Here is a 56,820-nt window from a genome sequence, read left to right on the forward strand (position 1 = left end):
ACCCTATAGAATAATGTGAAGGACGTGGCGAAATGTTCCGCAGCTTTGCAGGACTACGCCGCGTTCCTCCGCATTACCGCTTCCTCGCGATAAAGCATCTTATGGCGAGCTGCGCATAAGATCGCGAAGGCACCGGCATAGCTGTCATAGATGCGGCGCTCCTCGTCGGTCAGCGCATGCTCGAGCAGCTCATATTCGACCCCGTCGAACGACAGTGAGCGCGCCGCGTAGAGACCGAGCGCCTTGAGATCGCGCGCGAGCACTTCCATCGCGGCGACGCCGCCCTCCTCGATCGCCGCCACGAACTCGCCGCGTGTCGCAAAGGGAAAGTCGCCGCCCCCCCATAGGCCGAGGCGCTGCGCATAGGCGAGGTTCTGAGCCGTCGTTGCGCCGGTTGCGGAGACATAGACGATGCGGGCGTCGGGGAGAGCGTGCTGCAGTCGAAGCCCAGCCCGCCCCTGCTGCGACGGTTTCGCTTCGCCGCGCGTGCCCTTCCCTCCTGCAGCATTCGCCATTGCATGTGCTTCGTCGAAGATGATCACGCCGTCGAAATCGCGTCCGAGCCATCCGACGATCTGCTCGATCCGGCTCGCCTTTGTATCGCGCGCCTGGCTGCGCAGCGTCGCATAGGTCGTGAAGAGAATGCCCTCGGCGAGCTTGATCGGCGTTCCCTGCCGGTAGCGCGAAAGCGGCGTGACGAGCAGGCGCTCTCGGCCCAAGGCCGTCCAGTCGCGCTGCGCGTCTTCGAGCAGCCGGTCCGACACCGACAGCCAGACGGCGCGGCGCCGACCCTTAAGCCAATTGTCGAGGATGATCCCCGCGACCTGGCGCCCCTTGCCGGCGCCCGTTCCGTCACCGAGGAACCAGCCGCGCCGGAACTGAACGGCTTCCTCATTGTCGTCGCTCGCCGCGGTGACAACGTCCCAGGTCTCGTCGACGGTCCAGCTTCCGGTGATGTGGCCGCTGTGCGCTTCGCCGGCATAGATGATCGACTCGATCTGCGCGTCCGAGAGGATGCCATCGGCAATGAGGCTCGTGGGCAGATGCGGACGATAGCCGGGCTTCGGCGGCGCGACCGAGGCCATCGCCGCCGATTGCACGAGCGCGGTCGGATGCGGCCTCGCATGCGGAATGCTCAGCGATTGCAGGACATAGGGCTCGTAGATGCCGTCTCCGAGCACCCCGTCGGCCGCCGACCAGTCGCGGCAATGATAGTCGAGTTCGGGGGCGACTTCGGCCACCCCCGCGCGGGCCTGCCGCTCGGTGGCGACGGCTCGCGTCCGTTCCGGCGCGGCGACCGGATGCGCTGCGGTCGCGCCCGGCGGAGGCGTCGGCGTGGATCGCGGCGGGACGTCGGCGATGACCCAGCCGAGCAAGGTTGCAAGATCGGCGGCCTCGCCCCGGCTTGCCGGAAAGGAAGAAGGGTCAACGGCCGCGAGCTTGTCGAACACGAGCAGCCGCGTCGGTGTGGTCGTCCCATGCTTCGCATAGAGTTTGCCGGCGATGGCGGCGGAGAATATGAGGCGCGCCTCGGCCTGCAGGCCGGTGAAGGCCTCCCGCCACGCCGGCACCTCGGGCGCGCAATTGGCGCCCACGATTGCCACGAGCCGGCCGCCCGGCCTCAGCCGCGCGAGCGCCGAGCGGATGTGCCGGATGGCGGCGTCCTTCATCGCGCGGTCGACATTCGCGACCGCCGAGAAAGGCGGGTTCATCAAGATGACGTCGGGAACGACGGCCCCGTCGAGACGATCGTCGATCGCTGCCCCGTCGTGGCGCGAAACCTGCGACGAGGGGAAGAGATGTCCGAGGATGGCTGCACGCCTTGGCTCGAGCTCGTTGAGTGCCAGGCGCGCGCCGGCGAGTTCGGCATGGCTCGCGAGCATGCCGGTGCCGGCGGACGGCTCGAGCACGAGGTCGGCTGGACCGATCGAAGCCGCCACAGCGGCGACATAGGCGAGCGGCAGCGGGGTAGAGAATTGCTGATAGGCTTGTCCGGCTTCGGAGCGGCGAGTCTGCGTCGGGATGCGGCGCGCGATCTGCTCCCACAGCATGAGGCGCCTCGGGGCCGAGCCTGCCCGGGTCATCAAGGCCCGGCCATATGAGCGAAGCAGCAGGACCTGCGCCGCCTCGCAGGCATCATAGGCGGTTTTCCAGTCCCAGCCGCCTTCGGCATCGCTCGCACCGAAGGCCGCAGTCATCGCGGCGCGAACTTGCCCCGTGTCGAAGGGGTTGCCCGCTTCGAGAAGCGGGAGAATGGCCTCGGCGGCCACCAACAGGCGGGTAGCTTCGGACGGGACGGAAAAAGGCGCGGCGCCGGGCGCCGCGCAGACGGAAGGATTTGGCATGAGCGGATTCCTCGGGAGAGCGGGACGGATGATGGCCCGCCGGACGCTCTCTCTCGGACCCGGCGGCTCCCTTTCCGGCCCCGGGACACTTCCTCTCATCCCATGGAGCGATGGCGCTCCGGATCGATCACGAAGCCATGCCGGCCGATGACATATTCCTCGTCGGGCACGAGGAAATCGCGGGACGCCACCGCGCCGCGCAAGCCGCCAAGCGAGGCGGTCGCGATTATCTTGCCGGGGTGCGCTTCGGCCTGGCTCGCAGCGATCACGACCCAGTCGCCTGCGTGATCGCGCTGGAAGGCCTCGCGATCGCGCGTCCGGGACTCCGAACGCTCGAGCCTGCGGCCGTAGAGCGCCTCCCAGATATCCGGTTCATAGTCGCGAAGCGTTCGCTCGGCCGCCTCGCGCTCCCGATCGGTGAAGAGATCGGGATAGCCCGCGGCGACGCGCGCCCAGTCGCAATCCTCCTCATACCAGCCGTCGTCCCACCGCAGCGCCGGGTGCAGCAGCGCGTTGCGGATCTCATCGAGGTGGAAGCCGCCGTGGCTCGCCGTGTCGTAGCAAATGATCCCCTCGGCGTAGCGTGTGGCTACCTGCGATGGCCCCCAGGGCGTATGCACGCTCCCGGAAATCCGCTCGCGGCCGAAAGCGGCGCGTTGCCGGAAGTGGAGCAGCCAGGCCTCGACATGCGATCGAAAGCCCGCTTCGTCCGCGACGATGCCATCGCGCCCGAAGGCATCCTTCGCGGACCATGACGTGATCGGCCGCGCCGACGAAGCGGCGGTCGAGATGCGATACTCGTCTCCCTCAGGCAGCGCGATCAACCCGAGATAATCGATGCGCGCCGCCATCAGGCCATCGGAAGTGGTGCCATATTCGGCCTGGATTGCGGTCATGCCGCTTCCTCCCGGATGAGCGGCCGATCGACCGGGTCGGGATCGCTCACCAGCTCGATCCGCGCGTCGTGATAATGATGCTCGGCCAGCCAAGCCCGCGCCGCTTCGTCATCGGCCGCGAGGTGACGCAGTTCGCAATTGTCCGCCAGTCCGGTTAGCACGCGTGCCGAACCGGCGACAGGCCGTTCGAGAATCTCGAAGTCGAGGTTGCCGACCACCGAGTAGATACGGCGCACGACGAGGATCGGGACCCCGCCGCTCGAATAGGTTGCAAGGTGGAGGCCGAAGGTTGCCGGCGATGAATAGGTAGGCCGATCGCAGCCGGGCTGGCATTCGATGAGCGTCCCGGTGCCATTGTCATTCTCCCATGCCTTGACCTTGCGGGTGAAGCGTTCGGGCGGGCGCGGCTGGCCATTGGAAAAGCGGATCTTGCTGCCGAGCGGCGCCGACAGATAAAGTTCAAGCGGTGTCATCATAGGTCTCCTGAAAATGAAGAAGCCCGGCGCGATGGCCGGGCTTCGAAGAGGGAAATTCGGTTCGCGGTTTCAGCCGGGCGGTGCTCCAATCGGGAGCTTGGCGATCGCCTGTTCGAGGAAATCGGATGTCGACATATGTTCGATGTCGCCAGCCGTGATCAGGGTCGCCGAGCCGCCGAAGCCATCGGACAGCATCTTCGAACAGGACCAGGCAGATTCCACCTCGATGTAATCGAGAGCCGAACGTTTCACGACGTCCTGGAAGATGCCTTCGAAACCGATGACCGACAGGTCGAAGTCGAGCTCGTTCGTGTCGGGATCGAGCCCTGCAAGCTCGTCGCGGAGACACTCCGCGAGCGAGCTTGCTATGCCATCGTCGGCGGCGAGCATCGTGATCACCTCGGGGACATCCATCGCGACGCTGTCGTTCGGCCCGAACGGCGCATAGAAATAGACATCCTCGCCGATGATCTCATGTCGAAACACCGAAGACAGCACCCTGAATTCCAGCTCGCTCATCGCCGTCTTCGGAATGTCGGGGCGCACGACCATCTGGGAATAATAGTCAGGCATGATCAGCGTCCTCCTCACCTTTGTGCGGGAGCGCCGGCTCCGGATCACCGTCGACGACCAGCGGCGGGATTTCGAAGTCCGCTTCCTCGAAGTAGGTAAGGATGGCCTCGATCGAACCGCGTTCCTTCACGACATGCTGGTCGATCATGATGCGATCATTCTCGTCGCACATGTAGGAGTCGGCTTCCCCCGAGCCGCGGAAGATGACGCGTTCCGCGCTCCACTCGCCGGGATAGCCGCCCGACCAGCGAACGAACGGCAGGCCTTGCTCGACACATAAGGCTTCAAGCGACTCCGCCCTGCCCCACGGCACATTGTGGGCGTAGAGCGACAGCGGTTCGCCGACGATACGATGACCGGCGTGGAAGGTGGGACCTTCCCATTCGATCGAGAGGCGTTCGCTGTTGATGATCTCGACGAGCGCGCCAAAAGCCTCGGCGCCAACGCGCCCGCCGATCGTGATCGAGATGGAGACGCAGTCAGCCATGATGACCTCCTGCGATAGCGGTAGCGCCACCGGCCTCGGCGGCATGGATTGAATTGGTCATTTCATTTCTCCGAAAAGGCGAAAGCCCGGCGCGATGTCCGGGCTTTCGTAGTCAGGATGGATTGCGGCTCAGCGCCGCAGCCGGATCATTCGGCCGCGACCGCATCCGCATCGTCGTCGTCCGTGGCATCGCCCTCGATGTTCTCGTCAAAGCTTTCGGCGAGGCCGGGCGGCAGTTCGCCGGCACCATCGTCGTTCGCGACTGCGGGTGAGGCCACCGGTTCGAGCTCGGGCGTGCGCAGCGGTTCGGGGAGCCAGTCGGTATCCTCGAGCAGTCGTTCGGCCTCGCGGGCCATGTCGGCCTTCTTCAGATGGTCGATCATCTGCGCGAAATTCTCGCCCCGCGCCTCGGTGACGTCGGCGAGGATGCGCGGCTTGGGCACGGCCGCGAGATAGGCGTCCGCTTTCGCCTTCCAGCCGGCGGCAATGACATCGAGGCCGACCGCGCGCGCGATGACATGGCTGTGCGCGACACGCCGCTCGACGCCGTGGGGAGAGATGCGGCCGTTGTCATATTTGACCGCCTCGCGCTGGGCGTTGACGCCGACCGACACGCAATGCGCGAACAAGGCCCATTGGTCATCGCTGCCGAGCGCGAGCACCCAGTCCCAGATGTCCTTGTCGCTCTTCGGCATCCGGGTGCGCCATTCCTCCCGCCGCTCGGCGATCGCCTGCCCGGGCGCGCTGTCGCGAAGGCCCGGAGGCTCGTTCGAGAAGCTGACCGGGTTCACGCGGACCTGCACGCAGCCCTCGCTGCTGTACCCGAAGAAGCAGGACAGGACGAAGGCGTGGAGCACCGAGACGAAGGCCGTCGCCGGATCCTTGGCGAAAGCATCCTGCAGCGCGAGCGTTCGCCACGCCGTCAGGTCGGAGACGAGCCGCTCGGACAGAGGCTTGAGCGTCTCGATCTCCTCCTCGCCGGCCGCCTCGCCGGTCACTGCGGGCGCCGCAGCATCGGTGGAAGCCGAGTCGGCATGCTGGCCGCCGGCACTGGCGCCCGCTTCGCCCTCACCGCCTTCGACTTCGGGATCGACCGGTTCGTCCTCTGCTTTCACGAAGCCACGCTCGATCCGGAGCGATCCATTGGCCTCGATCGACAGGAATGCGCCGGCAATCGCGATCTCGGCGGGATCGAAGATCTGCGGCCGCTCGGTGATCGCGCTTATCGCAGCGTCGATCTCCTCGAGGCGCGCATGGACCTCTTCGGGGACATAATCGGCGTCGCACCATTCGTTGCTGAGCGCCTCGCCTTCGGTCTCGAGATCGGAGAGCGTCTTCTGCTCCTCGTCGGTCATCGGCACTTCTTCGCCGTAGATCGCGCGCATTCCGCGGCTCGCGTTCCATGGCGCATCAAGGCCGGCATCGACCCATTTCCAGCCCTCGCCGCCGATGCGTTCGGCTTCGGATTCGAGTTTCGCGCCGACAAGCTTGTCGAGCAGCGGGGGATCGGTCAGCCAGCCGCCGGCGTCGGCCTCGAAGAGGTCGCGCACGACGCTGCCGCCCGCATCGACATAGGCCTCGAGCCCGACGAAGCGGACGCGTTTGTCGACGACACGCACGCTATTTTCGGTCAGCTTCTCGCGAATGAAGGCAGGCGCCGAACTTAAGCTGGTCTTCAGCAGCTCGAACACGGCTTCCTGGCGCTCGAAATCGTCCGAGATCGTGAAGGCCATGATCTGTTCGAGCGAGAGGCCGTCCTCGGCATAGACCTTGAGCAGCGCAGGCGACACGCCCGCGAGCTTCAGGCGTTGGCGGACGACCGCCGGCGTAACGAAGTGATGCGCGGCGATTTTTTCGACATCGTCGCCCTTCTCGGCCATCGCCTGCATGGCGCGGAACTGGTCGAGCGGATGAAGGGATTCGCGCCGGGCATTTTCGGCGAGGCTGTCGTCTTCGGCAAGGATGCCGCAATCGGCCGGCTTGACGATGCACGGAACGGGAGCATCCCTGGCGAGCCGCTTCTGCTTCACCAGCAGCTCAAGAGCGCGATATCGCCGGCCTCCGGCCGGAACCTCATAATCCCCGGTTTCCTGGCCGTCGTCATTCAAGACCGGCCGGACATTGAGGCTGGTCAGCAGGCCTCGCCTCTCGATATCGGCTGCGAGTTCAGCAATAGTTTCCCCGGCGAGGATTTTCCGCACGTTGGATTGGGACAGAAACAACCTGTCGAAGGGAATGTCGCGAGACTGGTTGAGGGTGATTTTCGGTTGCGTCTTGGCCATGAGCCATCTCCGGGGCGGGACGCCGGAAGCCACTCTCCCGACTCTCGATTCCGCCGCAAGGACCGGAATTCCCTCTGGCTCTCGAAGAGACACCGGCAGGTCCGGCGTTCGGGCCGGATCAGGCAAGGGACCGGCAGGATGGCTTTCGACCGATTCCCGGAAGCACCGCGCGGCAGCGCGGTGAACAGCGTCCAAGCTCGCGCTGCCGAAAATTTCACCTCCAGCTAGGAAACCGATCTCGGCCCCAGGATCCCGGCGTCGGAATCGCTGACGGTTCGCCGAAGACGCACCGCGCCCCTGCCGCGGCCATCATGCCAATCCCGGCGCGGACGGCGTCATCGCTATCCGGTCATGGTGGCCGTCGCCCTCTCCATGACCAGGGCCAGGGCTGCCGGGAGCGCATGTGCGCCGAGCGCGCGTTCGCGGGCAACGACAAAGGCAGCGCGTTGCCAGGCGCTCACCCCAAGTTCGGGCAGGCTTGCACCTTTAAATCGGTCAGCAGGACGCTGGCCTGAAACCCGTCCGGCACAAAGCGGAAGCTGAGCTGCCCTGCAAGCGCTGCGACCGCGCGCTTTGTAATGGCCAGGCCCAATCCGGTGCCTTCGCCGCCGCGCGCCACGTCGCCTCGTGCAAAGGGCCGAACCATCGCGTCGCATTGGCCGGAAGACATCCCGCTGCCCCGGTCGGTGACCGCTATCGCGACGCCATTCCCATTTCGCCGGGCCTCGACACGAACCGGCGCGGCACCATGGCGGACGGCATTGGCAACAAGATTGGCGACTGCACGCGAGAGGGCGTGCGGCCTGGTTCGAACTTCGAGGCCTGCCTCCACCTCGAGGTCGATAGCACCAGCCGAACCGCTGTCGGCAACGACTTGCGCCAGGAGCGGAGAGATCTCGACTATCTGGATCTCCTCTGTGTCGAAGCTGCCCGCAAAGTCGAGAAATTGGCCAAGCATGGCCTCGATCCTGTCGACCTGCCGAACCGCGCTCAGCTGCAATTCGGGGTCGCCTCGCATCATTTCGAGCGAGAGGCGCAATCGTGTGAGCGGCGTTCGCAAATCGTGACTGACACCGCCGAGCATGAGTGCGCGATCGGCCTCGTGATCGGCAAGTCGCTGTGTCAGTCGGTTGAAGGCAGCAGCAACGGTGGAAATTTCAGGCGGGCCTCCGGCATCTATCGGCTCGGGCGGATGATCGGGGCTATAGGCGTCGACCGCTGCAGTCAGGCGCCGCAATGGTCGGTCGAGACGGCGCTGAATCAACAGTCCCGCGAGCGAAGCGACGACGAAGGCGACACCGAGCGCGGTCAGGAGGCTGAACATGGCGCTCCGCTTGCGCGGCGGCGTCATACTGACCCAATATTCCTCTCGCCCCAGCGTCAGGCGCACCCATAATCGGTCGCCGGGATCGGTGATCCAGTCGAGACTCTCCTGTCTGTCCAGGCGTCCCGCGAGGGCACGCATGAAATGGACTTCAATGATCGACGGGAAGCGTCGCCCGTCCGCAGGCGGATTCGCGAGTGGCCGAACGAGCAGATTGTCGCCGCGATTCAGGTCGGCGAGCACCGCGGCGCGGCGCGACCGCGGCATGTCGGCCATGGCGTTAGACAGCGCTTCGATCATGTCGGCCGTCACGTCCGCGACACGGGCAGTCTGCGGTCCGATGACTAGCAATTGCACAAGCAGCCCGGCAAGCAGCTGTCCCGCCAGCACGATGCCGACCAGCATCGCGACCTTTCGCTTCGCGAAGCGCTCAACCATCCGGGCTGCAGGTCAGCATATATCCTACTCCCCATATGGTGCGCACGAAGCGCGGCGTATCTGTGTCATCGCCGATGGCCTTGCGCAGACGGCCGATCTGGACATCGATCGCGCGGTCGGTGATTTCTGCATCGCGACCAAGCGCGCGATCGATGAGCTGGGCACGGGTGAGCGGACGCCCGGCGCTTCGCGCGAGAGCCCCCATCAGAGCGAATTCCCGCGATGAGAGCGCGACGGGGTTACCGTCGCGCAGCACCGTCATCGCCGAGTAGTTTATCGTGAAGGGGCCGACGATCACCGTCTCGTCGCGCGACTGGGTGCGCGCTGGGGACAGTCGGCGAAGCAGGGCGTTGATACGGGCGACCAGCTCACGTGGCAGGAAGGGCTTACCGAGATAATCATCCGCCCCCATCTCGAGGCCGATGACCCGATCGACGGGATCGCCCCGCGCGGTCAGCATGATGACCGGGATGCCGTCGCCGCCTTCACGAAGACGGCGCAATATTGCGAGGCCATCCTCTCCCGGCATCATCAGGTCGAGCACGAGGAGGTCCGCGGGCTCACGCTGCAACCCCGCCTCCATGGCGCGCCCGCTATCCGCCACGCGAACCTCGAAGCCATGTTCGCGGAGAAAGCGCTGTAGCAGGGCTCTCAGTTCCGGGTCATCGTCGACCACCAAAATGCGGGGCGCCTTGCCGTCCATCCGCGCACAGTGCCAGCAAGCCCGCGCCCGGGCCAGTGCAGAAGATGTGACAAGTCATGACAGGCGCGCGGACCCGTCGCACCCTGTTGCAACTTCGCTCATCGGCGACATCATCACGATATAGTTTTGCGCGATGAAGGGGCGTTCCCATTGATACAACAGACAGGAGTATCGGCATGACCAACACCCCGAAAATGTTCGCCGCCCTCGCAGCGACACTGGCCCTCGCCGCGGCGGGCACCGCCGACGCCCGCCAGGGCTCGATCAAGGCGCGCGGCGCAAACGGCTCGGTTTCTGCCAAGAGCGGTCCCAATGGCACGATGGTCCGCGGTCGCGGAACGGTCCAGAACGATGACGGCTCGGTGACGACCCGCTCCGGCGGCGCCTACCAGGGAGCCAATGGAAGCCAGGCCAAGCGCGCTTCGACCACGACGGTCTCGCCCGACGGATCGGCCAGCCGGAGCGGCGAGGCCTATGCCAGCGGTCCGAACGGCAGCGCAAGCAGCGCCGGCGGCTTCCAGCGAGACGCGAACGGAAACTGGTCGGGCGGGCGTACGACGTCGGCCACCAACGCGAACACGGGTAACAGCTATTCCGGGTCGACGGCGATCGATCCTGCAACAGGCAAGCCGGTGCACAGCTCAAGCTGCACCGATGCGGCCGGCACCGTCATACCCTGCCGCTAACCGGGGCCGCCACACCCCCTCCCCCCGGTATGCGAGGGGCGGCCACCGCGAGCCGCCCCTCGCTTTTCCGGCCGCCTGTTCCTCCCTTGCAGGAGATTCGGTCATGAAGATGAATGCCAGGTCCATCCACGCCCTGCGCAGCGCCGCGCTCGGCCTTGCGCTGACGCTCTCGCTCTTCGCGAGCGCCGGGAGTGCGCAGTCCTTCCCCGGCGCCCCGGGGAATTTCGATCGCGTCGAAGAGCAACTGCGCGCCGCCGACAAGAATGGCGACGGCTCGGTCAGCCGAAGCGAATATAGGCAACAGCGAGCGGCGCAATGGTCCAGCCTCGACCGTGACGGCGACGGCTTCTTCAGCAAGGACGATTTGCCGTCGTTCCTCCAGTCGCGCTGGGATGGCGAGCGGATCGCCGATTTGCGACGGCAGTTCGATCGAAACGGCGACGGCCGCATTTCCCGGACCGAGTTCGTGGACGGACCGATGCCGGGATTCGATCTCGCCGACGCCAACCACGACCAGCTGGTCACAGAAGCCGAGATGAAGGTCGCCGCCCAGAAATTCAAGGCGAAATAGCGATGCGGCTTGCGATGCAATATCCGGTCGTGATGGTCGCCATGCTGCTTCTCATCGTCGCCGAATTTGCCTGGCGGCGCGCTGGCAGAGGTTATGATTTCCGCGCGGCGCTCGCGAGCTTCGGCGTAGCGATCGGGCAGGCAGCCATCCGCCCGGTTACCGGTATTGCGACTCTTGCAATCCTGCAGGCCGCGCACGGCTGGGCCCCGTTCCGCCTCCCCGTCGATGACTGGCGGACATGGGCGGCAGGATTTTTCGCAGTCGAGTTCACCTACTATTGGTTTCACCGCGCGAGCCACCAGATACGCTGGATGTGGGCGACCCATGCCGTGCACCACAGCACGCGCGAACTGATCCTGCCTTCGGCGATCCGCCTCGGGTGGACAGAGTTTTTTTCGCTCGGCTGGCTGTTCTTCGCGGCGCTCGCGCTTGCCGGATTCCCAGCTGTCGTGATCGGCGTGCTCCTGGGGTTGAACCTGATCTATCAGTTCCCGCTCCATACCGAGGCGATAGGCAGGCTTGGACCGCTCGAATGGGTGTTGAACACGCCCTCGCACCATCGAGCCCATCACAGCAGCGACGCCGCCTATCTCGACTGCAATTTCGGCGGCGTTACGATCATCTTCGATCGCCTGTTCGGCACGTTTCGCGCGGAACCCGTCGGCGGAGGGCTCACCTACGGTCTCGTCAAGCCGGTGAACTCGAACAACCCCTTGCTGATCGCGCTTCATGAATGGGGTCGCATGTTCTCCGACATGGTGGCTGCCCGGGGCTTCGCCGCCAGGCTGCGGATCGCAATCGGGCGGCCCTGACGCCGAAGCGTGGGACGTCGCGGGTCGCGCCAACGAGGCTATATTGTCAATAATCGACATAGCTGATATTGCGCGCGGATCGATCCGGTCCGAGGCGGTGCCGAAAGAGCGGAGTAATATCTCGGAGCCGACGCTATGCCCGCCAGCCGCGCCCATCTACGGACCTTCGCCCCTGCCAGCGATCCCTATCGCGAGATCGCGGTCAAGAGACTGACGCCAGCCATTGGTGCGGAGATTGGCGGTGTCGACCTCGCTGCGCCGATGCCGGACGCCGTCTTCGCCGAGATCGAACGCGCGTTCGCGGAGAATCTCGTGATCTTCTTTCGCGACCAGATGCTGACGCCCGAGGCTCATCTCGCGTTCGGCCGCAAATTCGGGGAGCTCCACGTCCACCCTGCCGCGCCCAGTGAAGCCGGACATCCCGAGTTGATGGTGATCGCGACCGACGAGAATAGCCCCCGCGCAAATGGTGAAGGCTGGCACTCGGACGTGTCGTGCGATGCGGAGCCTCCGCTCGGATCGATGTTATACATCCACACCTGTCCCGAAGTCGGAGGCGACACGCTGTTCGCGAACATGTACGCGGCTTACGAATTGCTGTCGGAAGGCATGAAGCGCCGCCTCGAAGGCCTGCAGGCCGTTCACGACGGGGAGCATGTCTATCGCGGCCTCTACGCGAACTTGGGTGTCTCCGATCGGCCGGTCTATCCGCGATCGGTCCATCCGGTTGTCCGCACCCATCCGGTGACGCGGCGCAAGGCGCTCTTCGTCAATTCGGGGTTTACGACCGCCATCGTCGGCCTGTCTCCGGACGAGAGCGACGCGCTGCTGCGATATCTCTTCGGTCACCTAGCCCATCCGCTATTCCAGTGCCGGTTCCGCTGGACGCCCGGCACTCTCGCCTTTTGGGACAATCGCTGTGCCCAGCACCAGGCGATTTGGGACTATTGGCCTGAAAGGCGTTATGGAAATCGCGTGACGATCAAGGGCGCCGCCCCTTTCTGAGGCGATTATGCGCGGCCGCCCGGTCATCTGTCGTCGCAGCGATTCGACGCCTTGCTGCCCCGCCGGCGTGGCCCGGAACCGACGCTTCAGTCCAGCAAGAGCCTGAGGAAGTCGGCATCGGACCATTTGGTCGCGGGGTCCGCGCCGGGGCCGAGCGCGGCGAGGTCGAGCCGCGCCTGGCGCACGATGACAAGTCCGCGCGAAGGGATGACGTATAGCCGCTGGTCTCCGGCCCCCGCCGCGAGCACCAGGTCGCGAGGCAGTTCGGCGGCGCGGCGGCCGATGTCGGTCGACGCCGTGACGGGATCGGCACCTGGCGCAATATGGGGGAGCCACCAGGTGAGGCCATAACCGGGATTGGCCTTGCTGCCTTTGAACAGCTCCGCGAATGCCACGGGATCGACGAGCGATTTCCCGTCCTTCGTGCCGCCGGCGCGGATGAACTCTCCAAATTTTGCCCACTCGCGCGCCGTCAGGACCATCCCTTGCGGCAGCAGCGGATTCCCGTCGGCACCTCGTCGCCACTGCGCCACCGACATTCCCAGCGGCTTCAATATCCGGTCGCCGACATAGGTTTCGATGTCGCCCGGCCGGCCGGCGGCGACAAGCTTGCGCCGGAGGATCTCTCCGAACAACTGCATCGGGGCCGGCCCATAATGAAATTCGGTTCCGGGCGCGGCGACCAGATCCTGCGCGGCTGCTTCCGCATATGTTGGCGGCTTGCCGATCGCGCTGACCTGTCCACCCGTCATCGAAAGGAGATGCCTCAGGGTGACGTCCTTCTTCAGGGGGGTCCCGGACCATTCCCTGATCGTTGCGGCGACCGGCTCGTCGAGGGTCAGAAGACCGTCCTGCACCGCCGCTGCGGCGATAATCCCGACAAAGCTCTTCGTCCCGGACCAGAGTTCATAGGCTTCCTCCGCGGCGCCCTTATGGGTGTCACAGACGATTGCTCCATTCTGCAGGACCAGGACGGACAGGCCCCGGCGGCTGTCCGAATAGGCGGTCGCCGCCGCGCAGCCGGCCCCGGTCGCGGCGATCGCGTGGCCGGGGGCTGCCAACGCCAATGCCGCGAGTATAATCCTGTATCTTGCCATGAACCTGCTCCCACCTGCTCGGCTTTGCCTACATTCTGACCGCGCCTGCCGTTTGTGAGAAAGACCGCGGCCATTGTCAATAATTGGCAAAGAACCGGCCGGGATCGGCATTCGGAGACATGGCACCGATGTCGCGAGACATGCCTGCCCTCAGATTCTGAACTCGCACTGCGCAGCGCAAATCGGCTTGTCCGGCCCGAGCTGCCATGCCTCGCCGTGAACGACGGCAACGCGGCGGCCGATGCGCCTCACCTGGGGTTTTGAAAAGGTCGGGACCGGGCCAGCGCTGGCGATATATTGCAGGTTGATGCTGATCGGGCGCGGCGGGGTGTGAAGCCCCGCAACCCGCGCCAGTTCGGCGGCGCAGCAGAGTTCGAGGAAGGCCGCTATCGCCCCGCCATGCAGCGCCGGGAGCTGCACGTTGCCCACCAGCCTCTCGCGTTCGACAAGCCGATAAAGATGCGCGCCATCGCTTTCGTCCATCTCGACCCCGAGGAAGGCGGCGAACGGAGAATGGGCGAGGATGTCACCTGTTGGGAACGGCTTGTTCACGACGAGGGGTGCCTCCTGAATGCGAAACTTCCCTGAGCGGCGGCGACGAGCGCGCCGGGGTCCGTATCCCACACGTCCGCACGCACGAAGGCGATGTTGCGGGTCATGTGGTAGCAGCGCGCCTCGACCGTCACGGACGATGCCGTAGCGGCTGGCCGCACATGGTCGATTTTGAGGTTGAGCGTCGAGATTACCACCTGTCGATCGAAGCGAGCCATCACGGCCATCCCGCATGCCTGGTCGATCAGTGTCGCGATCGCGCCGCTGGCAAGCAGCATGGCGTCCTCAAAAGCAGCGAGGTCGTCGCGCCAGGGCAGCCTCATGACCGCGCAATCGGACGATATCGTCAGAAATTCGAGGCCGAGGGCGCCGCTCCATGGCGTAACCCGGTTGAGCATCTCGGGCCGCGACGTCATGCGTCACCCTTCTGCGGATATTCCCCAGGCCCGGTAGCCACGGGGCGATGCACGCTCGTGCTGACGATCCGGTGAACCGATTGCATACCGCAGGATCCCAAAGTGTCAGACCGCAGCTCGCCCGGAGAAGGCAGCGGTACGTGCCCGAATTCCGGGACGAATTGCAGCTCGTTCATCTCCTCGGGAGCGCCAGGAAAAACTCCACTATCGTACGGCTTGCGTCCATGTCCCGGTTCGTCTTGCCGATGAGGAAGACCGGGGCATATTGCGGCCCCCCGGGCCAGCTGTGGCCCCCGCCCACGACCGAAACCAGCCTTACGGGGGCGCTGAGCGGACAGGCACGATAGTCCGTTGCGACGGTCGACGTGGATTCGGCGCGCTTCGTGGCCGCAGCATTGTTTCGCACCGTCATCGTGCCACATCGATTTTTCTCCGCCCAGAATTTCGCGCTGTCGTTAGCGGACAGAACGATACCGCCCTGCCCCCTCCCGCCGAAGTCTTCAACCTTCCCGCCGCCATAGGGCACGATCGGATCGGCGTCGCCGCTGATCTGCAGCAAGGCCACGGCGTGCCGGGGGTCGCACACCGCCGCATAGTCGGCGGCGAGCATCCCGGCGACAGCAGCCACAGCCGCAATCCTGTCGGACATGTCGCAGCCCAGCCTGTGTGCCATCATGGCTCCGTTCGACATACCCGTCACGAAAATGCGGCCGCGGTCAACGGGGTGGCGGCGGCCCACATCATCGAGGACCGCCCCGATAAAGCCGACGTCGTCGACCTTGCTTTTGACCGTTGCGCGGCCGTCGTTCCAATGTTTGCCGATGCCGTTCGGATAGACCGCTATAAAGCCCCGTGCATCCGCCAGCGGATCAAGCCGTGCGAGCTTGACCATGCTATCGGCCTGTCCCCCGCCCCCATGAAGAATGACCACCACCGGATAGCCGCCTTGGGGCGGAGCCTTGACCGGGACATGCATCAGGTAGCTGCGTTTCAGTCCGCCATGATCGATCGTGACCGCCGCGTCGGCTTCGCCTGCGGGAGCCCGCGAAACGCCGCCCGAAACCGGCAGGGCCGCCAGGGCCGCCGCGACCATGAAGATTCTGCGCATCGCTCCAATTCTCCCCGTCAGACCGCCAGCGGACTGCACCCGCTCGCTGCTCAGCTCTGCTTTCTGGTACAGGGTCCGGTCGTCTCGGGCAGGCCAAGCCGGACAATATCCCAGCGCGGATCGGAAGCAGACAGGCTCGCCGCCAGCTTGTCAATAATCGACCTGACTTGCCGATTGGCAATGTCGAAGAGAATGGGCAGCAGGTCGCATGTTGCATCGGCAGCACGTAGCAAGGCAGGGTGGCGGCGGTCGTGCGGCCAGCGCATCGAGGGGACGCTGCGCCGAGCTGCCGGAGGCGCCGCGACACCGGCAGGGCCGCACAATATATATGCAACTGCCCCGCCGCGGCCCAGCATCCCTCGCCCCGTCCCGGCCGGCGCCTGGAGACCGCTACGCAGGCGTTGGGCGCTGCGATCGAGGATTGATGACAATCGCTGTTATATTTCCTTCTCGTTACTGACGCGGCTCCTTCTCCGACGTGTCGCAACCCGGCCCTACTGGCCGAGGCGACATTGCTGGCGGGGACCACAACCATGAATCATTCTCTCCCGAACCTGCGGGCCGCACTCCTATTCACCGCGGCCCTGGTTCCTTTACCGCTTCTCGCCCAGACCGAACCCGTCGACGGGGCGGCCGACCCAGATGGCGATTCCATCGTCGTCACCGGCCAGCGCCGCGCGCAATATGAGGCGACGGCCGAAAAGCGAGATGCCTTCATCGTGATGGACGCGATCTCGTCGGACGACATCGGCAAGCTCCCCGACCATAATACCGCCGCCGCGCTGCGCCGCATCCCGGGCTTGTCGGTGCAGGAAGACCAAGGCGAACCGCGCTTCCCCGTGCTTCGCGGGCTCCAGTCGACCTACAACCGCACGACCGTCGACGGCGCGCTGGTGTCGGGCGTGGACTCGACTGGCCGCACGGTGCCGCTCGACATCATCCCCTCGGTGATGGCGGCGCGGATCGAGGTCATCAAGACGGTGACGCCAGAGAATGACGCCAATGCGATCGGCGGCATCATCAACATCGCGACGCGCAGCGCATTCGACGCAAAGCGGGCCTTTTTCAACGGCGTCGCATCCTATGGCGTCTACGAGCAGAATGGGGACGTGCGGAACAGCAAGCCGTCCTATCGCCTGGCCTTCGCCGCGGGCACGACCTTCGGTGCGAACGACGAATGGGGCATCGTCATCGGCGCCAGCCAGGAACAGCTCGACTACGACATCCCGCAGATCGAGGTCGCGAGCCCGTCGGTCCGCGAATATACGGCGGCCGGCGCGCCGGTGAACTCGGGCGCGGCAAACGGCAACGGCATTCAGGTGCCGACCCAGCACCGACTCTTCTGGTACAACAACACCAAACAGCGCACCGGCGGCAATGTGAAGATCGAATGGCGCCCGTCGGATCGCTTTCGCTGGGAATTGTCGGGTGTCGTTGCGCGCACCGAGGACGACGAAGAGCGCATCGAATATCGTATCGAACCGATCGGCAACGTCGCGAACCAGACGCCGACCAGCGGCGATTTCGCGCGCGGCCGCATCATCATCCAGCTCAACCAGCCGATCACGAAGCGCCTCGTCGCGCTCGGCCGCACCGCCTTCGACTGGGATGCCGGTGAGAAGCTGAAGGTCGACGGCGACGCCGTCTTCTCGCTCGGCCGCCTGCGCGTTCCCAATGAAAGCATCGAATTCCGTACCCGCGACGCCGATGGTACGCGCTATGCCTTTCACTATGACACGTCGGACTTTTATCCGGTGTTCACCCCGACGAACGCTGCTGCCGCGGTCGACCCGACCAACTTCTACCTTCAGCAGCAACGCAGCGACCTTCAGAAATCGCTGGAGAAGAGCGGCCAGTTCCGTCTCAACCTGACATATGGCGACGACAGCTATGACGGCGGGTTCAAGATCAAGACGGGCGGCGTCGTTCGTCTGACCGACCGCGAGAACAGCAACCCGCGCACCGATTATCGCGCTGCGACCGGCTTTACCTACACGCTCGACAAGGTCGTCACCGACGGTCCGACCAAGGCGATCCGCGATCAATTCTACATCCCGATCCGCATCGACGCCGACGCTTTCCCCGCTTTCTACGAAGCGAACAAGGCCAACTTCACGACGACGGTCGCGTCGGTCGCGGGCAATTACGACGTCAGCGAAGATGTCTATGCCGCCTATCTTCAGGGCAGCACGCGCATTGGCAATATCACCTTGCTCGGCGGTTTGCGCTACGAACGCACCGAGATTTCCTCGAACGCCTTCCGCGCAGTCGGATCGACGCTGACCGAGGTCACGACTGACGGCAGCTATGACAATTGGTTGCCGAGCTTCCATATCCGCTGGGACGTCGCGGACCGCTTCGTCATCCGCGGGGCCTATACCAACACGATCGGCCGTCCCGATTACGGCTCGATCGCCGCGACCGAAGCACTCAGCTTCGATGGCAGCCAGCCGACGCTGTCGCGCGGCAACCCCGGGCTGAAGCCCCGCGAAAGCCGCGGCTTCGACCTGTCGTTCGAATTTTATCCGAAGGACGGCGTTATCTCGGCCGCGCTGTTCCACAAGAAGATCAACAACGAGATCTTCACCCTGTCCAACGTCGAGCGGATCGACGTGGGCCGTGGGGTCGAGGATGTGCTGGTCTCGGAACCGCGCAACGCCGAGAGTGCAACGATCAAGGGGCTCGAGCTGAACCTTCAGCAGGCGCTGACCTTCCTGCCCGATCCGTTCGACGGCCTTGGCATCAGCGCGAACGCGACCTTCCTCGATACGAAGTTCACCTTCCTGACCAGCGTCGGTCCGCGCGTGACGGGCCTGTTCCTGCAGCCCGATACGGTTTGGAACGCGTCGGTCTATTACCAGAAGGGCAAGTTCGAGGGCCGGCTGTCCTACAATTACATCGGTGGCTTCCTCGAAACGATCAACGACACGATCCCGAATGCCGATCAATATTGGAAGAGCCGCGGCACGCTCGACGCGAACCTCAACTTCCGCCTGACGCCGAACGTCACGCTTTACGCCGAGGGGCAGAACCTCACGAACAAGGGGCGCCGCGAACTCGTCGGCCCGGGGCAAGCCTATCTCCAGGAATCGGCCGAATATGGCCGCACCTTCTGGTTCGGCGTGGCGGCGAACTTCTGATGCTCGGTGCGCTTCTGCTCCTCGCCTCGACCGCAGCGACGCCTGCCGCCGCGGTTCCGCAGGGCGAGGCGGCCGAGACCGTCCGCCGCATCCCCGCCGCCGAAGCGCGGCAGGGTGTGGCGGCCGGCCCCGCGGGCATCTACGCCGTCGCGAACTGGACGATCGCCCGCTACGACCGCAAGACCGGCGAGCGCGTGACACTGTGGGAGGGCGACCCCGCGCGCTATCCGCACATCAACAGCTGCGCCCTGCTCAAAGGCGAGCTGGTGTGCGCGGCGTCGAACTTCCCGGCGGTACCGCAGGCCAGCTCGGTCGAAATCTTCGATCCCCTCACGCTCGCTCACAAGCGCACGGTGTCGCTGGGACAGGGCACCGGTTCGCTCACCTGGATCGACTGGCACGACGGCCACTGGTGGGGCATGTTCGCCAATTATGACGCCAAGGGCGGCGAGCCGCCGCGCGACCACCGTTATACCACGCTGGTCAAATTCGATCCCGAGTGGCGCCGCACCGAAAGCTGGGCGCTGCCCGCGACGATCCTCGAACGGATCGCGCCGATGAGCATTTCGGGTGGCGGCTTCGGGCCCGATGGAAATCTGTGGCTGTCGGGACACGATCTGCCCGAACTCTATGTCACGCGGCTGCCCAAAGGGGGCGCAACGCTCGACCATATTGCGACCGTGCCGATGGAGGCCGAGGGACAGGCGATCGACTGGGACGAAAGCCAGCCGGGCGTGCTGTGGGGGATTTCACGCAAGAGCCGGGCGTTGATCGCAATGCGCGTGGCGGCGATCGACAGCCGCGGCCGCTGAGGCGACCTGCTGCCACCACCCCGGGGTGGCGGGACGCCCGCGCACCGGTGGCTCACGGTTCAGGGGCGTTTCGGGGCGCAACCCGACGGCCAACGTCGCGACCCCTAGATGAAATGGTCAGGCAACGCGCTCGATCGCCGGGAGCCGCCATGCGAGCGAACGAAGAGCGGGCAGCGCGAGATAGCCCCGAAAAAGCGGCCGGAAGGCACCGCCGGGTGTTGGCAGCCAGTTACCGGCCATGGCCGCCTCAGGCGCTTCGCGCTGAAACAATATGTCGATCGAGCCATCGCGATTGGGACGGATCGACCGGGTTCGGTCACCTATCGAATAGCGGGAAATGGGATTGGGAACGAGATACAGCCGACCGTCAGCCTCTTCACTGTACATTGTGAGCGACCAGAAGGCCTTCACCGGAACGCCCCCGGGTGGCAGGCGGAGACGGTAGTTCCGGTCGCCTCGCAGAGCTTCGCCATGATCGTCAGCGAGCCCGTGAGCGTAGAGCGCCTCCTCCGGCGGCAAGGCGGCGAGGCCCACGAGTGCGACACGCGCTCGCTCCTCTTCGTTTTCCCCAAAGTCGCCCGTCGCGTCGGCGGAGTAGCTCCAGCCATCAATTCTCCGCTCATTGGACGACGCGGCGGCTAGCCGGGTCAGCCCGTCGGCAATCGCGGTGCGCCACGACCGAAGCAGGGGCGCGGGCCAATCTTGTGCAGGCGGCATGGCGCCCGAGAACTCGGGAAACCGCCTTGCTCTTAGTGCACGCGGGTCTCCGGGGTCGCATCGATCGAGCATCGCCTTCACCACCGCGAGGAAATTTCCGGCATCGGCTATGTCACCTGGCTCGACCGGCAGGATCGGTCCGTCCTTGCGGGTTGCCGCATCCTCGATCCGGATGGCGTCCTGAAGCGCATTGACCGCAGCGACATCTTCGGGTCCGTCGATCAGAATGCGGATCAACATCCAGACGTCCGAAGTCGCGGCACGAACGGGATAGGCACCCTCGGGAACCGCGTCATCCGGCCAGCCTGGCGGCAGAATGGCAAACCGTCCGCCCCTGCCTCCCGACGCCCGTGTACCTGCAAAGAAGAAGTTATCGGTGAAGGCATCCATGAACGCCGTGCTGAAATAACGGTCCGGAATGTCCGGTATCTCGACAACGACCGGGCCGCCCGAGAGATCAATTCGGGCATTGGTGACGAGGCAATCATTGTTGACGGCGGTTATTTGCCGCATGGCGGGATCAGACAGGCTGCGCCGACTCATCGGCCTGTTGAGAATCCAGGCCCCTCCCGCAGTCCGCGGCCTAGCCGAAACATAGGCGGTGCGGGCGAACTCGAAAAGCGGAAAGCCGGCGCAGAAGGCTGCGAAGCGATCCTCGTCCGCGGTCACCGCGGCGACCGGCTCACCAACGGGAATGACCGCAGCGGCGGCGGCAAAGCGGATCATGTCGCGCCTGGTAAACGTCATGATGCGCGCCTGGCCCACGATTGATGCTAAAGGACGACGCGGCGGCTGCCGCCGCCGCGCCGAGGTATTGCTCCCTCGGAGGTGAGGTCAGGGAGCCGGAGTACGGTTCGCGATCGCAACTTCGATCAAATCCTGCATCACCTGCTCGAGCTCGACGCCCTTGCGGTCGCCGCCGGTCGAGATTTCCGTGGCGATCAGGCCATAATAGCCGGTCTGGCGATCGATCCATCCGGTCCATCCATAGGCCCCTGGCGAGGAATTGATCTTCGAGGTCGCGCAGGCCGCTGGGGTATCGCATTCGACGAAGGAGCCGAGCGCATATTCCCAGTTGGTCGCGCCGGACGGAACGAACAGCCGCGGCAGGCCAGCCGTTCGCTGCTGCGTGAAGGCAGTCATGTCGGTGACGAATGTGCCGCTCAGAAGGGCGCGCAGGAGCTTCGCATAATCGCGCGGCGTCGAGTAGGCGCCGCCGGCAATCCACGGATTGGTCGGGGCGCTTCCGCCTGGATCGTACCAGACCGTGGAGGTCATGCCGAGCGGCGTTGTCACGTGCTGGCTGAACAGCTCGTGGAAATTGCGCTGACGCGCGGGGCTCGTCCCGGGCTGGATACTGGTGTCCTTCGCCTCGAGATAGGCGGCCGCGATCTGGATACCGTGCGGCCCGTAGCTGTACTGGGCGCCAGGCGCATTGCCTGGCCTCAGGCTGTCGTAGCGCAGGTCATGGATGCTTTTCGCGCAATTGTAGAGCGTCCAGGTCGGAAGAAGCTGGCATCCGCCGACCAGCGGGCTCGCATTGAAGCCCGAGGTCATGGACAATGTGTGCTTCAGCTTGACGTTCTTCTTCGTACCGCTCGTCGTCCAGAAGGCAAGCGCCGGGGCCATGGGATCCTCGAGCGTGACGATACCCGACTGGACCATTCGCATGGCGAGCGCTCCGGCCATCCATTTCGAAGCCGAGGCGAGCGGGGTTACGCGATCGATCCCGAAACTCCCCTTCTCATGGGTGAACAGATATTCCGGATCGTTCGCGTTGCCGACGATGAAGAAGCCGTTCGCGACCTCCGTGTCGGCTTCGATCGCGGCTTCCAGCGCCGTCCAGTCATAGGTATAGCCTCCGACCGTGGTCGACAGGCTGGCGCTCGCAGCGGGTGCCGCGGCGGTTGCGCTGCCGGATGCCCGGGCCATGGGGGCCTGGGGAGGCAGCTGCACCATCGGGCGGGCGCCGTCCTCCTCCCTCTGACTAAAGACGGATTGCGCGGCAATCGCGCCCGCGCCGATCAAGGCGGCACCGGCGGCGCCCCAGACCAATATTCTCCTCTGCACCATATTCTCTCTCCCAGCTTCGTTGCACGTCGTCGAAACGGAGCCCGCGGACCCGTGGGCGCTATGGAGCAGTGCCCGATGCTTCGGCATGCACCTTCAGAAGATGATCGATCTGCGCCTTGCGAAAGCCGGAAGCCACGACCGGGTTCGCAGCGAGCAGGGCCAGACGGTCGTCAGCCGCGTCATAACGCGGCCAATCCGGGACGAGCGCGCAGCGCGGATTTCCGAATTTTGCGAAAGCCACCCAGCATTCGGACATAGCGGCGCCGAACCGGCGGTCCTCTTCGCCGATCGGTCCCGCGAGCGATGCAAAATAGTCCAGCGATCCGAACAGATAGGGAATTTCGGAGCCATGCGCGGCACCTTTCGCCTGCGAGCGACGACCGGCCGCGACATAGTCGAAATGATAGAGAAAGGAGGGCTTGCCCCGGGCCGTGCGTGCGGCCAGCCACCGCGCCGGCCCGACGAACCAGGCGTCGCCGAGGATCTGGCGTGCAAGTTCGTCTTCGGCGAGACCAGCGCCATAGGCTGACCGCCCCCCCGCCTGGTCGGCGCCGAGATAGACCATCGCCATCGCGGGCGGCACACCCATTGCGACGATCACGCTGGCCTCGTTACTGTTCGCGCCGACGAGGAGCGGTACATCGACCGGTTCGCCCTTGGCGAGCGTCCGCCAGGGGGCTTCGCGAATGAGCGTCCCGTCGAGTATGGGGCCTGTCATCTCCCCCGGTGACCGGACTTCGCTTGCGGAGACCAGCGCGGCGACGGGAAGCGCGCGCAAATCGGCTGCCGATGCTCCGGGTTTGGCTCCGGCCCGGACCGCCAACGCGGCGCCGAGGGCTTCCTGCTGTGCGAGCGGGCGCGGGTCGAGGAGGCCGACACCCGACTGGACGATCGCGCGCGCGAAGAGCCCCTTGGCCTGCTCCTGCGCGAGGATCGTCGTTACGCCGATCGCGCCGGCCGACTCTCCGAACAGCGTTACCTGCTTCGGATCTCCGCCGAAGGCCGAAATATTCGCCTGGACCCAGCGCAGCGCCGCCAGCTGGTCCATGAGACCATAGTTGGCGAGCGCTTCACCCTTTGGCCTGGCGGCGCTGAGCGCGGGGTGAGCATAATATCCCAGCGCACCGAGACGGTAGTTGATGGTGACGAGAACCACGCCCTGGCGCGCGAAGGCGGAGCCGTCGAAGGCCGGAAAGACACCCGATCCGAGAACATGGGCGCCGCCGTGGATCCAGACCATGACCGGGAGTTTGCGCGCGTCCTTCGGCCGCCAGACATTGAGCTGGAGGCAGTCCTCGGACTGAAAGTCCGCGACACCGCCGGCGACGAGGGCGGGCACGACCCGCTGCGGGCAGGCCGGTCCCGGCCGTGAAGCATCGCGGGTGCCCTTCCACGCGCCCGCGCGCTGGGGCGGACGCCAGCGCAGGCTCCCGGTCGGGGCGGCGGCAAACGGGATGTTGTAGAAGCGGTCGATCCCCGATGCGCTGCTGCCGACGAGCCTGCCCTGTGCGAGGCTGACCGCCGGCCCCGCGTCGCCTGCGAAGGCGGACGCGGGACAGAGCAAGCCGGCTGCCAGGCAAAGTCCCAATGATAAGCTCAGCCGCAATTCGGCCTCCTCATTTCTGCTGCCAGGTGCGAAGGCCTCCTCCGCCGTGCCGTGTCAGAAGGTTATGCGACCCTCGACACCGATTACGCGCGGCTGGCTGTAGCGATTGATCGTGGGGGCCTGGGCGACATAGTAGAGCTTGTCGAACAGGTTGTTGGCGAAGGCGCTGATGTTGACCTTCCCGAACTGTACGCCGACGCGCAAGTTCACCAGAACATAATCGTCAAGATCGACCGATGTGGCCGTCAGCTCCTGCTTGCCGCCCCATTGACCGCTCACGAGGACATTGCTCGTCAGCGCGACATCCTTGGCGACGGGATAGCGAAGGTTGAGATTGGCCGAGGCGAGCCAGTCCGGCACCTGGGCAAGGTCGAGCCCGTCATAGCGTCCGCTCTTGACCTTCCCGCCCTGACGCGACCCGCTGAGCGCGAGGCGGCCATTGCCCTCCCCGAGATCGAAGCCCTGCGAATATTCCGCTTCGATGCCCCAGCTTTTCGCATCGCCTGCATTGGCGAGATAGGTTACGGCGGCCACCGGGCAGGTCGGGTTTGTCAGCGCGCAGCCATCGTCGAGTTGGGCGATCAGATCATCCAGCTCGGTATAATAGCCGGCGATCGCGAAGTAGCCGCGGCGAAGGGGGCTGCCCTTGATGCCGACTTCATAGCTCCGGCTCCCCTCGCTCCCGAACGGTACCTGAACAGGGCTCGGCGCGCGCGGATCCGACAGGCGGGTGTTGAAGCCGCCGGCGCGGTAGCTGGTTCCCACCTTGCCATATGCCAGCACGTTCGGCGTGAGCTTGAACGACAGGGTCGCATTGTAGGAAAGATTGTCGTCGCTCAGCTTCCCGTCGATAATGCGGCTCGGCCCGCCGGTCGGGAGGCCGGTCGCCAGATCGTAGAGCCGCGCCGTGATCGACCGGCTGTCGCTGGTGTAGCGAAGTTCGCCCGTGATGTTGATCGTGTCGGTGATGTCGAAGCCGAGCGACCCGTAAGCCGCATAGCTTTCGAAGTGGAGGCGCGACGGCGCGATGTTGCCCGGCGACGGGTTGGCGAGCGTCGGCGTCCGCGTCGTGGTCAGCGAGAAATCGCTGTCGAGAATCAGCGCCTCCGCGCCGAGGAGCCAGGCGAAGCGCCCGCCCGATCCGTTGACGTGAATGTCCTGCGAGAAGCTGTCGGTGGTATCGATCACAAACGACCCGCTGCTGGGATCGATCGGCGTCAGCGCGCCGACCTGGCCCGCTGCCCGCGCACGCGCCAGCTCGGCCGGGCTGACCGCGTCGTTGTCGAGGTCATATTCTGAATGGCGTTTGCGGAAACTGGTCGTGGAACTGAGCTCGGCGCCGCCCAGATCGACGCGCACCAGGGCCTGCAACCCGTCGATGTCCTGAATGGCTCGCGGGGCGGTGCTCCAGGGATAGCTGAAGCGGTCCTGGATATAACCTCCCGGAAAGCCCGGCGTGCCGGCCGGGATGAAGATCTGGTAGTGGATGCTGGGCGTCGTGAGGCGCTGCGTCTCGGCGAGAAGCACGACATCGACGGGACCGCGCCGAAGGCGGAGCTGGCCGCGCAGACCGTGGCCCTTCTGCCGATCGAAATATACGTCGTTGTCCGGATTGTAGAAAAAGCCCTTGTCCTGCTCGACAAGGTCGCCGCTTATGCGCAGCGCAGCGCCTTCGCCAAGCGGCACATTGACTGCGCCCTGCAGCTGGAGGCTGTTGTTCTCGAAGGCATAGCGTGCGCTCGCCCACCCCGAGAGATCGAACTCCGGCTGTGCCGAAATGATGTTGATCGCGCCACCGACCGCGTTCCGGCCGTAAAGGGCACCCTGCGTCCCGCGCAGCACCTCGACGCGGCCGATATCGAGCATGTCGAGCCGCGAGAAGTTGCGGCCGCCGACGGGGCCGCCGCCAATATAGGCCCCGTTGCGGTAGAGACCGATGCTCGGATCGCCGTTCGTCGCCCGCGCCGTCGACGATGCGCGAATGGAAATTTCGGAGGTCAGCGACGAGTTGAGGTTGTTGAAACGAACGCTCGGCTGATCGGCCAGGAGTTCGGGGGTCGACGTCGCGCCACCGCGATCTGCAAGCGAGGCTGCGTCGATGACCGAGGCCGCTGTCGGGACGTCGGCGAGCCGCTCCTCGCGGCGCCTCGCCGTAACCACGATCGAGCCGTCATCGACGGCTGCCGACGCGGTGTCAGCCGGGGCGGGCGGGTCGCTTTCCTGGGCCAGAGCCGGATCGGCGCCGACGACCCAAAGGGCGGCCGAACAAAACAAGGTGCACGCGTAGCGTCCCATAAATCCCTCCCATGTCATTTCTCATTATTATCGATAATTTTGAACATCGATACAATTCTGTCAAGCCGATTCTGCCCGCCTCGCCTCGCTAATCAGCGATGTGCCGGAACCAGCGCGGAGATCAAATCGCGGATCCCGCGTGCCGTAGCGGCAAGCGGCTCGGAGGCGACGACGTCCAGCGTATCGGTCGCCGCATGATGATGTCTGTGGGCGCCGAACACGCCGGCATGCCGAACATAGCCGGCGCCGATGACCTCGGCGAGTTCGCCCGCCACGCCCTGCGAAGACGGATAGGCCATCTCGAGTCCGGGTTGCCCCTTGAAGATCGCGCGCGCGCGATCGACGAAGTCCGCCGAGGTCATCAGGAAGCGGTAGGGATCCGCGCTCGGCAGCGGCAGAAGCGCGGACGGCGTTTCCTGAAAGTCGCGCGTGGCGACATTGGCTCCGAGGTGGAGCCAGAGGTCGGTCTCGGCCGGCGGCGGCCCGATGCTCTCGACGACGTGGCTGGCTCCGAGATTCTCATACTCATGTCCGCTGTTGCAGAGGAACAGCAGACTGTGACCGGTGAAAATACGCGGCATCCAGTCTGCCAGCGCCAACCAGACGGCGATCCCGGGACCCCGTTCGCCGGCGCAATCGGTCCAGCCCGAACGGGGGGTCGAGACGACGATCCAGCGGCGGCCGGCGCGTTCGACACGCCCTATTATATTGTCCGCCCGGCGAACGCCCCCGTCGCCCGTTATCGTGAGGCTCGCGCGCGTGCCGTGGCGAGCCGCTTCGATCACGGGCGCCGCATGACGCGGCGCGAGGAGGGCTATCGGCCTGTCGGAAAATGGCCCGTCCGCGGGAGCATTCAGCAGAAGCGCCTCCCCGCTCGGGCCGGTCGTGACGAGGATAACCCCGCTGGCTCCACGCGCGAGAGCGTCGGCCAGTGGCTCGCGCACGGCCCGGTCCAGCAAACTCGACCAACGGCGGTACGGGAGCCGGATAACCGCGATCGCGCCGTCGAGCCGCCCGCCGGTTTCGGCCAGCCGCAGCGCCGCTTGAACCCCCCGGGGCTCGGTTACGGCAGCCAGCGGCTGCGCCGTGAGCCCGATCTTGATATCGCCGAAGGCGAGCTCGCAGACGGAGCCATCGAACCAGGGCACCTCGAATCCTTGCCGTTCGACGTTGAAGCCCGCCACTTCAAGGCGCTTCGCGGTCCAGTCGGCCGTCCAGCGGTCTCCAGCTCCGCCCGACCTCTTGTTGCCGGCTTCCGCATAGGTTCTGACGTCCGCCAACAGTCTTTCGGGCCCGAACATCGCTTCACCCCCGGTTGCAGCGCCAGCTTTCGTTGCCTCGAACGCCAGCGGAGCGGCGAGCCCGGCCTTGAGCAGCGTCCGCCGATCGGTCCGGACGCGGGTCACGCCGACTTCGCGCGGCGACGGCTCGCTCTCGGCTTTGCGTGGCGCGCCTTATACTCCTCGAGGGCCTGCTCGAAGCTCTCCTGCGTCACACCGATCAGCGCGCGTGCGGCCGCGTCGGCGGCATCGCCGTCGCGGGCCACGATATGGCGGCATAGCGTCTCGTAGAGCGCGGCCGAGCGCCGCGCGGCCTCGTTGCCATGGGTCTCGATATAGCTGTTGGTGTAGACATTATGCTGCCATCGCGCGAGCAACGCGACGCGGTCGAGAAGTTCGAGAGCGAGCGGCGCATTGCTGCGCTTCGCGATGAAGCGGCCGATGCGGTTCGAGACGTTGAGATGCTCGAACGTATTTTCGGTGCGCAATGTGACGTCCTTGTATTCGACAAGGCGATGCATGAGTTCGCGGCCGTCGCGGTCGCTCATTTCCGCGCAGGCAAGGCGGCAGGCCACGCCGAACAGCGCCTTCCAGAGCTCGTAAACCTCGTCAGCGGCATGTTGGTCGAGATCGATCACGAAGGCGCCGCGCCAGGGGACGACCTTCAGGAGACCTATGTTTGCGACCTGCCTGAACGCCTCGCGCACGGGGGCGTGACTGACCGCGAAGCGCGCGGCTATCTCGCGCTCCCGGATCCAGGCTCCCGGCGGAATGCGCCAGGCCACGATGTCATCTATCAAGAGACGCGCGATCACCCTGTCCTGGGTCGGCGCGCTATCATCGTCGCCAGTATTTCTCGCCATGAAGCTCCGCTCGAATTCCGTTCCGGGTCCATCGTGTTGGCACAATGTTTGCCGGAAATCGATGATTGCGAGAGGCATTATTATCGATAATTTTATTTTTTCACAAGCGGTAGTGCGCCATCGGAATTCAGCCTTCAGGTGCCGGCTTCGGTGCCATGCTGCGCGGCCCGGTCGCCGGCCGATCTCCGTCCGGCCCAAGGGCGTTCGCCGCGGCAGCGAGGGAGGCAGGCGATCGCCCGCGGTCGGCGGAGGATCGCTATTGTACATCATCGTCCAGCTCCTCGCGCCGCCGCTGGCTGGCCATGAATTCGCGCGTGGTTCGGAACGACGGCGGCAGCGACCGGCGCTTGCGGCGCATCGTCGCCCAGATCCGCAGCATGTGCCGTCTGCGTTCCGGCTCGACATGGTCCTCGAACGCAGTCCGGGCATGAAGGACGGTGTAGTTATTGGCGATTTGAAGGTCTCCGGGGACCATCACGAACTGGAAAAAATGCGCCGGGTCGTTCAGCGCCGCATCGAGCGCGTCGAGCGCGGCGACTTGCTGCGCCGTCAAACGCGGGACACCGGGCATGGCTTGCGCGAGATCGATATAGCCGCGCTTGTGCAGAATATTCAGCAACCCGCGATGCTCAGCGAAGATGGGCACGGCCTGCACCGGCCGTTCGGGGCCAAGTTCGCCGCGGGTATCGAAATAGAATTCACGCTGAAGGACGAGCGCAAGACCGGGGTCGCGGGCAATGACGGCATTGAAGGCCGCCCCGGCGCTCACGATGCGGCTATGACCGCCCGATTTTCCCGCGTTGCGGCAGAGAAAGAACAGGGCGTCGGACCCGTCTCCGTGGAACTGCAGCTCGACGTTCGTCTGATAGCCCCGGATATTGCTGCTGCGAAAGGCGGTACGCGCTTCGGCTTCGTCGGCGAAACTCTGCTCGGCGCGGACGTGATGCAGTCGCTTCCCGCTGGCGTCTTGCGGCTCGGGATAGCCCATATGGCTCACGATGCCCCAGAACAGCCGTTCGACATCGGCAAGCTCGAGCCCCTCGATCGGGACATTGCGCAGGAGCGCAAAGCCCGGCCCCCCTTCGATCCGGTCGATGATCGCGTCGAGCCGGCGCGCAAAACCGGGCAGCCGGAAAGTCTCGGGCCCAATCTCGTCGCGCGCGACGCCCATCCGGTTGACATCGGCGAGAGCTGCCAGGGCCTCGGCCCGGTCCGCCGGGGACAATTCGACGATCCAGCTCCGGTCGCTTTCGATATCCGCCGAAAGCCAAACCGAAGGCCCGGTAACCGGCGTCGTGCGAACGGAGTCGGTCTGGATCATTCGGCTTGTGTATTGTCAATAATCGACATTGGCTATAGGAATCTTTCACGCGGCCCCAATGGGCCCGAAGACAAATAGGTGAAGCGGGGGTGGCAATGGCATCGATTGCGAAATCCGGAACCTGGACGGGCCGTCTCGCCTATTTCCTCTTCCTGATGTTCCTGGTCTCGACCCTCAACATGGCCGACCGCCAGATCATCGGTATCGTCGCGGAGCCGATCAAACGCGAGTTTGGCCTTTCCGATACGCTGCTCGGGCTGCTCGGCGGCACTGCGTTTGCGCTGATCTATCCGCCGCTTGGCCTACCCATCGCGCGGCTGGCCGACCGCTTCAACCGCCGAAACATTCTCGCGATCTGCCTTGCCTTCTGGAGCGGGATGACCGCGTTGTGCGGCGCCGCTACGGGCTTCTGGTCGCTGCTCTTCGCGCGCGCGGGCGTCGCGGCAGGAGAAGCGGGTTACGCGCCCTGCACGCATTCGCTCATCGCGGACGAAGTCGATGAGCGCTACCGTGCTACGGCGTTCGCGGTGCTCGTGACCGGCATCTCGGCGGGCGGCTTTCTCGCCTCGGCGCTCGGAGGCTATGTGGCACAGGAATATGGTTGGCGGTGGGCTTTCGCTGCAATCGGAATTCCGGGCCTGCTTCTCGCCCTGCTCGTTCGCCTGACCGTCCGCGAGCCGCCCCGAACCGTCGCACCGCGCGGCGCGACGGCCTGGAGCGTCTATCGCAGGCTCCTTACCAACCCCGCCTTCTCCTGGTGCATTGCCGGTTCCGCGTTGCATCTTGTCGTGACGTACGGGCTCGGTGCGTGGGCGGTGGTCTGGTTCGTGCGGGGTCATGACATGCCGCTCGCCACCGCAGGCCTGGCTCTGGGCGGCCTCGGCGCAGTCGCCGGTGCGCTGGGGAGCTTCTCGGGCGGACTGGCAGGCGACTGGCTGGCCCGGCGCGACAGGCGCTGGCTCGGCTGGTGGCCATCGATCACGGTGCTGATCGCGGCGCTCGTCGGAGCGCCGGCTTTCCTCACGGACAATGTTGCGCTGGCCATCGCCGGCGTCACGCTGGCGGTATTTCTGAACGCGCTCTACCAGCCTTCGACCTATGCGTTGGTGCAGGGCGTCGCCGACCCGGGCGCGAGGGCCAGCGCCGCAGCGCTGATGATCTTCGCCCAGAATATTGTCGGGCTCGGACTGGGGCCGGTTGCGATCGGCGTCGCCAGCGACGCATTGACGCCGGCAATGGGCGAGGCCGGCCTGGGACTGGCACTCGCGGGGGTCTTCATATTCAACGTGCTGGCCTGCATCGCCTATTTCATGGCCGCCCGCTTTTTGCGAACCAAAGGAAACGACGATGCATAAGATCCTCATATCGGTGCTGCTCGCCGCCGCACCCGCCAGCGCGTCCGAGCCGGTTCGACGCGACACGCCGCAGGGCGTGGTCGAGGGCCGAAGCGACAATGGCATAGAGATGTTCAAGGGCATCCCCTATACGGCGCCGCCGCTGGGACCGATGCGATGGCGCCCGCCCGGTGATCAGCCGCACTGGACGGGCGTCCGCGACGCCTCCGCCTTCGGCCCGGTCTGCGTCCAGAAGGCTCCGGCCACCGCGCGCGTTCTCGCCTCCAGCCCCCAAAGCGAAGACTGCCTCACGCTCAATATCTGGCGCCCGGCCGATGCGAAGAATGCCCCGGTGATGGTCTGGATCCATGGCGGGGCGAACATGTTCGGGTCGGGATCCGAGCCATTCTACGATGGAGCCGCCTTCGCGCGGCGCGGCATCGTCTTGGTGACGATCAACTATCGGCTGGGCTATCTCGGCTTTTTCGGTCATCCCGCGCTCAAGGAGGGCGGCGGCAACCTCGTCAACTATGGTCTTCTCGACCAGATTGCCGCGCTCAAATGGGTCAAGGACAATATAACGGCCTATGGCGGCGACCCGGCGCGCGTCACCATGTTCGGAGAGAGCGCGGGCGGCGGCGCAGTCCTGAACCTGCTCGCCGCTCCTTCGGCACGCGGCCTCTTCGCGCAAGCGATCGTGCAGTCCGGCGGGGGGCTTCCGGCTCGCAAGGACGCCGGGGACGCCACAAAGGCCGGACAGGGGATCGCCGCGGCCCTCGGCCTGAAGGACGCGACTGCCGATGCGCTGCGTGCCTTGCCGGCGGAGCGGTTCTTCGATGCTGCCGTTCCCCGGCCGGAGCCGGGTTTCGGCGCGGTACCGGGAGGTGCAGAGGTGGCGGAACCTCCGCTCGCCGCAATTCGCGCGGGGCGTGCGGCGAATGTGCCCCTCTTGATCGGCGTCAACAGCAACGAGGGCAGCCTGGTCGACAGCTGGGGTATGAAGGACGAGCAGGTGCTGGCGCTTCTCGGGGGCCGCGGGCCGGTCATCGCGGACGCTTACGGGTCTGCGACGACAAATCGCGGCGACTTTGCCCGCAGGCTGTATGGCGATGTGATCTTTCTTTATCCTGCGCGTGCGATCGCGAGGGCGCAGCAGCGGCGCGCGCCGGTCTGGCTCTATTATTTCGACTATCTGCCGGAGGGCCTTCGCGCCCAGCAAAAGGGCGTGAACCATGCGGGCGAGATCCCGTTCGTTTTCGACATGTCCGCATCGCTGGCGCAGATCCCGCGCACGGAGCGGGACTTGTCCTTCGCAAAAGGCGTGAACGGATGTTTCGCCGCCTTCGCGACGGGGGGCAAGCCCTCGGCGTCGCCCTTGTGCTCGGCGTGGGCGCCCTATGACGCAAAGGCCGACAACTGGTTTGTCTTTCGTGACCCGCCCGCCGGGGCCAACCGCTTCGCGGAGCGGCAGCTCGACGCCATTGGCGCCGTCCTTCGTCAGCTCGGGCTGGATTGATATTGGCTGGCGTTCGTCGAATTGCCCCGCGAGGCGGGGCAAGAGGCAGCCCTTTGCCTGCCGCCCGGCGTGCTTGTCCTGTCGCTGAATATTCGGGGTGGACGATCAGGCCGCGCGGCCGCCGGCGGCGCGCGCACGCCTGCATATGATCGAAATCTTACGGCACGGATCGCAGCGGAACCCGGCCAGGCCGCCTGCGGGTTCTCGCCAATACCCACATCCCATTGCGTACCGCGCGCCAGGCTGACAAGGAGAGACAAGATGCTGCGTATCGAGGAAGATGGCGGGATAGCCGTCGTTCGGATCGACAGGCCGGAAGCGCGAAACGCCCTGAACGCGGAAACGCTTTCCGCCTTGACGGATACCGCGCGAACCCTGGGTCGGAGATCCGACATTTCCGCCGTTATCTTGACGGGCACCGACAGTTTCTTTTCCGCTGGCATCGACCTCAAGGCCGAACCGAGAGCTTCAGCTACGCTCCTCGAGCGGCGCGATGCCGCGCGCGCGGGTCCTGATCTGTGCCGCGCATGGGAAGCGATCGAGGCAGTGACGATCGTTGCGATCGAAGGCTATTGTGTCGGCGGGGCCTGCGCACTCGCACTCGCGTGCGACTTCCGCATCATGGCAGCGGGCGCGATGATGCGGCTTCCGGAAGTGCCACTCGGCATGAACATGAGTTGGGGGACCCTGCCAAGGCTGGTCGCTCTGATCGGGCCGGCACGGGCAAAGGCTTTCGCGCTCTTCGGAGAGCCTGCCCATGTATCGGAGTGCCTGGCGTGGGGGCTTGCCGACCGCTCGGCCGAGCAAGGCGAGGCCCTGACCGAGGCAAGGCAATGGGCCGAGCGTGTCGCAGCGCTTCCACCACTACCGGCGCGCATGACCAAGGAGGCGATCAACGCCAGCGCCAATGCGCTGAGCGCCGCGGCAAGCTTCATGGACCGCGACCAGTTTCTCCTCACGTCGCTCACCGACGATTTCGGTGAGGGGGTCGCCGCCTTTCTGGAGAAGCGCGCGGGGCGCTTCCGCGGGGACTAGTAATGTCGCTGCATATCGACATATAGCCTCCTTGTAGGGGAAAACAGTGGTCGAGCCTAAACCAGTGGGACGCGTCGCGGACAATCGCCTCGCTCCGGACGATGTCGTATTCGTTGCCCTCGAACGGATTATCGAAGGCGCTCTCGTCGCTGGCGCGCGCATAACCGAGCGTTGGATTGTCGACCAGGCGGGCGTAACGCACGCGCAGGCGCGCGAAGCCCTTCATCGCCTCGACAAGCTCGGCGCGCTCACGCTCTCCGCGCGCCGGGGCGCAACGCTGATACGTCCCGATCATGTTGACCCGTCCGACATCCGGCCGATCTGGCTTGCACTGCTCGGGATGGCAGGCCGAAAGGCTGCGGGGCGCGAAGTGGTCGCGCCAGCGCCCGTCCTCAGGACCCCGTCAGCCCGCTGGCCGCGATATCTGGCCTTGCGAACGAATATCGACCTGATCGGGCGAGCCGCCGGAAGCGAGCGACTGACGCACGTCCTGCAGCGGCTGGCGCTGCAAAGCGTCATCGGCCGTGGCGGTTTCGGCGCGATCGCCCCGGACGCCGTCGCGCAATTCGCTGCCAGCGTTGCTCGCGGGGCGTTCGACGAAGCCGCGCTCAACGCCAGTTTCGAGGATTGCTCTCCGCGCGCTCCCGCGCGTGACGAGGCGACCTCATTGCCCCGCGCGGTCGGCAGCCCAATCATCGACCTCGGCGACTCCGCTTCCTCGGCGCGCGCATATCTCGACCGGATCGCGAAGCGGCTTTCGTTGTCGCCAACGGCCGCGCCCTCGACGTCCGATCAACTCGCCTCTGCGATCCTGCAACGTATCCAGTTCGGCGAGATCAGACCCGGGGAGGCGGTGCGGGAGCTTCCGCTCGCCCAGGAATTCGGCGTCAGCCGGGGACCCGTGCGGGACGCACTGCGCGCGCTGGACCGCCAGGGCATCATCGATATCGAGGGGCGGCGCGGCGCATTCGTCCAGCGATTTGCGGCACGGGATGTTGCCGACCTTTTCGAGATCCGTGCGACCGTATCGGGGGTTCAGATGGCGGAAGCGGCAATCGCCCCGGACCGTCCGGACTGGATCGATGATGAACTGCGGGCGGGCGCCGCCCTTCTCGATGAAATCGCGCATGATCCGGATAGTCCGCTCGGAAACTATATCGTTGTCCGCCGGGCGCTGGCGATGGTCACGCTCGCTGCCGGAGGAAACATTGCCGTGGGACGATTGGCGGCCGAGCTTGAGGGCCAGGTTTCGATCCTATGGACCACGGTCCTCAGGAAAAGCCGCCAGGTCGCCTCTGCCAGGACCTGGCGATCCATTGTCGAGGCGATAATTTCCCGGGACGCAAGCGCGGCGAGGTACAACGGACAGCGCATCGTCGAGGAGGCCGCGATCGAGGCCCTGAGCGAAGCGAGAGCGATCGAGAGGCGAAGCGCGCCCGGTCCATGACCGGCAATATGGGCTGACGCCCTTCCCGCTGCGAGGTTCGAAATTGGCACCGCGTATGCGCCCGGCAGGCTTCGTCCAGACACGGAAGGTCCGGTTGCACTCGTGAGGGTGCGGAAGGCTGGTCCCTCTGCCCGTGTCGAGGAGCGACATTCGGCCGCGCGCAATGCTGCCCTGGCGCAAGGGCGCAGCGCGCGATGGTCCGGACGCGGGGACATTATTTTTCATCGGCAAGGCCTTCGAGCCCTGGAACGACGATCGAGGCTGCTACGCCCGTCCGCGGTCCTGTGACGCCGGTTCGGCCGCTTGTGCCATGGCTGGCAGCGACGCCGCCGCTCCTCGCCTCGCGAGCGCTACACGCGTCGCCGATCCGCCATGCGGGCAGCTTCTAGCGCGAGATATCCTGCGCATGATTGGAGGCGCCATCGACGGCTGCGCGTGAAAATGGCGCGAAATCCCCGCGAATGCCGTGCTTGAGGACTGCCAGCGAGAGGCCGTCGCGCGCCGCTTCTGCGAGGCCCCTGCCCGCCCACAGTCCGTCGAGCACGCCCGCCGCAAAGGCATCGCCAGTTCCGACCCGGTCGATCACCGGCGCGACGAGAACCGAATCGGTCGAACCGCCCTCGTCGCGCGTATCGACCCGGGCCACGAGCCGGTGCGCGTCAGGCCCGATGATTTCGCGAGCCGTCGAGGCAACATATTCGAGGGCTGGAAACGCCTCCAGCAACCCCAGAGCCGCTTCGCGCCGCCGGGTTTCTCCATCACCCGAAAAGGCCCGTCCCAACAGCAGCCCGGCGTCGCGATGATTGCCGAACAGCACGGTTGCGTGTGCAACGATCGGCTTCAGTATCGCCGCCGGTTCAGGCTGCCAGCGCTCCCAGAGCCGGCCGCGCCAATTGCCGTCGAACGAGACCCCGATCCCGGCAGCGCGAGCCCGCGTCACGGCATCGAGCGCAGCCTCGGCACTCTTCGGTCCGAGCGCAGGGATAACGCCCGAAAGGTGCAGCCATCCCGCGCCTTCCAGCAAACGATCCCAGTCCCAATCGCGCGGCCGCATCTCCGTAAAGGCCGATCCGGAAACAGCGGACCGGACTGCCTGACCCGATGCCATGCCCGAAAGCTGGTGACCGTCCTGCCAGAAATCGTCGTGACGAATGGTGAACGCACATTGGTCCTGCCGCCCGACGCTGGATATGGGGAAATATCACAGCCGATGAGCACGCTGAAGGCGTGACGAGCGCCGGTCGGCGATGGCAGGCTAGTTCCAAGCTAGTTCCAAGTGAGACTAGGGCGATGCCTCGTATCGGGGGCACCCAAGAGCGCCAGCAGTAACAGCTGTCTCTGAGCGAGGGAGTTAGCGGATTCGCCTACCCCCCGAGGAGGTGATCGTCCAGGCCGACCGGTGATGCCGATGCGCGCCTGGTCTGAGCGAAATATCAGGGTAGCGGTCGCAGGAACTCGAACAGAGCTTTCTCGGCGTCCGGTTCGCTTAGCATCGGAGCATGCCCGACACCTGCAATTTCGGCCACCGTGATAGATGGCGCCGAACGCTGCATTTTCGCGGCGATCGCTGCTGTAACCAGATCCGAAAGCTCCCCCCGCATCAACAAGACCGGACGTCGGGCAAGTCTTCGAAAGAGCCACCAGGCGATCCAGGTCGAGCGCTTGATAGGCTGGTCGCTAAGCGGCTTTCGAATTTCCGGATCATAGTCCAGCTCAAGGCTACCGTCCGCTTTGGTACGAAATGAACGGCGGGCCATCAAATCCCAGTCGGCGCGCCCGCCTTGCGGGAAAGCATCCGCCATGATCTTTTGCATATAGGCGGACGCTTCATCCCAATTTTGGATGGCTTCTGCCTTCCCCGCGTAACCGGTAATCCGATCGATTCCTTCCTGAGCAATCTCTGGCCCAACGTCATTCAACACCGCCGCGGCAATAACCCGCCGCCGCAGCCCGCCGATCGCCATGGTTATGAGCCCGCCCATAGATGTTCCGACAAATATCGCGCGGCCTATGCCCAGAGCGTCGAGAAGCGCCAGCAAGTCACGAGCATAGGTAGGGACGGCGTAGCGGCCCGCGTCGGGGCTTCTTGCCGATTTGCCCCTGCCGCGGACATCCGGCACGATCACCCGGCGGCCTTCGGCCGCAAGCTGCGGCGCCAGAAGTTCGAAATCACTCGAATTGCGGGTAAGTCCGTGAAGGCAAACCACCGGCAACCGCGCTGCGCCGGCCGCGGCTTCATAGTCGCGCGCGTACAGCTCGAGACCGTCACGCGACAGCCACCAGCGATCGACATAGCCAATCTCGCGCACTGCGCTTTCGATTGCCATCTGCCTCAAAACTTCACCGACGCTGCGACAAATATCTGGCGAGGATTGCCGTAGAATGCGGTAAGCGTCCCTTCCCTTCCGAGAGCGGGTATGAGATTCCCGGACGCATTTCGGAGCAAGGCGCCCGTGCGGGCATCGACTGCCATGAACGTGTAGCCCGACGTCTTGTAGCGCTTGTCGAGCAGATTCTTGCCATGGAGGCCGACGGACCAGCGTCCGCCCGGCGCGCGGTACACAAGATTGGCGTCGAACAGGGAGTAGCCGTCCTGATCGAGGAACGGGTTGGGAATCTCAAACTGGTAAGTCTTCGAACGATACGACCAGGTGGCAGACGCGTTTATGCTCCCGTCACCGACTGGCATCAGATAGGCAGCGGTAACGCTCGAGGTCCACTTTGGCGTATTCTGTACCTGCCGGAAATCTGCGACATCCACGGGCGCTCCCGCTACGAGGGTCACATATTCCTTGTACTCGGCATCGATATAGCCGAGCGTCCCGGCGACGCTCAAGCCGCCGGGGAGGCGGACATTGGCTTCCGCCTCTACGCCGCGAAACCGAGCCTTGCCCGCGTTGCTCACGACGCCGCAGAAGCTTGGCACGCCGGCGACCGTGCAGCCGACCGATCCGGGAATCTGGACATTCTTGTAATCGGCATGAAATGCTGCGAGCGCCAGCGTCAGTCGCCGGTCGAAAAGGGCGCCCTTGTAGCCGATTTCGTAGCTGTCGACCGACTCGGGTGCGAAGCTCAGGAACGCGGCGACCTCGTCATTTTCCCGGACGCCGTTTCCATTCAGGTCCGGCGCGTTCGCGCCAACCCCGCGTGGATCGAAACCGCCACCTTTGAAGCCCTGGGAATAGCTGGCGTAAAGATTGTGATCGGGCGTCGGCTTGAAGCTGATCGAGGCGCGGGGTGTGAACTTGCTGAACACGCTACGCCCCCTGAAATTGGTCGACGGACCACCCAGCGGTACGCCCGCGCCGCCGAACACGGTGGATCCGCCGCCGAGATAATTCTGGCGAAGGATCTGGGCTTTGCGTTCATCCCAAGTGTAGCGCCCGCCGACCGACAGGCTGAACTGATCAGAGAAGTCATAGGTGAAATCGCCAAAGGCGGCGAGCGTGTTGGTCCGCACATCTGCACTCGTATATGCCGCAAGGGTCGGCACGGTTGTGAAGATACGCGCATCGAACTGCGTCAGCGCCGATGCGTCGAGATAGTAGCCGCCGATCAGACCGTGAAAGCGATCGGTGTCGATCAGCAGCTGAATTTCCTGACTGAACTGCGTATTGTCATATAGCCCCGGAACGTCCGTATCTTCCGATGGCAGCGCGTCGAAATCGATCGGGCCTGCCGATTTGTCAGCACGGTATGCCGTGATGGACCGGAACATGATGCTGTCAGCCGGACGCGCCTCAAGGAAAAGCGACGCGCCCCACGCTTCGACGTCCTGCTTGGGGGTGTTGAGGGCTCCCCGTGTGTCATAGACATCAGACAAAACGGGAGCGCCGGTAAGCTGGCTCACGATCAGCCTGTGCCCTCCCCTCGGATTCGACATGTCATGGGTATAATCGCCGGTAAGCCGGGCGAAGATCTGATCTCCATGCACCTCGGCGGTCCCGCGAGCCGCGATCACCTTTTTATCGTAATTGTCCAAGCCGGTCGTCAGATTATCGCCGAATCCGTCCCGATTCAGCGATGCGAATGCGCCACCGAGACGAAGGATACGGCCCGAATCGACGGGCATGCTCGCACTTACTACCGCGTCGCGCTGATTGTAGCTTCCGTAGGCGGCTCGCAGGTTGATCTCGGCTTCGTCGGGAAGCTTCTTGGTGACATATTTGACCGCGCCGCCGACGGTATTGCGGCCATAGAGCGTTCCCTGCGGTCCTCGAAGGATTTCGATCCGTTCTACATCATAAATATCAAGAACGGCAGCCTGGGGACGATTCAGATACACGTCGTCGAGATAGATACCGACACCCTGCTCGAAACCCGAGACGGGATCCTGCTGCCCGACGCCGCGAATGAAGGCAGTGAGCGTCGAGTTGGTTGCACGCGACGCCTCGAGGGTGACGTTGGGCGTGACATTCGACAAATCGGTGATGTCGATCGCGCCCTGTGCTTCGAGCTTTTCCCCGCTGAACGCGGTGATCGCGATCGGGACATTGATGAGAGTTTCCTCGCGGCGACGAGCCGTGACAACGATCTCGCTACCATCGTCCGACGCCGCCGCACTCTCTGTCCCGGCAGGTGCCCCCTCCTGCGCATGTGCAGCCGCGACGGCTCCCGAGGCCACGCCGGCAAGAATGACCGCGCGCACGGCTTTTCCCAGAATGATCATCTACCCTCTCCCCTAATTGATTCTATATGGTATGAGAAATTCGTACGCCGAGGTGAACGGGTCGTCAACTTCATATTCTAGCCGAGGTCGCAAGATCTCGGCCTTCATGCGCCGTAGCGCATCGATCAAGTCGACGTATCCATACCTATTAGTATATATGCACCTTGACCGGCCGGGCAGCAGTCCGATAGGCGTACTGCTATGTCCGGCACCCAATCAATCAAACACGCGGGGGGCGAAGTCCACAGTACACCCCCCTCCCGCGCACTGAAGCGCGGCCCGAAGCGCAAGCTCGACGAAGATCACTGGTTTGAGGCGGCGCTGGACGCGATGGCGATCGGCGGCGTGGAGCGGGTGAGGATTGACCGCCTTGCCGCTGATCTTGGCGTCACCAAGGGCAGTTTCTATGTCCTTTTTCGGTCACGCGAGGCGTTTCTGGACGAACTCCTTGCCCATTGGCGCCGGATTTCCACCTTGCAGGTGATTGCAGAACTGAGTGCAATCAACGAGCCGCCCCTCGATCGCCTGGCCCGCGTCTTTGCCATCTCAACCTCCGATCGCGCCAAACGACGGGCGCGCATCGAGGCAGGATTTCGCCTTTGGGCATATGATGATCTCCGCGCCTCCCAAACGATGAGGGAAATCGATCACCATCGCCTCCTCTATTTCCAATCTGTGGTCGCAGCCGCTGGGATACCCGCAGATGACGCCCGGCCACGGGCGTTTCTCATCTACTCCTACCTGATTGGCGATGCGATGCTGGCGGCCGGGCAGGATGATCTACGGGAAGTATGCAGAGCCTTTCTGTCGACCGGAAGCCAGCGGCAATAATCATTCATGGCCCGGTAGCGCCTCGTTCGCTCACCAAAGCACTCGCCAAATATGGCTGCGAACGCGCGGTCGGCTGACACACGAGACCGCAATGGTTCACAATTTCCGCCGAGCGGGCTGACGGAACCGTGAAGACTGTCGGATGCTCCAGCGACATGCCGGCCTCGTCATGGACATCGAGGAGCTTGGGCGAGATATTGATGTGCTTCGGCCCTTGGCGGAGCGCTTCGCGTCGTCGCAGGAGGGGGCGCCGAAGTTCAGTCGGAACCGAACCTGCCGCGGCTCCAGAACATAATGGCATATTGCATCAAGAGAGACAGGATTTCGCCAGACCCTCGATGTGGATCCGGGCGGCGGCTTTGGATCCTTCCACATCTCCTGCGGACACATTCTCGATCAGCCCGTTAAGCCGGTCCTGAAATCCTCGCAAGTCAGGCGCTGTGTCTGAGGATTGCATGACGAAGAAATTCGCCATGCTGATTAACGATCCGAATTTCTGGCTTATGAGCGGCGATCCAGCCATCGCGTGAACAATGTCGAGGAGTTCCTTGCCTCGCAGGAGCTTTTCGCTATCCGCAAGGCCGTCCCATTCACCGGCGAGTGTGCGCATGGCGACGATGATGGTCCGTCGCCCTCCTTCGCCGCGCGCAGCCGCAAGGCCGGCAAACTCCTCCTCCACAAGGACGAGGCAGCGGAAAAAATCGTCGATTCTTCCCGGACTCGGATGGACTACATCACAGCCGACCTGAGGCACGACGCGGACATATCCCTCTACCGCCAGCGCATTTAGCGCAGCTCCGATCGGTTGCCGGCTGGCACCGGTTTCCGCAGCGAGGTCGTTCACGATTATCCGATCGCCGAAGCGATATTTCCCGCAGATCAGTCGGCATAACAGTTCGTCATAGAGCGTGTCCCGCTTGTTGGCGCTCATCGCTCGAGCCTCGCGCTCGCTATTCGGACGTTGGTTAGCCCCGCCCGGACCCAAGCGATCCCTAGTCTCATCCGACAATGCCCCGAGCCCGCAAAGCGGCGATTTGGCCGGAGTTCAAACCGAGGTCGCGAGCCAGAATTTCGTCGGTGTTTTCACCGAGCATCGGTGGCGCGCTCGAAGCGACAGCCCGCTTCCCGTCGATCATGATCGGGCTTGCGACGCCGGGAAGGTCACCGAGCTGCTCATGTTGGAGTTCGACCTTCATTCCCCGGTGCCGGACATGAGGATCGGCAAATACGTCGGCGATCTCGTTGATCGGCCCTGCCGGGACACCGGCCGCGTCCAGCCTCTCGATCCATGTGTCGGCGCTGGCTGCGGTGAACAACGGGACCAGTTCGCACTCAAGCGCAGACTTGTGAACGGCGCGGGAGCCATTGGTGGCGAAGCGGGGATCTTCTGCAAGATCCGGGCGGCCGACCGCTTCACACAATCGCCGGAATTGCGAATCATTTCCTATCGCGAGATTGATCCCGCGGTCAGCGGCCAGGAATGATTGATAGGGAACGATGTTGGGATGCGCATTCCCGTAGCGGGGCGGGTTCTGCCCGGTCGCAAAATAGTTGAAGGCCTGATTTGCGAGCGTCGCGACCGTTACGTCGAGCAAGGAAACGTCGAGATGACAACCGGAGCCGGTGCGACCCTGCTTGAAGAGAGCGGCAAGGATCGCAGCCGTGGCGTATAGGCCGGTCATGATATCCGATAGCGCGACGCCTGTTTTCATGGGACCGCTTTCGGCAGAGCCCGTCACGCTCATCAGGCCTCCCATGCCCTGAGCGATAAAGTCGTAGCCCGGGCGGCCGCTGTAGGGGCCATCCTGGCCAAATCCCGTGACCGAGCAATAGACCAGCCGGGGATTAAGAGAGCGCAGGCTTTCCGCGTCCAATCCATATCGCTTGAGCACGCCAACCTTGAAATTCTCGACGACGACGTCGGAGCCGGCGGCCAGGGTCCGGATGAGTTCCTGACCTTCGGAGCTGGCGAAGTCGGCGGCGAGCGCCAGCTTGCCGCGATTTGCGCACAAGTAATAGGCCGAAGTCTGCACATCATTCCGGTGCAGCCATGGTGGACCCCATTTACGCGTATCGTCCCCCTCCTGCGGTCGTTCGACCTTGATCACGGTGGCCCCCATATCGGCCATGAGCTGCGTCGCCCATGGCCCAGCCAGCACGCGACTCAGGTCAAGAATCCGGACGCCCTCGAGCAACCGGCTCATTGCTCACATCTCTTCGCGAAGGGCCCGCTTGTCATCTTAACGTCTCGACCCGGACGTCGCATGGCGCATCACGCCGCCCCGCTCGTGGCGAAGTGACATCAGGCCCGGCTTCCAGATGCCCAAGCCCGAGCAAGCCGTTCCACGACGCCGACTGCCCAAGATATTTCACATCCGAATCCATCAGCACTCCATCTCGGCTCACGGTGGAGACGCCGGAGCGGGCCGGGAAGAATTGCCGGCGCGTCGCGCTGCGATCGGAGCGATCGTCGCGCTGACGGATCTACCGGTCCTTTCCGGGTCAGCATGTCGCGATCGGGCCAGCTCCTCGACAAGCCCGCCACATCGCTGTTCGTCCCGGAAATCCATGTCGCCCTCACCCCGCTATTGCATTACGACGAATGTGATGCACTATGTGCAATACTCAATGGCTCAGCAAGGCTCGTTATTCAAGCCTGTTCGCTTGATCCGGAGAGCGACCGCGCAACCCGGAAAAGGAGCTGTTGAATGTCGGTAAGCATATGATGGCCGTTCGCGACCGGATTTGGGGCTCGGCGAGCCTGCTACTGTGTTCCGCGTCGCTTTTCTGGGCACTCAACCCCATCGTCGCGCGGGCCGTCCACCATCTGGTGTCACCCTTGGGGATGGCGTTCTGGCGGTGGGTCGTGGCTATGGGCGTCGGTATGATCTTCGCCTGGCCGCATCTTGTCGACGACCGCCGGGAAATCCTGCGCGAGTGGAAAATGCTCGCGCTGCTCGGAACCTTGGGTATCGGGGCGTTTGCCCTCGTCGTCTATTGGGGGCTTCAATATACCACGGCGACGAACAATCTGATGATGCAAGGCGCGATGCCGTCTATGATCCTGCTTCTTTCAACACTGGTCTTCAGAGACAAGATCACGCCTGGCCAGCTCGTGGGCACTCTGGTTTCCCTCGCAGGACTATTGGTGATCGTGGCGCAGGGCAGCATGGCGAACCTGCTCGCCATGACATTCAACCGCGGGGATGCCGCCGCGCTCTTCGGCGTTTTTCTTTATTCGCTATATTCGACGCTGCTGCGCAAACGGCCCGCGATCCATCAGCTAAGCTTCCTGGTCACCCTGTTCGGTGTCGGGGCGGCCAGTATCGCGCTGCCATATTCCCTGGAGATCGCCCAGGGCCATTACATGGCGGCACGGGCCGAGGTCGTTCTTGCCATTCTCTATGTGGGAATATTCCCGTCGCTTCTCGCCTACTTCTTCTTCAATCGATCAGTCGACCTCATCGGCATCTCCCGCGCCAGCATCTATATGAACCTGCCGCCGATATTCGGGGTTGGACTTGCGATCCTGCTGCTGGGCGAGCGCCTCGCGCCGTTTCACCTCGTGGGTGCGGTGCTCGTGGCGTCGGGCGTTTTCCTGGCGACGCGCCGAGGGGCCGAGGCCTCGCCCACGGTCGGCGAAGCAGAGCCCAAGGCAGCCGAAGCTGAGCCGATCTCACGCTAGGGCGCAGGCGGATTTCCAGCTTTGCGGGGCCCTTATGGCGCCGGGGATCGCACGCGTGGCGCCATGACCGCATAGGAATGCACCCGTTCCCGACCAAGAAACGCCTTTGCATTGCGCGCGATGAATTGTATCTAACGAGCTTATAGTGATCGTGGTTCGCGCTTTCTGTGACGGGCCGCGGAGTTGCATAGACTGGAATGGAAATACTTTGGAACGACTCGGCAAGAGCGTGCGCAAGACGAACGTGGAAGACGACAACATCGCACCCTCCGAGGCGCCTGCCCAAACTGGTTCGCGGGCACCCCGATCGGCTCAGGCCCCAAGGCCCCGGAAGAGTATCCAGTCGGTCGAGACCGGCGTCCGCGTGCTTGAAGCTCTCATTTCCTGCCCTGGCGGCTGTGCTCCCCTACGAGACATCGCGGCCGCTGCGGCCATGTCGCGGAGTCAGGCTCACCGTTATCTCCTGGCCTATATCAACACCGGGCTGGTTCAGCAGGAGCCTTCCGACGGCCGATATTCGCTTGGCCCGATGGCCCTCAAGGTCGGCCTATCCGCCCTTTCGCGGCTCGATGTGATCCGGATTACGACCGCCTACCTGCGGCAACTCGCCGATGACCTTCAAACCACGGGGCTGCTCACGATCTGGGGCGACTATGGCCCGACGATTATCCGCTGGCTCGACGGAGGCGTTCCCATAGCGACGTCGCTGCACGTGGGTTCGGTCCTTCCGATCCAGCACTCCTCGGCAGGCCTGACGTTCATGGCCTTCCAGCCGCCGCTTGCCTATAAAACCCTCCTCGAGCGCGAGCGGGCGACTCGCGCGGCGATCGACGAGACGGAACTTCAGGGAATGCTGTTCGAGATCCGGCGTCAGGGCTATGCCAAGGTTGACGGTCAGGTCGTACCTGGGCTTGCCGCCATCTCGGTGCCTATTTTCGACATGCAGGGCAAGACGGTAGCCGTGATCGGTGTCCTTGGCCGGATGTCCGACAAGCACTTCTTCTGCCAGGGCAATGTTGACAAGGTGAAAGCCGCGGCCAATGAGGCGAGTCTCGCGATGGGATGGCAGCCGGATGAGGCGCGTGCTGCATCCTGAACCGGCGCTCGCGGTATCGTCGCCTGCTGAGCCCGGTCTTTAAGGCCACTCGGTGGTCAGGCGATGATTGAACTCGACCCGGACTTTTTCTGGAATTTCTCTCTAGACGCCTACGCTCGCCCCGGTGTTGCCCGCCTGTGCCTGACCTTGCAGGACGATCATGGGCTCGACGTCAATGTCCTGCTGTTCTGCTGCTGGATCGCGCAAAGCCGGTCGGCACCGGTCGCAGAATGCGACATCGAGCGTCTCGTGGGCGAGGTCGCACCGACCAACGTCGAGGTGGTTTGGCCGCTCCGTCGCGCGCGCAGATGGCTGAAGGCGGCAGCAGAGGCCGAAGATGATATCGCTCCAGCGGCTGCGCGCACCCGTGCCCTGGTGAAAGAGGCAGAACTTGCAGGCGAACGCCTCGTACAACAGATATTGGCGACGTCGGCGCGGCTATCGTCGGCCGCGAGCATTCAAAACCCCGTTGACGCGGCAGATCTGAGCCTCGCTGCCTATGCCCGTGCAACCGGTGCAATCGCCGCAGGCCCAGATCTTCGCCACCTCGCGAGGCTCATCCTCCAGTCGGCCGGGCCAGCGGCTTCGGCGGAACCTTTGCAGTCTTGAGATAGGTTATGAGGAGTTGGAGATCGTCTTCCGATATCTCGGTCGGCCGAAACGGCGGCATCTCGACAAGACCGTTGCGCACGACCGAATGGACATAATCGCCGTCGAGGTCGGTTCGGCCGATCAGCGAAGCGACCGGGCGATCAAGCTCCTGAAGAAGCATCGTTCCGGGATGACCCGGACCCGGATCGTGGCAGCCCGCGCAGTGGAGGGCGTAGAGTTCCATCCCGTCCGGCTTGACCTCCCCGTTCTGCTTCGAGCAGGCTGCGAGTATCAGCAGGGCGATAGCCGGAATTCCCATCTTCATGGTTCGAGCTCCTCTGCGCCGCTCAGGCAGAAACAAAAAGATTTGCGGGATCGAGCGCGCGCTTGACCCGGGCGTGGAGCTGCGCCGTGGCGCCGCTCTCGTAACTTGCCCGAGCAGCCCCCGTCAGCGAAGCTTCCACATGCGTCTGACCGAAACCGGCGCTCGCTTGCGCTTCGATGATTTCCTGCGCGCAGGTTCGAACCTTCCCGTTACCCTCGCTGCTTCCATTCCAGCAAATATGCTGCAGATGCTGAGCGGAGCGCCAAATTGCGTTGGTTTCTGTCAACAAGTCGAACCCATGACGCCCGGCAGCGTCCCGCGACAGCTCGTAGAGGCGCAAGACGTCCGCGCCGTCGACGGGGCTCACGGGGCTGACGCGCATCGACGATCCGCCGGCCCATGCAGGCACGCGCCCCGGAGGCGCGCCGACGGAACCGCTCATCATGCCGGCCCGCCAATCCCACAACCCGCGGTTCGCGAAGTCCGTGCCCGACAGAATGCGCGCGCCGCTGATCGACGAGAAAGCATCCGAGATCATCGACCAGGCAATGGAGACATTTTCGGGCAAGCCGTAAAGCGAGCCGTAGAGCGTCCAATATCCAAGACCTAACGACGCTCCGGCCTTTCCGATCTCGCTGGCCTTCATTGGTCCGGACCCGGCGAAGTCGCGTCGGGTCTTGCCCGCGAGGGCTGCCTCATGCAGGGCATTCGCGACCGCAACGCCGTTCGGAACCACCATGTTGGTCTTGAGCGGACCGAGCACGTCGAAGAGGGCCGCAAGGTCGTCTTCTCCCGGCACGGTTACCGCGAAAGGCTTGGCCGCGGGCGGACTGGGCATCAGCCAGAGGCCGACCTTCGTGACGATCCCGAGGTCGGACTGCGTGAAGAGGCCGTCAACCCATGGGCCGTACCCGAATTTGAACAGCTGCCAGCATGTACTCTTGGGCATGGCTCCCATGCCCGTCCGCACGCTGCGACCGTCGGCCAACATGACCTCGAGGCCACATTGCATGAGATAATGGTCTGCATATGGCGTATAACCGGCGCGGCGCTGGATGAAGGCATCTGCGACAGACTCATCGGGATCGCCGGGGCAATCGATCCCGAGTCTGAGGCCGCGCTCGCTGATATGCTCGGACAATTGCTGGAAGGTGACGCCAGGTTCGACCAGACAATAAGCGAGTTCCTCGTTCACCTCGAGGATCTTGTTCATGCGGGAAAGGTCGAGGATGATGATCTTGTCGCGCGCGGCTGCATCGCGCCCCGGCGCCGCTCGGGATGCCGGCTGGAGTGCGGCGCCTGCCGACCGTGCCGCGGCGAGGATCCTGGAAAGCTCCTCCTCGCCGGCCGGCGCGACAATCGCTATCGGCAGATTCCGTCCCGATCGAAACGGCGCCAACATCGCGGGATCGCGCGTCAAACTGGCGCCTCCCACCGAAGCTTCAATGGCGTTGACCGCCGCGGCTTGTCGCGTCGCGTCCATTTGGAGCTCCTATTTCTGGAAGTTCGAAGGCTGGAGGACGACCGGGAACCGCCCGGGGTCCGAAATGTCGAGAGCGAATTCCCCGGCGCGCAGCTTGCGGTCGATCGCGCTTGCCGGCTCACTGTCGCGCCAGGAAAAGCAGCAATCGTTACAGCGCCAGATCGTCCAGACGGTCTCACCGTCATCGACACCGCGAAAATCGGCGGTGCTACCGTCGGATCCGCATCGTGGGCATTGCGCTGGCGTCACCGCACGTCTCCTCGTTGCATCTGGCGAATGCGTTTGCCAAGTTCTTCGATTTCCGGTCCGGTGGGCGGGGATACCAGATGAGCCTCGCCGACCGGATCAGGCGGTAGGTAGCTGGTCGCATCGATAATGAGATGATGCCCTTTCCCGGGCGTCACGGCGGCAGGATCGATCGGGACCATTGCCATATTGGGCAGCACGATGATGTCGTCGGCGCGCGTTCGGGTCGATAGGGCCCACATGACCTGGTTCAGGTCGAACGGATCGATGTCGGCATCGACCATGATCAGATTCTTGAGATACATCAGGCCGTGCGGAGTCCCGAGGGCGCGGAGTGCCACCGACTTGGCGAAGCCCGCCATCCGGTTCTTGACCGCAATGATGCCTGTCAGCCCATGCTGGTAAAGCGCATTAACCGCGGTGACTTCAGGAAAGGTCTGGCGGAGCTGCGCATAGATCGGCGCGGAGGTATGAAGGCCGATCAGCGTGTCATGTTCGGTCCAGCCCCTCCCGATGTAGATATTCTCGAAAATCGGGTTCTGCCGGTGCGATACCGCCGTCACCTTGAATACCGGAGCGCGCCGAACCCCGCTGTACGAGCCCGGGAATTCTCCAAACGGTCCCTCGAAGACGCGCTCGCCCAGGACGAGTTCCGCTTCGATCACGATCTCGCTGTCGGCGAGGATATCGATACCGTTTCCGGAGCTGGTGAGGCGTATCGGTGCTCCCATCATCGCCGAGGCATAGGCATATTCGGATTCATCATATCCGATCGGGGTCGCGGCAAAAAGCGCAACGCCCGGATGATTGCCGAGCATCACCGCGACCTTGAGCGGAACCCCTTCCCGCTCCGCGGCCAGGATCTGCCGGCCCATGTCATGGGCCGGGATCGTCATCAGACTGAAGCGATCGGGTCCCTGGATCTGCAGGCGGTAGATACCGACATTCTGCTTGCCGAAATCGTCCGGTTCGAGCGGATCGCGCGATGCGACCGACGCCTTCGCAAGATAGAAGCCGCCATCATATTCGTTGATCCTGTAAACGGGCAGAATATCATAGAGGTTGATATTCTCTTCGTGGCGACATTCGTGGACGGGCGCCTGCCCTTCCGACACGCGGCTGATCTGCGCCGAGGCATCGCCCCATCGGCCGGCGATATCGAAGAACATCTCCCTGATCGTGGTTCCCTTGGGCTGCCCGAGAAGCAGCGCGATATTGTCCCACGAACCATGGACGCCGACGACCGTTCGCTTCCCCGGATAACCCGCAATATTGTCGAATATGATCGCCGGCGCGTTGTTGACGTCCCGCGAAGCCGCGACGGCGATATTGCGAAGGTCGGGTTCGGGCATGACGCGGTCGCTCCAGCGAACCGCCTGCCCATGCTCCTCGAGAAGCTCCAGGAAGTCGCGCAGCGATCCGACCCCCCGCGCGCGCTCCGCGAGGTTGCTTCGCAAATTGCCGTCTGCCCGCTCCATCAATGCCCTCCTTCACCAGCGGCGCCGGTCTGAATGGTGACCCACTTCCACTCGGTCATGATGTCGAGATCGACCTCGGTTCCTTCCCGGCCGAAACCGGAGGCTTTCGCACCCCCGAATGGAACATGGGGCTCATCGTGCAGGGTCGGGGCATTGATATGCACCATACCGACCTCCGCTTCGCGCGCGAACTTCAGCGCCTTGTCGATATCGCGCGTGAAGATCGCCGCGCTCAAGCCATATTCGGTATCATTTGCGAGGCGCAGGGCCTCGTCCATGCTGTCGAACGGATAGAGCGACGTCACGGGACCGAAGGTTTCCTCCCTTGCGACGTCCATCTCCGGCATGACGCCGGCGAGGACTGTGGCTTCGCACACATTTCCGAGCCATTGCCCTCCCGCCAGCACATTGGCGCCCTTGTCCCTGGCGTCGTCAACGTGGCGCCGGACGCGTTGCCGTTGGCGATCCGAGATTATCGGCCCCAGCATCGTCGAGGAGTCGCGGAGATCGCCCCCCGTCAGCCGCGAGGCGGCCGCGGCAAACGCTTTCGAAAAATCCTCGAATATCGGGCGCTCGACATAGATTCTCGAGGCGCCCATGCAGACCTGCCCCTGATACATGAAAATGCTGAAGATCGCGGCCGCGACCGCCTTTTCGATATCTGCGTCGGCGCAGATCACGAGCGGGCTCTTGCCGCCGAGTTCGAGCGTGTATTTCTTCAGCCCCCTCGCGGCGATCGCGGCAATATGCCTTCCGACGCGCGATGAGCCCGTGAAGGTGATCGCGCGTACCTTCGGATGGCTCGTGAGCGTGTCTCCGATGCGCGCGCCGTCGCCATATACGACATTGAAAAGCCCAGCCGGAACGCCGGCCTCGGACCAGAGCCGGGCAAGCATGTCGGCAACCCGCGGCGCAGACTCGGAGGGCAAAAGGACAAAGGCATTTCCCGTCGCCAGAGCCATTGCGGACTGCTTGATCCCCTTGATCAACGGCACGTTGAACGGGGTAATGCCCGCGACCACGCCAACCGGCTCGCGCAGGCTCATGCTGAACCTGCCGGGGGCGTCCGAAGGGATGGTCTCGCCACGGATACGGCGCGGCACACCCGCCGCGGCGCGCAGGAAGCTCGCGGCAAATCGGGTTTCGAAACCGGCCTTCGCGATCGGTGAGCCGATTTCCTCGATGAGAACATCCGCAAAGGCTCCGGCGTCGCGCTCGATCAGCGCCGACGCCTTCACCATCCAATCCTCGCGCACCGCTGCCGGCAGGTGGCGATACTTGCGGAAGGCATCGTCGGCCATCTCGACGGCCCGTTCGATGTCGGCGGACGTCCCGGCCGCGGCGCGCGCGTAAAGGCTGTCGTCGACCGGGTTGAGGTCGTCGAAATATCCGGCATCGCCGGGCGCCACGAACTCGCCGGCGATCCAGTGGTGAAGGTGCGGACGGGCATGGGTCATGATGAAAATCCCGGGAGATCAAGGGACGCCGACATCAGCCGCGCGCAGCCTTCGGCCAGATACCCTGCTTGCCTGGCGACAGAATTCCATTCGGATCGAGCACATCCTTCAGGCGGTGGTGCAGGTCCCATAGCGCTCCATCATTGTGGCGATAGGTCTTCGCGATCTGGTCCATGAAGGCGAGATGGGTGCGATATTCGCCGAAGCCCGCGTCGGCAGCCTCGTCCACAAGGAGGCTGAACAGGTCGTATGCACTTTTGCGCATCGCTTCGTCGGCGCGATTGTACATGATCATCAGGATGTGATGCATGTCGCGCCACCCCACGAGGAATTCGCCGATATAGTCGAAGCCGAACTGGTGGCAGCGTTGCTTGATCAGATTATATTGCGACATCGCCTCGGCCCCGTTCGGCGCGGAGATTGGCGAGAAGTTCACATGCCCGCCCCCCCCGATCCAGTTCATTATGCTGAACTCGGTCATATTGGGTTCGCCGCGCATCAGTTTCACGCGGTAGTCCCATGCCGGGTCGTTTTCGCGCGCGAAGTGAAATTTCGCCCCCGGGATGCTGCCGAATGCGTCCTCGATGACTTTCCAGTTGTTCTCGATCATGGGCGGCGGCCCGTAAAGCGCGCCGTAAAAATTCCACATGCCAAGATCGAGATCGGATGCGATCTTGGCCCGGACCGACGGCGGAACCGGGCCTTTTCCGTCATAATAGTGACGGCGTGTCGTCTTTGCCGATGCCTCCCACAGCAGATCGACTGCGACAGCAGCATTCGGGATGATCTGGTTAACCTTGAGCGGGCGCGTGATCTCGAAAATCTGCTCGAGATCTTCTTCCCGCGGGAAGGTGATCATGAACGGCTTGTACCCGGGTGGCTCGGGCATCAGCCAGATGCCGAGCTTGGTGACAACGCCGAAGTTCGATTGGGTGAACATGCCATCGAACTGGGGACCGATGCCATGCTTGCTGATCTGCCAATTCTTGCTTCCCGCGATTCCACCTTGCCCCGTGCGCACGACCTGACCGTCCGGCAATATCACTTCCATGCCGCACTGCATGATGAAGTGATCGCCGTACGGAGTGTAGCCGGCGCCATGTTCGAGGGCATTCCCCATCACGCCGCCCCATGCCGGCGCGGCGGGATCGATCCAGAGCTTGCTGCCGATCCGCTGGAGGTGCCGGTAAAGCTGCATGTAGGAAACGCCGGGCTCAACCAGCGCATAGCCATATTTCTCGTTGACCTCGATGATCCGGTTCATGCGCTTCAAGTCGAGGATGACATATCCGGACTTGCGGGGCGCCGGGCCGCCATAGGCAAAATTTCGCCCTGTCCCGATCGTCCACAACGGCGCGCGATAATTGTTCGCGACCGCGAGAATTTTCTGAATTTGCTCGATATTCTCTGGAGCAACGGCCGCCGAGGGCAACAGCGTGCCGTCGGCGAGAGGCGAATATGCATCGCGGTAGCTTGAAAGAGGAAGCTCGTCGACGAACACCCAGGATTTCCCGACGACGCCGGAGAGCTCCTCCAGAAGGCGCGAGAAGTCGGCAGCAGCAATGCCCTCGGGAAGGTTGGGCGTCATCGGACACCTCCGTCGAGGCGAAATGCCCAGGTCACGAGAAATCCGGGACTGCGCGCACTCAAGCCGCAAATTTCCGAGGCGCACCCCGACTCCCGCGGCCCGGCCGCCCGTCCGGCGAGCTCGTCGCGGAGGCGCATCGCAGCGACGGCCGGCCATGTGAATTGCGAAACACCTGCGAAGCCTGGCTGGCCGGCTATCCGGTGCGTCCATCGGCCGGCGCCATAACTATGGTCCCAGCGCAGGATCGGAGTGGCGCCTGCCTCGATCAGAAGCTGACCGGCGATCATCGCCACCGGGTCGGAGGTCAGTCCGGCAATCACGCCCTTTCCGCTCGGGCGGTATCCGAATAATTCGTCCAGCCCAGGCCCAACCTCCAGCGCGCTGGCGGTCGGAACCTCCGAGGCAAGCGCATCGGAGAAGCGGATGCTTTCGGGGATTCCCTGCTGCCGCACCACCCGGACCGGTTCGCCTCGCGCAGGCACGGAGCCGAGGCCGGCGACCCCTGCCAATCCAGCGGTGACAAGCCCTGCCCCGAGCAAGTCGCGGCGATTAAGCTCGTTCATCATTGGCTTACCCTTTCCGAAGGTTCGGTCGATTCAAGGCGCGTGACCTGGGCACTGCTGAGGCCGGTCCAGCGCCGGTCCTGTTCCCGATGAATTCCGAACTGATCGAGGACGCGAATGCAGCTGTGATCGACGATGTCCTGGACCGTCGACGGCCGCGCGTAGAAGCCGGGAACAGGCGGAAATATGACCGCGCCCATTTCAGAGCATGCGACCATGTTGCGCAGGTGAGCGAGATTGAGCGGCGCTTCGCGGACCATCAGCGTCAGCCTGCGCCGCTCCTTGAGCATGACGTCGGCTGCACGAGTGATGAGATTGTCGGACAGCCCGTTGGCGATTGCGGCCAGAGTCCGCATCGAGCATGGCGCGACCACCATACCCTCGCACAGGAAGGATCCGCTCGCGATAGAGGCTCCCACGTTGCGAACATTGTGCACGACGTCGGCTGCCGCTTCGAACTGCTTCAGCGTCAGCGGTAGCTCCTCACGGATATTCAGCACAGCGGCCTGAGAAACGACGAGATGCGTTTCGAAGCCGGGCGTATCGCGCATCATTTCGAGAAGCCGCAGACCGTAGACTGCGCCGGTGGCGCCAGTCACGGCAATAACGATCCTCCGCAGCGTCACAGGACCCGGCGGATCGCGTCGCATTTCGGTCCAGAAATCGCCATTGCGGACCCGCTCCCGATTCTATTGTCGACGCACACCATACAATCCATTGCTCATTGTGCAAGGGATAAGTGGGTGACGCCGTCGCGCATCATGGCTTGAAGCGTTCCAGCAGCCTCCCGGCCGCATCAGCGAGCGCGAATGCGTCGATTCCGACGGCGACGAAGCTCGCCCCGGCCGAGAGATGGGCATCGACCAAGGAGAGATCGCGCGACAAGATTCCTGCGGGCTTTCCGGTCGCGATGATCCGCGCGAGAGCGTCCAGCGTCAGGTCCCGCAGCCTGTCCCTGTTGGAGCTGCCCATCAGCCCCGCGGAGGCTGCGAGGTCCGCGGGACCGATGAAGAGGGCATCGACACCGTCGACCGCGGCAATCGCCTCGAGATTTTCTATCCCCGCCATGGTCTCGATCTGCGCGATTACGCAAAGCTGCGCGTTCGCTTCAGAGACAAAGGTGGGAATAGCACCCCAGCGCGACGCCCTCGCGCCGCCGATCCCTCGGCTCCCTGCAGGCGGATACCGGCATGCATCGACGATCCGGGTCGCCTGTTCGGCATTTTCGACCATCGGGATCATCAGCGTTGCAGCGCCCAGGTCCAGGATCTGCCGCAGCGCGATCGGATCGGAGGAAGGTGCGCGTACCACGGCGGCGCAGGAAGAGCAGCCTTCTATCGCGCGAAGCTGGTCAATAATGCCGGGCAGCGTCTGCGGGCCGTGCTCGGCATCGATCAGCAGCCAGTCGAAACCGACCCCGGCGCATATTTCAGCCACACTGGCGTCGGCCAGGGCAAGCCAGAATCCGAACAGGGGACGTTGCTGCGCCAGCGCGGCTTTGAAGTGATTGGGAGGCATGGGCAACGGCACGTCAGGCGAATCTCATGCCGATGGTGCCGAGCCTGCCGAAGTCGGCCGATATCACGTCGCCGCGAGAGACGGGAACGGGGCGCGTAAAGGAACCTCCGAGCAAGATTTCTCCGGCTTGCAGGCCCTCGCCCCAAACTCCCAACCGGTTCGCGAGCCAAGCGACGCCGCGCGCTGGATGGTTCAGCACCCCGGCCGAGAGGCCGGTCTCCTCGATCACGGCGTTGCGCGAGAGGATGGCGCCCACCCACCGAAGGTCAACGGCATCGACCCGGACCGGACGGCCGCCGATGACGATGCCGGCATTCGCCGCATTGTCCGCGATCGTATCCTGGATCTTGCGCGCGCTTCCCGTCACCTCGTCGATGGCTTGAACGCGGCTATCGATGATCTCTATCGCCGGTACGACATAGTCCGTCGCCGCAAGGACGGCGTGAGCCGTGACACCGGGCCCTTTCAGCGGGCGAGCCAGGAAGAAGGCGAGCTCGACTTCGACCTTCGGGTTGATGAAGCGATCGATAGGGATATCGCCTCCTTCCTCGAAAGCCATGTCGTCGAGCAATGTGCCATAGTCCGGTTCGGTAATGCCGGCCGATTGCTGCATTGCGCGGGAGGTCAAACCGATCTTCCGCCCGATGGAATGGCGGCCCGATGCGAGTTTGCCGTCCACCCAAGAGCGGGCGACCCGGTAGCCATCCTCGATCGTCATATCGGGATAGCGGGCCGACAATTGACGAACTGGCGTTCGCGTCTTCTCGGCTTCGCCCAATTCGCCGGCGAGCGTCGCGATGAGCCTATCGTCCATGGCGGTCCCCTTCCGATCTTCCTTCGCGAGCCAAAGCGCTGCGCGTGGAAGTGAAATCCAATGGGCAATGCATTGCACATAGAGATATTCGAGTCTAGCGATATGGGACCTCGCGAGATCTCAAACGCGAATACAATAGACAATGCGATATCCATTGTGCAATGCTCTTGGTTGTCTTCGACATGGAGAAGGAAGGGAGAGACATCGTGAACACAGCTGTACGCGAAGAAAAAATCGTGGGCCGCGGGCTGACATCGCACACGCTCATTGCTGGCGATCCTGCCAATCCGGCGGTCCTGCTGCTGCATGGCGCCGGGCCCGGAGCGCACGCCGCGTCGAACTGGCTGCACCTCATGCCCGACCTGGCGGAGAATTTTTTCGTCGTCGCTCCGGATCTGATCGGCTTCGGGCAGTCGACGATCCCCGACCCCTCGCCGGACAATATCATGGGCTGGATCGGCACGCGCGTGGAACAATGCCTCGGGCTCATGGAGACCATGTCGATCGACGTCGCTCACGTCGTCGGAAATTCGATGGGCGGCGCACTTACGCTGCAGCTTCTGAGCGAGGCCCCGGAGCGTTTCGGCAAGGTCGTATTGATGGGTTCCATCGGGGCTCCCGCTCCCCGCACGCCGGAACTCATCCGGCTTCTTTCATTCTATTCCGATCCCCGTCCGTCGCGGTATCGGCAGCTTATGCACAGTTTCGCCTATGATGCAGACAAGTTCGAGGGCATGGAGGAGATCGTCACGTCGCGCTACAAGATTGCCACCGACCCGTCCGTCATGGCCGTCGCAGCGAAGATGATCGACTCCATGAAGGTTGGTATCGAAGCTCTGGCGATGCCGCCGTCAATCCTGAGCAAGCTTCCGCACGACGTGCTGATCTTCCACGGCAGGCAGGATCGCATCGTACCCCTCGACACCAGCCTTTACCTGCTGGAACATCTGCAACACGCGGAACTTTATGTTCTCGACAGGTCCGGCCATTGGAGCCAGCTTGAGCGGTGGGACGTCATGCGGCCGATGATGGAACTTCACTTCGGCGCCAGGGACTGGGCAAAATCGGGCTGACGATTTGGGCCATCGTCTCGCGTGAGCCGACGCCGTTTGCCGGGCGGCCACTCCCCCCAAGTGACCGCCCGGCGGGGCTAAATCGGATAAACCAGGTAACGTGGGAGCACGGTCGTATCGAGCAGCGCCCGGCGGGAGAGGAGCCTAAGTTCTCCCGCCGCGGATTCGCGCACGACATCCTCGTACCTGCCCG

The 56,820-nt window shown here is 64.1% G+C and carries 52 protein-coding genes (1 of these 52 only partly in view); 16 read left to right on the plus strand and 36 right to left on the minus strand.

Going from position 1 to position 56,820, the window contains the following annotated elements:
• Window positions 1-53: 53 nt before the first annotated feature.
• From ATE62_RS07565 to ATE62_RS07590, 6 genes are all read right to left on the minus strand, one after another.
• On the minus strand, window positions 54-2,345 hold the full coding sequence (locus ATE62_RS07565) for a strawberry notch-like NTP hydrolase domain-containing protein (protein ID WP_082662661.1): 2,292 nt from the start codon (window positions 2,343-2,345) through the stop codon (window positions 54-56).
• 95 nt (window positions 2,346-2,440) lie between these two features.
• Window positions 2,441-3,196, minus strand: a complete 756-nt coding sequence (locus tag ATE62_RS07570; RefSeq protein ID WP_231736180.1) for a DUF7007 domain-containing protein — start codon at window positions 3,194-3,196, stop codon at window positions 2,441-2,443.
• A 41-nt stretch (window positions 3,197-3,237) separates the two neighbouring features.
• Window positions 3,238-3,717, minus strand: coding sequence for a hypothetical protein (locus tag ATE62_RS07575; RefSeq protein ID WP_231736182.1), 480 nt, complete (start codon window positions 3,715-3,717; stop codon window positions 3,238-3,240).
• A gap of 69 nt (window positions 3,718-3,786) precedes the next feature.
• A complete protein-coding gene (locus tag ATE62_RS07580) occupies window positions 3,787-4,290 on the minus strand; it encodes a hypothetical protein (protein WP_058818479.1) in 504 nt (167 codons plus the stop codon).
• On the minus strand, window positions 4,283-4,807 hold the full coding sequence (locus ATE62_RS07585; protein ID WP_231736184.1) for a hypothetical protein: 525 nt from the start codon (window positions 4,805-4,807) through the stop codon (window positions 4,283-4,285). The genes ATE62_RS07580 and ATE62_RS07585 overlap by 8 nt, the downstream gene beginning before the upstream one ends.
• 116 nt (window positions 4,808-4,923) lie before the next feature.
• Window positions 4,924-6,657 (minus strand): chromosome partitioning protein ParB, encoded by a 1,734-nt coding sequence (locus ATE62_RS07590; RefSeq protein WP_443028858.1) that lies wholly within the window; start codon window positions 6,655-6,657, stop codon window positions 4,924-4,926.
• On the opposite strand from ATE62_RS07590, the gene ATE62_RS24100 reads away from it, so the two are divergent.
• Window positions 6,616-7,287 carry a hypothetical protein gene (locus tag ATE62_RS24100; protein WP_443028859.1) on the plus strand — a complete coding sequence of 224 codons (672 nt, stop codon included), beginning with the start codon at window positions 6,616-6,618 and terminating at the stop codon, window positions 7,285-7,287. The genes ATE62_RS07590 and ATE62_RS24100 overlap by 42 nt on opposite strands.
• A 229-nt stretch (window positions 7,288-7,516) precedes the next feature.
• On the opposite strand, the gene ATE62_RS07595 is transcribed toward ATE62_RS24100, so the two are convergent.
• Both ATE62_RS07595 and ATE62_RS07600 read right to left on the minus strand, forming a co-directional pair.
• Window positions 7,517-8,821, minus strand: a complete 1,305-nt coding sequence (locus ATE62_RS07595) for an ATP-binding protein (RefSeq protein WP_058807268.1) — start codon at window positions 8,819-8,821, stop codon at window positions 7,517-7,519.
• Window positions 8,814-9,524, minus strand: a complete 711-nt coding sequence (locus ATE62_RS07600; protein ID WP_058807267.1) for a response regulator — start codon at window positions 9,522-9,524, stop codon at window positions 8,814-8,816. The genes ATE62_RS07595 and ATE62_RS07600 overlap by 8 nt, the downstream gene beginning before the upstream one ends.
• A 176-nt stretch (window positions 9,525-9,700) precedes the next feature.
• Here ATE62_RS07600 and ATE62_RS07605 point away from each other — a divergent pair, with 176 nt between their 5' ends.
• The 4 genes from ATE62_RS07605 to ATE62_RS07620 all read left to right on the plus strand — a co-directional run bounded on the left by ATE62_RS07605 (window position 9,701) and on the right by ATE62_RS07620 (window position 12,598).
• Entirely contained in the window at window positions 9,701-10,210 is a 510-nt protein-coding gene (locus ATE62_RS07605; protein WP_058807266.1) for a hypothetical protein, read from the plus strand.
• 103 nt (window positions 10,211-10,313) lie between these two features.
• Window positions 10,314-10,781, plus strand: a complete 468-nt coding sequence (locus tag ATE62_RS07610) for an EF-hand domain-containing protein (RefSeq protein WP_058807265.1) — start codon at window positions 10,314-10,316, stop codon at window positions 10,779-10,781.
• A gap of 2 nt (window positions 10,782-10,783) precedes the next feature.
• Window positions 10,784-11,593: a sterol desaturase family protein gene (locus ATE62_RS07615; RefSeq protein ID WP_058807264.1), complete on the plus strand. Its 810-nt coding sequence runs from the start codon at window positions 10,784-10,786 to the stop codon at window positions 11,591-11,593.
• A 135-nt stretch (window positions 11,594-11,728) separates the two neighbouring features.
• Complete coding sequence (locus tag ATE62_RS07620; protein ID WP_058807263.1) at window positions 11,729-12,598, plus strand: TauD/TfdA dioxygenase family protein; 870 nt, start codon at window positions 11,729-11,731, stop codon at window positions 12,596-12,598.
• Between the two features lie 86 nt (window positions 12,599-12,684).
• On the opposite strand, the gene ATE62_RS07625 is transcribed toward ATE62_RS07620, so the two are convergent.
• The 5 genes from ATE62_RS07625 to ATE62_RS23235 form a co-directional block, all read right to left on the minus strand.
• On the minus strand, window positions 12,685-13,695 hold the full coding sequence (locus ATE62_RS07625) for a serine hydrolase domain-containing protein (protein WP_197411623.1): 1,011 nt from the start codon (window positions 13,693-13,695) through the stop codon (window positions 12,685-12,687).
• A gap of 150 nt (window positions 13,696-13,845) precedes the next feature.
• Window positions 13,846-14,247: a PaaI family thioesterase gene (locus ATE62_RS07630; protein ID WP_058818481.1), complete on the minus strand. Its 402-nt coding sequence runs from the start codon at window positions 14,245-14,247 to the stop codon at window positions 13,846-13,848.
• Window positions 14,244-14,663 (minus strand): PaaI family thioesterase, encoded by a 420-nt coding sequence (locus tag ATE62_RS07635; RefSeq protein ID WP_058807260.1) that lies wholly within the window; start codon window positions 14,661-14,663, stop codon window positions 14,244-14,246. The genes ATE62_RS07630 and ATE62_RS07635 overlap by 4 nt, the downstream gene beginning before the upstream one ends.
• Before the next feature lie 172 nt (window positions 14,664-14,835).
• A complete protein-coding gene (locus ATE62_RS07640; RefSeq protein WP_058807259.1) occupies window positions 14,836-15,771 on the minus strand; it encodes an extracellular catalytic domain type 1 short-chain-length polyhydroxyalkanoate depolymerase in 936 nt (311 codons plus the stop codon).
• Window positions 15,772-15,821: 50 nt separating this feature from the next.
• Window positions 15,822-16,037: a hypothetical protein gene (locus tag ATE62_RS23235; RefSeq protein WP_156420461.1), complete on the minus strand. Its 216-nt coding sequence runs from the start codon at window positions 16,035-16,037 to the stop codon at window positions 15,822-15,824.
• Window positions 16,038-16,304: 267 nt separating this feature from the next.
• On the opposite strand from ATE62_RS23235, the gene ATE62_RS07645 reads away from it, so the two are divergent.
• Together ATE62_RS07645 and ATE62_RS07650 are read left to right on the plus strand one after the other, a co-directional pair.
• Entirely contained in the window at window positions 16,305-18,911 is a 2,607-nt protein-coding gene (locus ATE62_RS07645) for a TonB-dependent receptor (protein WP_058807258.1), read from the plus strand.
• The gene (locus ATE62_RS07650) at window positions 18,911-19,723 is read left to right on the plus strand and encodes a hypothetical protein (protein ID WP_058807257.1); all 813 of its coding nucleotides are present in this window, start codon (window positions 18,911-18,913) and stop codon (window positions 19,721-19,723) included. The genes ATE62_RS07645 and ATE62_RS07650 overlap by 1 nt, the downstream gene beginning before the upstream one ends.
• Window positions 19,724-19,840: 117 nt before the next feature.
• Here ATE62_RS07650 and ATE62_RS07655 read toward each other — a convergent pair whose 3' ends face one another.
• From ATE62_RS07655 to ATE62_RS07685, 7 genes are all read right to left on the minus strand, one after another.
• Window positions 19,841-21,187, minus strand: a complete 1,347-nt coding sequence (locus ATE62_RS07655) for a DUF1254 domain-containing protein (RefSeq protein WP_058818482.1) — start codon at window positions 21,185-21,187, stop codon at window positions 19,841-19,843.
• Between the two features lie 87 nt (window positions 21,188-21,274).
• Window positions 21,275-22,513: a serine hydrolase domain-containing protein gene (locus tag ATE62_RS07660; protein ID WP_197411622.1), complete on the minus strand. Its 1,239-nt coding sequence runs from the start codon at window positions 22,511-22,513 to the stop codon at window positions 21,275-21,277.
• A gap of 58 nt (window positions 22,514-22,571) precedes the next feature.
• Window positions 22,572-24,119 carry a carboxylesterase/lipase family protein gene (locus tag ATE62_RS07665; protein WP_082662664.1) on the minus strand — a complete coding sequence of 516 codons (1,548 nt, stop codon included), beginning with the start codon at window positions 24,117-24,119 and terminating at the stop codon, window positions 22,572-22,574.
• Window positions 24,120-24,173: 54 nt separating this feature from the next.
• A complete protein-coding gene (locus ATE62_RS07670; RefSeq protein WP_058807253.1) occupies window positions 24,174-26,414 on the minus strand; it encodes a TonB-dependent receptor in 2,241 nt (746 codons plus the stop codon).
• 92 nt (window positions 26,415-26,506) lie between these two features.
• On the minus strand, window positions 26,507-27,820 hold the full coding sequence (locus ATE62_RS07675; protein ID WP_058807252.1) for a hypothetical protein: 1,314 nt from the start codon (window positions 27,818-27,820) through the stop codon (window positions 26,507-26,509).
• Complete coding sequence (locus tag ATE62_RS22810) at window positions 27,817-28,827, minus strand: GntR family transcriptional regulator (RefSeq protein ID WP_194953772.1); 1,011 nt, start codon at window positions 28,825-28,827, stop codon at window positions 27,817-27,819. The genes ATE62_RS07675 and ATE62_RS22810 overlap by 4 nt, the downstream gene beginning before the upstream one ends.
• Window positions 28,814-29,878: a TauD/TfdA family dioxygenase gene (locus ATE62_RS07685; RefSeq protein ID WP_058807250.1), complete on the minus strand. Its 1,065-nt coding sequence runs from the start codon at window positions 29,876-29,878 to the stop codon at window positions 28,814-28,816. Before ATE62_RS07685 ends, ATE62_RS22810 begins: the two co-directional genes overlap by 14 nt.
• A 95-nt stretch (window positions 29,879-29,973) precedes the next feature.
• On the opposite strand from ATE62_RS07685, the gene ATE62_RS07690 reads away from it, so the two are divergent.
• The 4 genes from ATE62_RS07690 to ATE62_RS07705 all read left to right on the plus strand — a co-directional run bounded on the left by ATE62_RS07690 (window position 29,974) and on the right by ATE62_RS07705 (window position 35,210).
• Entirely contained in the window at window positions 29,974-31,233 is a 1,260-nt protein-coding gene (locus ATE62_RS07690) for a spinster family MFS transporter (RefSeq protein ID WP_058807249.1), read from the plus strand.
• Entirely contained in the window at window positions 31,226-32,728 is a 1,503-nt protein-coding gene (locus ATE62_RS07695; RefSeq protein ID WP_058807248.1) for a carboxylesterase/lipase family protein, read from the plus strand. The genes ATE62_RS07690 and ATE62_RS07695 overlap by 8 nt, the downstream gene beginning before the upstream one ends.
• Before the next feature lie 261 nt (window positions 32,729-32,989).
• The gene (locus ATE62_RS07700) at window positions 32,990-33,763 is read left to right on the plus strand and encodes an enoyl-CoA hydratase/isomerase family protein (RefSeq protein WP_058807247.1); all 774 of its coding nucleotides are present in this window, start codon (window positions 32,990-32,992) and stop codon (window positions 33,761-33,763) included.
• A gap of 46 nt (window positions 33,764-33,809) precedes the next feature.
• On the plus strand, window positions 33,810-35,210 hold the full coding sequence (locus ATE62_RS07705; protein ID WP_058807246.1) for a GntR family transcriptional regulator: 1,401 nt from the start codon (window positions 33,810-33,812) through the stop codon (window positions 35,208-35,210).
• 385 nt (window positions 35,211-35,595) lie between these two features.
• Here the strand turns inward: ATE62_RS07705 and ATE62_RS07710 are convergent, their stop codons facing one another.
• The 3 genes from ATE62_RS07710 to ATE62_RS07720 all read right to left on the minus strand — a co-directional run bounded on the left by ATE62_RS07710 (window position 35,596) and on the right by ATE62_RS07720 (window position 39,879).
• The gene (locus tag ATE62_RS07710) at window positions 35,596-36,318 is read right to left on the minus strand and encodes a PfkB family carbohydrate kinase (protein ID WP_082662667.1); all 723 of its coding nucleotides are present in this window, start codon (window positions 36,316-36,318) and stop codon (window positions 35,596-35,598) included.
• A 325-nt stretch (window positions 36,319-36,643) separates the two neighbouring features.
• The gene (locus ATE62_RS07715) at window positions 36,644-37,537 is read right to left on the minus strand and encodes an alpha/beta fold hydrolase (protein WP_058807244.1); all 894 of its coding nucleotides are present in this window, start codon (window positions 37,535-37,537) and stop codon (window positions 36,644-36,646) included.
• A gap of 5 nt (window positions 37,538-37,542) precedes the next feature.
• Window positions 37,543-39,879, minus strand: coding sequence for a TonB-dependent receptor (locus tag ATE62_RS07720; protein ID WP_058807243.1), 2,337 nt, complete (start codon window positions 39,877-39,879; stop codon window positions 37,543-37,545).
• Between the two features lie 201 nt (window positions 39,880-40,080).
• Here ATE62_RS07720 and ATE62_RS07725 point away from each other — a divergent pair, with 201 nt between their 5' ends.
• Entirely contained in the window at window positions 40,081-40,710 is a 630-nt protein-coding gene (locus ATE62_RS07725; RefSeq protein WP_058807242.1) for a TetR/AcrR family transcriptional regulator, read from the plus strand.
• Between the two features lie 307 nt (window positions 40,711-41,017).
• On the opposite strand, the gene ATE62_RS07730 is transcribed toward ATE62_RS07725, so the two are convergent.
• Together ATE62_RS07730 and ATE62_RS07735 are read right to left on the minus strand one after the other, a co-directional pair.
• Window positions 41,018-41,641 (minus strand): GntR family transcriptional regulator, encoded by a 624-nt coding sequence (locus ATE62_RS07730; RefSeq protein ID WP_058818488.1) that lies wholly within the window; start codon window positions 41,639-41,641, stop codon window positions 41,018-41,020.
• A 67-nt stretch (window positions 41,642-41,708) separates the two neighbouring features.
• Entirely contained in the window at window positions 41,709-42,914 is a 1,206-nt protein-coding gene (locus ATE62_RS07735; protein ID WP_058807240.1) for a CaiB/BaiF CoA transferase family protein, read from the minus strand.
• Between the two features lie 500 nt (window positions 42,915-43,414).
• Here ATE62_RS07735 and ATE62_RS07740 point away from each other — a divergent pair, with 500 nt between their 5' ends.
• The 3 genes from ATE62_RS07740 to ATE62_RS22815 all read left to right on the plus strand — a co-directional run bounded on the left by ATE62_RS07740 (window position 43,415) and on the right by ATE62_RS22815 (window position 46,100).
• Window positions 43,415-44,395, plus strand: coding sequence for a DMT family transporter (locus ATE62_RS07740; protein WP_231736187.1), 981 nt, complete (start codon window positions 43,415-43,417; stop codon window positions 44,393-44,395).
• A 208-nt stretch (window positions 44,396-44,603) separates the two neighbouring features.
• Window positions 44,604-45,491: an IclR family transcriptional regulator gene (locus ATE62_RS07745; protein WP_231736189.1), complete on the plus strand. Its 888-nt coding sequence runs from the start codon at window positions 44,604-44,606 to the stop codon at window positions 45,489-45,491.
• Between the two features lie 63 nt (window positions 45,492-45,554).
• The gene (locus ATE62_RS22815; protein WP_082662668.1) at window positions 45,555-46,100 is read left to right on the plus strand and encodes a TIGR02444 family protein; all 546 of its coding nucleotides are present in this window, start codon (window positions 45,555-45,557) and stop codon (window positions 46,098-46,100) included.
• Here ATE62_RS22815 and ATE62_RS07755 read toward each other — a convergent pair.
• From ATE62_RS07755 to hpaH, 10 genes are all read right to left on the minus strand, one after another.
• On the minus strand, window positions 46,048-46,407 hold the full coding sequence (locus ATE62_RS07755) for a c-type cytochrome (protein ID WP_058807238.1): 360 nt from the start codon (window positions 46,405-46,407) through the stop codon (window positions 46,048-46,050). The genes ATE62_RS22815 and ATE62_RS07755 overlap by 53 nt on opposite strands.
• 22 nt (window positions 46,408-46,429) lie before the next feature.
• On the minus strand, window positions 46,430-47,890 hold the full coding sequence (locus ATE62_RS07760) for an FAD-binding oxidoreductase (protein ID WP_058807237.1): 1,461 nt from the start codon (window positions 47,888-47,890) through the stop codon (window positions 46,430-46,432).
• Between the two features lie 9 nt (window positions 47,891-47,899).
• Window positions 47,900-48,139 carry a non-oxidative hydroxyarylic acid decarboxylases subunit D gene (locus ATE62_RS23575; RefSeq protein WP_058815051.1) on the minus strand — a complete coding sequence of 80 codons (240 nt, stop codon included), beginning with the start codon at window positions 48,137-48,139 and terminating at the stop codon, window positions 47,900-47,902.
• Window positions 48,136-49,614, minus strand: coding sequence for a non-oxidative hydroxyarylic acid decarboxylases subunit C (locus ATE62_RS07765; RefSeq protein WP_058807236.1), 1,479 nt, complete (start codon window positions 49,612-49,614; stop codon window positions 48,136-48,138). The genes ATE62_RS23575 and ATE62_RS07765 overlap by 4 nt, the downstream gene beginning before the upstream one ends.
• Entirely contained in the window at window positions 49,614-51,071 is a 1,458-nt protein-coding gene (locus ATE62_RS07770; RefSeq protein ID WP_058807235.1) for an aldehyde dehydrogenase family protein, read from the minus strand. Before ATE62_RS07770 ends, ATE62_RS07765 begins: the two co-directional genes overlap by 1 nt.
• Window positions 51,072-51,105: 34 nt before the next feature.
• Window positions 51,106-52,659 carry an FAD-binding oxidoreductase gene (locus ATE62_RS07775; protein ID WP_058807234.1) on the minus strand — a complete coding sequence of 518 codons (1,554 nt, stop codon included), beginning with the start codon at window positions 52,657-52,659 and terminating at the stop codon, window positions 51,106-51,108.
• Window positions 52,656-53,225 carry a hypothetical protein gene (locus tag ATE62_RS07780; RefSeq protein ID WP_058807233.1) on the minus strand — a complete coding sequence of 190 codons (570 nt, stop codon included), beginning with the start codon at window positions 53,223-53,225 and terminating at the stop codon, window positions 52,656-52,658. The genes ATE62_RS07775 and ATE62_RS07780 overlap by 4 nt, the downstream gene beginning before the upstream one ends.
• Window positions 53,222-53,872, minus strand: coding sequence for a UbiX family flavin prenyltransferase (locus tag ATE62_RS07785; protein ID WP_156420460.1), 651 nt, complete (start codon window positions 53,870-53,872; stop codon window positions 53,222-53,224). Before ATE62_RS07785 ends, ATE62_RS07780 begins: the two co-directional genes overlap by 4 nt.
• A gap of 109 nt (window positions 53,873-53,981) precedes the next feature.
• Window positions 53,982-54,752 carry an HpcH/HpaI aldolase family protein gene (locus tag ATE62_RS07790; protein ID WP_231736193.1) on the minus strand — a complete coding sequence of 257 codons (771 nt, stop codon included), beginning with the start codon at window positions 54,750-54,752 and terminating at the stop codon, window positions 53,982-53,984.
• A gap of 1 nt (window position 54,753) precedes the next feature.
• Complete coding sequence (gene hpaH / locus ATE62_RS07795; RefSeq protein WP_058807232.1) at window positions 54,754-55,554, minus strand: 2-oxo-hept-4-ene-1,7-dioate hydratase; 801 nt, start codon at window positions 55,552-55,554, stop codon at window positions 54,754-54,756.
• Window positions 55,555-55,715: 161 nt separating this feature from the next.
• Between hpaH and ATE62_RS07800 the strand changes: the two genes are divergently transcribed.
• Window positions 55,716-56,627, plus strand: coding sequence for an alpha/beta fold hydrolase (locus tag ATE62_RS07800; protein ID WP_228765590.1), 912 nt, complete (start codon window positions 55,716-55,718; stop codon window positions 56,625-56,627).
• A 77-nt stretch (window positions 56,628-56,704) separates the two neighbouring features.
• Here the strand turns inward: ATE62_RS07800 and ATE62_RS07805 are convergent, their stop codons facing one another.
• Window positions 56,705-56,820, minus strand: partial view of an aromatic-ring-hydroxylating dioxygenase subunit beta gene (locus ATE62_RS07805; protein ID WP_058807231.1) — the 3' end only. Its footprint extends 382 nt past the window's final position; only the last 116 of its 498 coding nucleotides appear in the window; its start codon lies off the right edge, out of view; it ends in the stop codon at window positions 56,705-56,707.

The sequence above is a fragment of the Sphingopyxis sp. HIX genome (genome assembly GCF_001468285.1).
GTDB lineage: Bacteria > Pseudomonadota > Alphaproteobacteria > Sphingomonadales > Sphingomonadaceae > Sphingopyxis.

What these genes read in the sequence shown, in the direction of transcription:
- ATE62_RS07565 (WP_082662661.1), bottom strand. Translation starts at nt 2,345, where the DNA reads ATGCCAAATCCTTCCGTCTGCGCGGCGCCCGGCGCCGCGCCTTTTTCC.
- ATE62_RS07570 (WP_231736180.1), bottom strand. Translation starts at nt 3,196, where the DNA reads ATGGCGGCGCGCATCGATTATCTCGGGTTGATCGCGCTGCCTGAGGGA.
- ATE62_RS07575 (WP_231736182.1), bottom strand. Translation starts at nt 3,717, where the DNA reads ATGATGACACCGCTTGAACTTTATCTGTCGGCGCCGCTCGGCAGCAAG.
- ATE62_RS07580 (WP_058818479.1), bottom strand. Translation starts at nt 4,290, where the DNA reads ATGCCTGACTATTATTCCCAGATGGTCGTGCGCCCCGACATTCCGAAG.
- ATE62_RS24100 (WP_443028859.1), top strand. Translation starts at nt 6,616, where the DNA reads ATGCGCGGCGATTTTTTCGACATCGTCGCCCTTCTCGGCCATCGCCTG.
- ATE62_RS07590 (WP_443028858.1), bottom strand. Translation starts at nt 6,657, where the DNA reads ATGGCCGAGAAGGGCGACGATGTCGAAAAAATCGCCGCGCATCACTTC.
- ATE62_RS07595 (WP_058807268.1), bottom strand. Translation starts at nt 8,821, where the DNA reads ATGGTTGAGCGCTTCGCGAAGCGAAAGGTCGCGATGCTGGTCGGCATC.
- ATE62_RS07600 (WP_058807267.1), bottom strand. Translation starts at nt 9,524, where the DNA reads ATGGACGGCAAGGCGCCCCGCATTTTGGTGGTCGACGATGACCCGGAA.
- ATE62_RS07605 (WP_058807266.1), top strand. Translation starts at nt 9,701, where the DNA reads ATGACCAACACCCCGAAAATGTTCGCCGCCCTCGCAGCGACACTGGCC.
- ATE62_RS07610 (WP_058807265.1), top strand. Translation starts at nt 10,314, where the DNA reads ATGAAGATGAATGCCAGGTCCATCCACGCCCTGCGCAGCGCCGCGCTC.
- ATE62_RS07615 (WP_058807264.1), top strand. Translation starts at nt 10,784, where the DNA reads ATGCGGCTTGCGATGCAATATCCGGTCGTGATGGTCGCCATGCTGCTT.
- ATE62_RS07620 (WP_058807263.1), top strand. Translation starts at nt 11,729, where the DNA reads ATGCCCGCCAGCCGCGCCCATCTACGGACCTTCGCCCCTGCCAGCGAT.
- ATE62_RS07625 (WP_197411623.1), bottom strand. Translation starts at nt 13,695, where the DNA reads ATGGCAAGATACAGGATTATACTCGCGGCATTGGCGTTGGCAGCCCCC.
- ATE62_RS07635 (WP_058807260.1), bottom strand. Translation starts at nt 14,663, where the DNA reads ATGACGTCGCGGCCCGAGATGCTCAACCGGGTTACGCCATGGAGCGGC.
- ATE62_RS07640 (WP_058807259.1), bottom strand. Translation starts at nt 15,771, where the DNA reads ATGCGCAGAATCTTCATGGTCGCGGCGGCCCTGGCGGCCCTGCCGGTT.
- ATE62_RS23235 (WP_156420461.1), bottom strand. Translation starts at nt 16,037, where the DNA reads ATGCGCTGGCCGCACGACCGCCGCCACCCTGCCTTGCTACGTGCTGCC.
- ATE62_RS07645 (WP_058807258.1), top strand. Translation starts at nt 16,305, where the DNA reads ATGAATCATTCTCTCCCGAACCTGCGGGCCGCACTCCTATTCACCGCG.
- ATE62_RS07650 (WP_058807257.1), top strand. Translation starts at nt 18,911, where the DNA reads ATGCTCGGTGCGCTTCTGCTCCTCGCCTCGACCGCAGCGACGCCTGCC.
- ATE62_RS07655 (WP_058818482.1), bottom strand. Translation starts at nt 21,187, where the DNA reads ATGACGTTTACCAGGCGCGACATGATCCGCTTTGCCGCCGCCGCTGCG.
- ATE62_RS07660 (WP_197411622.1), bottom strand. Translation starts at nt 22,513, where the DNA reads ATGGTGCAGAGGAGAATATTGGTCTGGGGCGCCGCCGGTGCCGCCTTG.
- ATE62_RS07670 (WP_058807253.1), bottom strand. Translation starts at nt 26,414, where the DNA reads ATGGGACGCTACGCGTGCACCTTGTTTTGTTCGGCCGCCCTTTGGGTC.
- ATE62_RS22810 (WP_194953772.1), bottom strand. Translation starts at nt 28,827, where the DNA reads ATGATGTACAATAGCGATCCTCCGCCGACCGCGGGCGATCGCCTGCCT.
- ATE62_RS07685 (WP_058807250.1), bottom strand. Translation starts at nt 29,878, where the DNA reads ATGATCCAGACCGACTCCGTTCGCACGACGCCGGTTACCGGGCCTTCG.
- ATE62_RS07690 (WP_058807249.1), top strand. Translation starts at nt 29,974, where the DNA reads ATGGCATCGATTGCGAAATCCGGAACCTGGACGGGCCGTCTCGCCTAT.
- ATE62_RS07695 (WP_058807248.1), top strand. Translation starts at nt 31,226, where the DNA reads ATGCATAAGATCCTCATATCGGTGCTGCTCGCCGCCGCACCCGCCAGC.
- ATE62_RS07700 (WP_058807247.1), top strand. Translation starts at nt 32,990, where the DNA reads ATGCTGCGTATCGAGGAAGATGGCGGGATAGCCGTCGTTCGGATCGAC.
- ATE62_RS07710 (WP_082662667.1), bottom strand. Translation starts at nt 36,318, where the DNA reads ATGGCATCGGGTCAGGCAGTCCGGTCCGCTGTTTCCGGATCGGCCTTT.
- ATE62_RS07715 (WP_058807244.1), bottom strand. Translation starts at nt 37,537, where the DNA reads ATGGCAATCGAAAGCGCAGTGCGCGAGATTGGCTATGTCGATCGCTGG.
- ATE62_RS07720 (WP_058807243.1), bottom strand. Translation starts at nt 39,879, where the DNA reads ATGATCATTCTGGGAAAAGCCGTGCGCGCGGTCATTCTTGCCGGCGTG.
- ATE62_RS07725 (WP_058807242.1), top strand. Translation starts at nt 40,081, where the DNA reads ATGTCCGGCACCCAATCAATCAAACACGCGGGGGGCGAAGTCCACAGT.
- ATE62_RS07730 (WP_058818488.1), bottom strand. Translation starts at nt 41,641, where the DNA reads ATGAGCGCCAACAAGCGGGACACGCTCTATGACGAACTGTTATGCCGA.
- ATE62_RS07735 (WP_058807240.1), bottom strand. Translation starts at nt 42,914, where the DNA reads ATGAGCCGGTTGCTCGAGGGCGTCCGGATTCTTGACCTGAGTCGCGTG.
- ATE62_RS22815 (WP_082662668.1), top strand. Translation starts at nt 45,555, where the DNA reads ATGATTGAACTCGACCCGGACTTTTTCTGGAATTTCTCTCTAGACGCC.
- ATE62_RS07755 (WP_058807238.1), bottom strand. Translation starts at nt 46,407, where the DNA reads ATGAAGATGGGAATTCCGGCTATCGCCCTGCTGATACTCGCAGCCTGC.
- ATE62_RS07760 (WP_058807237.1), bottom strand. Translation starts at nt 47,890, where the DNA reads ATGGACGCGACGCGACAAGCCGCGGCGGTCAACGCCATTGAAGCTTCG.
- ATE62_RS07765 (WP_058807236.1), bottom strand. Translation starts at nt 49,614, where the DNA reads ATGGAGCGGGCAGACGGCAATTTGCGAAGCAACCTCGCGGAGCGCGCG.
- ATE62_RS07770 (WP_058807235.1), bottom strand. Translation starts at nt 51,071, where the DNA reads ATGACCCATGCCCGTCCGCACCTTCACCACTGGATCGCCGGCGAGTTC.
- ATE62_RS07775 (WP_058807234.1), bottom strand. Translation starts at nt 52,659, where the DNA reads ATGACGCCCAACCTTCCCGAGGGCATTGCTGCTGCCGACTTCTCGCGC.
- ATE62_RS07780 (WP_058807233.1), bottom strand. Translation starts at nt 53,225, where the DNA reads ATGATGAACGAGCTTAATCGCCGCGACTTGCTCGGGGCAGGGCTTGTC.
- ATE62_RS07785 (WP_156420460.1), bottom strand. Translation starts at nt 53,872, where the DNA reads ATGCGACGCGATCCGCCGGGTCCTGTGACGCTGCGGAGGATCGTTATT.
- hpaH (WP_058807232.1), bottom strand. Translation starts at nt 55,554, where the DNA reads ATGGACGATAGGCTCATCGCGACGCTCGCCGGCGAATTGGGCGAAGCC.
- ATE62_RS07800 (WP_228765590.1), top strand. Translation starts at nt 55,716, where the DNA reads ATGCTCTTGGTTGTCTTCGACATGGAGAAGGAAGGGAGAGACATCGTG.